General features: G+C 50.7%; 52 protein-coding genes and 2 pseudogenes (1 of these 54 running past the window's edge). 46 read left to right on the top strand and 8 right to left on the bottom strand.

Features of this window, described 5'->3' with window-relative positions:
* From IEY53_RS28660 to IEY53_RS28490, 35 genes are all read left to right on the top strand, one after another.
* Positions 1-385, top strand: the final stretch of a protein-coding gene (locus IEY53_RS28660; protein WP_189031049.1) for a CpaE/TadZ family protein. Its footprint begins 986 nt before the window's first position; only the last 385 of its 1,371 coding nucleotides appear in the window; its start codon lies off the left edge, out of view; its stop codon occupies positions 383-385.
* Positions 386-1,270, top strand: a complete 885-nt coding sequence (locus tag IEY53_RS28655) for a flagellar biosynthesis protein FlgA (RefSeq protein WP_189031048.1) — start codon at positions 386-388, stop codon at positions 1,268-1,270.
* Entirely contained in the window at positions 1,252-2,079 is an 828-nt protein-coding gene (locus tag IEY53_RS28650; RefSeq protein ID WP_189031047.1) for a CpaE/TadZ family protein, read from the top strand. Before IEY53_RS28655 ends, IEY53_RS28650 begins: the two co-directional genes overlap by 19 nt.
* Positions 2,080-2,093: 14 nt before the next feature.
* The gene (locus IEY53_RS28645) at positions 2,094-3,560 is read left to right on the top strand and encodes an ATPase, T2SS/T4P/T4SS family (RefSeq protein ID WP_215185465.1); all 1,467 of its coding nucleotides are present in this window, start codon (positions 2,094-2,096) and stop codon (positions 3,558-3,560) included.
* Complete coding sequence (locus IEY53_RS28640) at positions 3,538-4,521, top strand: hypothetical protein (protein WP_189031046.1); 984 nt, start codon at positions 3,538-3,540, stop codon at positions 4,519-4,521. The genes IEY53_RS28645 and IEY53_RS28640 overlap by 23 nt, the downstream gene beginning before the upstream one ends.
* Complete coding sequence (locus IEY53_RS28635) at positions 4,518-5,399, top strand: hypothetical protein (protein WP_189031044.1); 882 nt, start codon at positions 4,518-4,520, stop codon at positions 5,397-5,399. Before IEY53_RS28640 ends, IEY53_RS28635 begins: the two co-directional genes overlap by 4 nt.
* Before the next feature lie 26 nt (positions 5,400-5,425).
* A complete protein-coding gene (locus IEY53_RS28630; RefSeq protein WP_189031042.1) occupies positions 5,426-5,641 on the top strand; it encodes a hypothetical protein in 216 nt (71 codons plus the stop codon).
* Positions 5,642-5,663: 22 nt separating this feature from the next.
* Positions 5,664-6,143, top strand: a complete 480-nt coding sequence (locus IEY53_RS28625) for a hypothetical protein (RefSeq protein ID WP_189031040.1) — start codon at positions 5,664-5,666, stop codon at positions 6,141-6,143.
* Positions 6,144-6,161: 18 nt separating this feature from the next.
* Complete coding sequence (locus IEY53_RS28620; RefSeq protein ID WP_189031038.1) at positions 6,162-6,650, top strand: hypothetical protein; 489 nt, start codon at positions 6,162-6,164, stop codon at positions 6,648-6,650.
* An 18-nt stretch (positions 6,651-6,668) separates the two neighbouring features.
* Positions 6,669-6,896 (top strand): EsaB/YukD family protein, encoded by a 228-nt coding sequence (locus IEY53_RS28615; RefSeq protein ID WP_189031036.1) that lies wholly within the window; start codon positions 6,669-6,671, stop codon positions 6,894-6,896.
* 13 nt (positions 6,897-6,909) lie between these two features.
* Positions 6,910-7,737, top strand: a complete 828-nt coding sequence (locus tag IEY53_RS28610; protein WP_189031034.1) for a DUF5050 domain-containing protein — start codon at positions 6,910-6,912, stop codon at positions 7,735-7,737.
* Between the two features lie 27 nt (positions 7,738-7,764).
* On the top strand, positions 7,765-11,661 hold the full coding sequence (gene essC / locus IEY53_RS28605; RefSeq protein ID WP_189031032.1) for a type VII secretion protein EssC: 3,897 nt from the start codon (positions 7,765-7,767) through the stop codon (positions 11,659-11,661).
* A 34-nt stretch (positions 11,662-11,695) separates the two neighbouring features.
* On the top strand, positions 11,696-12,019 hold the full coding sequence (locus IEY53_RS28600; RefSeq protein WP_189031030.1) for a WXG100 family type VII secretion target: 324 nt from the start codon (positions 11,696-11,698) through the stop codon (positions 12,017-12,019).
* A gap of 251 nt (positions 12,020-12,270) precedes the next feature.
* Positions 12,271-12,561 carry a WXG100 family type VII secretion target gene (locus IEY53_RS28595; RefSeq protein ID WP_189031028.1) on the top strand — a complete coding sequence of 97 codons (291 nt, stop codon included), beginning with the start codon at positions 12,271-12,273 and terminating at the stop codon, positions 12,559-12,561.
* Positions 12,562-12,709: 148 nt separating this feature from the next.
* Positions 12,710-13,531, top strand: a complete 822-nt coding sequence (locus IEY53_RS28590) for a copper amine oxidase N-terminal domain-containing protein (RefSeq protein ID WP_189031026.1) — start codon at positions 12,710-12,712, stop codon at positions 13,529-13,531.
* A 9-nt stretch (positions 13,532-13,540) separates the two neighbouring features.
* The gene (locus IEY53_RS28585) at positions 13,541-16,261 is read left to right on the top strand and encodes a hypothetical protein (protein WP_189031024.1); all 2,721 of its coding nucleotides are present in this window, start codon (positions 13,541-13,543) and stop codon (positions 16,259-16,261) included.
* Between the two features lie 47 nt (positions 16,262-16,308).
* A complete protein-coding gene (locus tag IEY53_RS35445) occupies positions 16,309-18,609 on the top strand; it encodes a hypothetical protein (protein ID WP_229696415.1) in 2,301 nt (766 codons plus the stop codon).
* 16 nt (positions 18,610-18,625) lie between these two features.
* Positions 18,626-19,600, top strand: a complete 975-nt coding sequence (locus tag IEY53_RS28575) for a hypothetical protein (RefSeq protein WP_189031023.1) — start codon at positions 18,626-18,628, stop codon at positions 19,598-19,600.
* 34 nt (positions 19,601-19,634) lie between these two features.
* Positions 19,635-20,090 carry a DUF6630 family protein gene (locus IEY53_RS28570; RefSeq protein WP_189031022.1) on the top strand — a complete coding sequence of 152 codons (456 nt, stop codon included), beginning with the start codon at positions 19,635-19,637 and terminating at the stop codon, positions 20,088-20,090.
* Positions 20,091-20,202: 112 nt separating this feature from the next.
* Positions 20,203-21,183 carry a hypothetical protein gene (locus IEY53_RS28565; protein ID WP_189031021.1) on the top strand — a complete coding sequence of 327 codons (981 nt, stop codon included), beginning with the start codon at positions 20,203-20,205 and terminating at the stop codon, positions 21,181-21,183.
* A gap of 15 nt (positions 21,184-21,198) precedes the next feature.
* Positions 21,199-21,654: a DUF6630 family protein gene (locus IEY53_RS28560; RefSeq protein ID WP_189031020.1), complete on the top strand. Its 456-nt coding sequence runs from the start codon at positions 21,199-21,201 to the stop codon at positions 21,652-21,654.
* Between the two features lie 132 nt (positions 21,655-21,786).
* Positions 21,787-22,047 (top strand): Imm32 family immunity protein, encoded by a 261-nt coding sequence (locus IEY53_RS28555; protein WP_189031019.1) that lies wholly within the window; start codon positions 21,787-21,789, stop codon positions 22,045-22,047.
* A gap of 155 nt (positions 22,048-22,202) precedes the next feature.
* Positions 22,203-23,384, top strand: a complete 1,182-nt coding sequence (locus tag IEY53_RS28550; protein ID WP_189031062.1) for a MalY/PatB family protein — start codon at positions 22,203-22,205, stop codon at positions 23,382-23,384.
* Between the two features lie 205 nt (positions 23,385-23,589).
* On the top strand, positions 23,590-25,899 hold the full coding sequence (locus tag IEY53_RS28545) for a helix-turn-helix domain-containing protein (protein WP_189031018.1): 2,310 nt from the start codon (positions 23,590-23,592) through the stop codon (positions 25,897-25,899).
* 403 nt (positions 25,900-26,302) lie between these two features.
* The gene (locus tag IEY53_RS28540; protein ID WP_229696414.1) at positions 26,303-27,220 is read left to right on the top strand and encodes an ABC transporter permease; all 918 of its coding nucleotides are present in this window, start codon (positions 26,303-26,305) and stop codon (positions 27,218-27,220) included.
* A 19-nt stretch (positions 27,221-27,239) separates the two neighbouring features.
* Entirely contained in the window at positions 27,240-28,139 is a 900-nt protein-coding gene (locus IEY53_RS28535; RefSeq protein WP_189031017.1) for a carbohydrate ABC transporter permease, read from the top strand.
* Positions 28,140-28,155: 16 nt separating this feature from the next.
* Positions 28,156-29,841, top strand: coding sequence for an ABC transporter substrate-binding protein (locus tag IEY53_RS28530; RefSeq protein WP_189031016.1), 1,686 nt, complete (start codon positions 28,156-28,158; stop codon positions 29,839-29,841).
* A 25-nt stretch (positions 29,842-29,866) separates the two neighbouring features.
* Entirely contained in the window at positions 29,867-31,234 is a 1,368-nt protein-coding gene (locus IEY53_RS28525; protein ID WP_189031014.1) for an alpha-L-fucosidase, read from the top strand.
* A 164-nt stretch (positions 31,235-31,398) separates the two neighbouring features.
* On the top strand, positions 31,399-32,640 hold the full coding sequence (locus IEY53_RS28520; RefSeq protein WP_189031012.1) for a stalk domain-containing protein: 1,242 nt from the start codon (positions 31,399-31,401) through the stop codon (positions 32,638-32,640).
* 416 nt (positions 32,641-33,056) lie between these two features.
* Positions 33,057-33,908, top strand: a complete 852-nt coding sequence (locus IEY53_RS28515; RefSeq protein ID WP_189031010.1) for an MBL fold metallo-hydrolase — start codon at positions 33,057-33,059, stop codon at positions 33,906-33,908.
* 283 nt (positions 33,909-34,191) lie between these two features.
* Complete coding sequence (locus tag IEY53_RS28510) at positions 34,192-35,139, top strand: radical SAM protein (protein ID WP_189031008.1); 948 nt, start codon at positions 34,192-34,194, stop codon at positions 35,137-35,139.
* A gap of 154 nt (positions 35,140-35,293) precedes the next feature.
* Positions 35,294-36,304, top strand: coding sequence for an L-rhamnose/proton symporter RhaT (locus IEY53_RS28505; RefSeq protein WP_189031006.1), 1,011 nt, complete (start codon positions 35,294-35,296; stop codon positions 36,302-36,304).
* 131 nt (positions 36,305-36,435) lie between these two features.
* Positions 36,436-37,473: a bile acid:sodium symporter family protein gene (locus tag IEY53_RS28500; RefSeq protein ID WP_189031004.1), complete on the top strand. Its 1,038-nt coding sequence runs from the start codon at positions 36,436-36,438 to the stop codon at positions 37,471-37,473.
* Positions 37,474-37,847: 374 nt separating this feature from the next.
* Positions 37,848-38,618 carry a glutamate racemase gene (murI, locus tag IEY53_RS28495; RefSeq protein ID WP_189031002.1) on the top strand — a complete coding sequence of 257 codons (771 nt, stop codon included), beginning with the start codon at positions 37,848-37,850 and terminating at the stop codon, positions 38,616-38,618.
* Between the two features lie 104 nt (positions 38,619-38,722).
* Positions 38,723-39,136, top strand: a complete 414-nt coding sequence (locus IEY53_RS28490) for a collagen-like protein (RefSeq protein ID WP_189031000.1) — start codon at positions 38,723-38,725, stop codon at positions 39,134-39,136.
* Between the two features lie 66 nt (positions 39,137-39,202).
* Here IEY53_RS28490 and IEY53_RS28485 read toward each other — a convergent pair whose 3' ends face one another.
* Both IEY53_RS28485 and IEY53_RS28480 read right to left on the bottom strand, forming a co-directional pair.
* Positions 39,203-39,346, bottom strand: a complete 144-nt coding sequence (locus tag IEY53_RS28485) for a hypothetical protein (RefSeq protein WP_189030998.1) — start codon at positions 39,344-39,346, stop codon at positions 39,203-39,205.
* 233 nt (positions 39,347-39,579) lie between these two features.
* Entirely contained in the window at positions 39,580-39,918 is a 339-nt protein-coding gene (locus IEY53_RS28480; RefSeq protein WP_189030997.1) for a reverse transcriptase family protein, read from the bottom strand.
* Positions 39,919-40,911: 993 nt separating this feature from the next.
* Between IEY53_RS28480 and IEY53_RS28475 the strand changes: the two genes are divergently transcribed.
* Together IEY53_RS28475 and IEY53_RS28470 are read left to right on the top strand one after the other, a co-directional pair.
* Entirely contained in the window at positions 40,912-41,058 is a 147-nt protein-coding gene (locus IEY53_RS28475) for a hypothetical protein (RefSeq protein WP_189030996.1), read from the top strand.
* A 204-nt stretch (positions 41,059-41,262) separates the two neighbouring features.
* Positions 41,263-43,263, top strand: coding sequence for a serine hydrolase domain-containing protein (locus IEY53_RS28470; RefSeq protein WP_189030995.1), 2,001 nt, complete (start codon positions 41,263-41,265; stop codon positions 43,261-43,263).
* A gap of 721 nt (positions 43,264-43,984) precedes the next feature.
* Here IEY53_RS28470 and IEY53_RS28465 read toward each other — a convergent pair.
* The 4 genes and pseudogenes from IEY53_RS28465 to IEY53_RS28450 form a co-directional block, all read right to left on the bottom strand.
* Positions 43,985-45,658 carry a hypothetical protein gene (locus IEY53_RS28465; RefSeq protein ID WP_189030994.1) on the bottom strand — a complete coding sequence of 558 codons (1,674 nt, stop codon included), beginning with the start codon at positions 45,656-45,658 and terminating at the stop codon, positions 43,985-43,987.
* Positions 45,659-45,786: 128 nt separating this feature from the next.
* Positions 45,787-45,987: a hypothetical protein gene (locus IEY53_RS28460; RefSeq protein WP_189031068.1), complete on the bottom strand. Its 201-nt coding sequence runs from the start codon at positions 45,985-45,987 to the stop codon at positions 45,787-45,789.
* A pseudogene (locus tag IEY53_RS36200) lies at positions 45,909-47,053 on the bottom strand (IS4 family transposase); the annotation flags it as partial. The pseudogene IEY53_RS36200 and the gene IEY53_RS28460, both read right to left, overlap by 79 nt.
* Before the next feature lie 29 nt (positions 47,054-47,082).
* Complete coding sequence (locus tag IEY53_RS28450) at positions 47,083-48,381, bottom strand: histidine--tRNA ligase (protein ID WP_229696410.1); 1,299 nt, start codon at positions 48,379-48,381, stop codon at positions 47,083-47,085.
* A gap of 46 nt (positions 48,382-48,427) precedes the next feature.
* Between IEY53_RS28450 and IEY53_RS28445 the strand changes: the two genes are divergently transcribed.
* The 8 genes from IEY53_RS28445 to IEY53_RS28410 all read left to right on the top strand — a co-directional run bounded on the left by IEY53_RS28445 (position 48,428) and on the right by IEY53_RS28410 (position 55,177).
* Positions 48,428-48,688, top strand: a complete 261-nt coding sequence (locus IEY53_RS28445; protein WP_189030993.1) for a hypothetical protein — start codon at positions 48,428-48,430, stop codon at positions 48,686-48,688.
* Between the two features lie 31 nt (positions 48,689-48,719).
* Positions 48,720-49,070 (top strand): Asp23/Gls24 family envelope stress response protein, encoded by a 351-nt coding sequence (locus tag IEY53_RS28440; RefSeq protein ID WP_189030992.1) that lies wholly within the window; start codon positions 48,720-48,722, stop codon positions 49,068-49,070.
* Positions 49,071-49,099: 29 nt separating this feature from the next.
* Positions 49,100-49,708, top strand: coding sequence for a GNAT family N-acetyltransferase (locus IEY53_RS28435; RefSeq protein WP_189030991.1), 609 nt, complete (start codon positions 49,100-49,102; stop codon positions 49,706-49,708).
* 136 nt (positions 49,709-49,844) lie between these two features.
* Positions 49,845-51,002, top strand: a complete 1,158-nt coding sequence (locus IEY53_RS28430) for a type III polyketide synthase (RefSeq protein ID WP_189030990.1) — start codon at positions 49,845-49,847, stop codon at positions 51,000-51,002.
* Positions 50,989-51,720, top strand: a complete 732-nt coding sequence (locus IEY53_RS28425; protein ID WP_189030988.1) for a methyltransferase domain-containing protein — start codon at positions 50,989-50,991, stop codon at positions 51,718-51,720. Before IEY53_RS28430 ends, IEY53_RS28425 begins: the two co-directional genes overlap by 14 nt.
* A 19-nt stretch (positions 51,721-51,739) precedes the next feature.
* The gene (locus tag IEY53_RS28420) at positions 51,740-52,888 is read left to right on the top strand and encodes an NAD(P)/FAD-dependent oxidoreductase (RefSeq protein WP_189030986.1); all 1,149 of its coding nucleotides are present in this window, start codon (positions 51,740-51,742) and stop codon (positions 52,886-52,888) included.
* A gap of 105 nt (positions 52,889-52,993) precedes the next feature.
* Positions 52,994-53,647 (top strand): HD domain-containing protein, encoded by a 654-nt coding sequence (locus IEY53_RS28415; protein ID WP_189030984.1) that lies wholly within the window; start codon positions 52,994-52,996, stop codon positions 53,645-53,647.
* Between the two features lie 84 nt (positions 53,648-53,731).
* Positions 53,732-55,177 carry a DEAD/DEAH box helicase gene (locus tag IEY53_RS28410; protein WP_189030982.1) on the top strand — a complete coding sequence of 482 codons (1,446 nt, stop codon included), beginning with the start codon at positions 53,732-53,734 and terminating at the stop codon, positions 55,175-55,177.
* Positions 55,178-55,504: 327 nt separating this feature from the next.
* On the opposite strand, the gene IEY53_RS28405 is transcribed toward IEY53_RS28410, so the two are convergent.
* Positions 55,505-56,242 (bottom strand): RCC1 domain-containing protein, encoded by a 738-nt coding sequence (locus IEY53_RS28405; RefSeq protein ID WP_189031056.1) that lies wholly within the window; start codon positions 56,240-56,242, stop codon positions 55,505-55,507.
* Positions 56,243-56,444: 202 nt separating this feature from the next.
* Between IEY53_RS28405 and IEY53_RS28400 the strand changes: the two are divergent.
* Positions 56,445-56,828 (top strand): annotated as a pseudogene (locus IEY53_RS28400) (RNA-guided endonuclease TnpB family protein); the annotation flags it as partial.
* 254 nt (positions 56,829-57,082) lie between these two features.
* Here IEY53_RS28400 and IEY53_RS28395 read toward each other — a convergent pair.
* Complete coding sequence (locus tag IEY53_RS28395) at positions 57,083-57,229, bottom strand: hypothetical protein (protein ID WP_189030980.1); 147 nt, start codon at positions 57,227-57,229, stop codon at positions 57,083-57,085.
* Positions 57,230-57,671: the final 442 nt, after the last annotated feature.

The following is a 57,671-nucleotide window of genomic DNA, read 5'->3' as shown; positions in this document are numbered from 1 at the left end:
AAGTTCATTGATACATATGGATACCTTTGGATTATGTGTGCCGAACAATCTGTACTCCGTGCTCAGCACACTGCGCAATATCGAGCTGGTTCTGGAGCGTGATTCGGCTTCCTATTTGAATGCCAAGACTAAAGTAATTGTTACCCGCTATAATCACAGCTTGCGTTTTCGGAGTGATCTGTTCGCGCCGGAGAAGGTCAGTGAACTGCTTGGCTCCGGCCTGAGTGACAGCTTCCGCTTTGAGCCGCCGCTCGCCGGTTACGTGCCGTACCATCAGGATTTCGACCTGCAGATCGAAAGCGATATTCCGCTGGTGAACAGCGGGGCGGAGTTCGAGAGCGCTTTTGGCAAGATACTTCTCAGATTGATGGAGGGTTCGGGGTAAATGGATATCAGAAGTGTAAAGAATGTGGCTCCGAACCGGAACCTGTTCAAAAAAATCGCGGCGGTGTTGTTCAGCCTTACCGTCATTGTTATTTCTTACATCATCATTTCCAATGCAAGCAAAGATGCCCGTGATACTGTGGAGGTGCTCCGGCTTACGGAAAAAGGTGGGTTGCCTGCTTTTACAGTGCTGACGGAGAGTCAGGTGGAGACCTATAAAATTATCCGGCAAGAGTATTCGGAGGATATGGTGCTGGCGGAGAAGCTGCCTGATGTACTGGGCAAGTTCACCAAATATTACATCCGCGACCAAAGTGTGCTCTACCAGGATCAGCTGCTGGATGAGAAACCGCTGAAGAATGAATGGCTCTACAAGCTGGATGAGAAGCAGGAAGTGGTTACGCTGCCCTATAATTTCCTGGAGGCCGGAGGCGATATTCTGATGCCGGGCGACCGTGTGCGGATCCGCGTATCCTACGAGACGGAAGAAACACCTCCCCAGGGAGCAGGCGCCAATCCGAATGCTGTATTCGCTCAGTCGCAGTCCAAGACGATGAAGACGGAAATTTTGTTCGACAGCATCGTCGTCAAAGATATGCTTAACGCCAACAGCCACTCCATCTACGAAGTATATAAAGAAGTCTTGAAGCTGAGTGAGGACAAACGCCAGGAAGTCATGAAAAGCGACGATTTCCTGAAGAGCATCCAGCCTAAAGCGCTGCTGCTGGAAGGCTCGGGGGAGCAAGTCAGCAACTATGCTAAATTTAAAAGTCTGGAAAGCAAAAGCTTCCTGATTACGATGCTCAGCAGAAGCGGCAGCACAGTGATTATGGATCAGCTGCCAACCCTGCAAAATGAGGTGGAGTCATGGATCGAAAAGAAATAAAAAAATTAGAAAACATCTTCCGCAAAATCTCCTCCAAAGAGCTGGTTGGTGCGGAGATTCAGGATAGTCCGCTGATCTACAGTATCATCGGTTTTCTCCCGGCCTGCGACGGGACGGACAACGCGCTGTTAATCAGCAATCTGGGGGTTATGCTGGCCCAAAAGGGTTTTAATACCTGCATGGTGGATTTCAAGATTTTTAATCCGAACCTGCATCATCATTTCGGCATGGACCCGCCCAAGAAAGGCCAAGGCCTCTTGCGGGTGCTGAAAAGCGACAAGGCTGATATGCGGGATGACATCGCGGCTACGGAAGAAGAACAGCTGTATCTGCTCTCGCCCAGCCCGCAGGATCTAATGGAAGAATACTTCGAGTTCGATTTCACGCATATTGAACATGTACTATCCACACTAAAGGGGATGTTCGATATTGTTCTGGTCGATATTCCCTACAATCCGCCGCTTGAATTCTGCACCGGAGCGATGAAACACTGTCATATCGGATTTTTCACCGCCACCGAACGGATTGAGGCTTCCGGCAATATGACCAGGCTGCTCGATTTTGCCGCTTCCATTGGCATCAGCACCGCCAAGTTCACCAGTGTCATTATGATGAATCTGCACGAGATCGGAATGGATTACAAGGTTTTCAAGCAGATGGGCTTTCAGATCGCCGCAGCCCTGCCTTTTGTCAAAGCTGCCACGGCTTATGCCCAGGATGGCAAGCTGTATGTCAAGGATCATCCGCTGCAGAATAAGACTTTTATGAAGGAAATCACCAGGCTGAGGGATTTGATCATTAACCAGTAAAGGAGGGCTATGCCTTGCTAACCCGGGCCAAAGTAAGCGAATTGCAGCAGAAGTTCTCGCACCACAGCGAGCAGCAGGAAGATATGGAAGTGCTCAAGAACAAATACACGACGATCAGCTTCGACGAAGCACTCGAGCTGTGTCAGAAATACATTAGCAAGGCGGCAACGAATGCCTTCCGGCGGGAGAGTGATCCGGTACGCAAACGGGAAATGACCCAGGGCTATATCATGGAATTCGTGGATTCCCAGAAACCGAGTGTGGAAGGTTACCCCGGTCTGCAGTCCCTCAAGAATGCGCTTGTTAATGAGATCACGCATTATGGCCCTATCACGGAGGCTATGGAGGACCCGCTAATTGATGAGATCCGTGCCAATGGGCCGGAGCAGATCTTCGTGGAGACCGGCGGCAAAACCGTGCGCTGGGAACAGCATTTCAGTGACCGCGAGCATATGGAGCGCATCATTTCCAAGCTGATTGGAGTCTCCAAAATGCGCCTAACACCGAAGGTACCTATGGTTAACGCCCGGACGGTAGAGGGTTACCGGGTAAATGCGACCCATGCGGAAATTTCGCCTTATGAACTGCCGGCGTTCGTAATCCGCAAATTCAGCAAAAAAAGTCTTACGCCGGAGATGATGATCCGGGAGCAAAGCTTCTCGGTCAAAATGTTCCGGCTGCTGTCCCTGATCCCGAAGGCGGATCTGTCATGGATTACGGTGGGGCCTACCGGCAGCGGCAAGACCACCCTGAACGAGGTGCTCGTAAAGGAGATCCATCCGCTGTCCCGTATTATCACGATTGAGAATCCTTCCGAAATGCGGCTTCATCGGCGGGAGGGCAGCGAATTCGGTCCGGTCATCAATGATGTGCTGCAGTATGAGTCGGTGCCGGAAGAAGACGATTCCAGCCCGGCGACCATGGAGAATCTGCTCATTAATGCAATGCGGCAGTCTCCGCACTGGATCGGCCCCGGCGAGCTGCGTACGCCCGGTGAGTTCGCCACGGCGCTGCGGGCCGCGCAGACCGGGCACTTCTTCTTTACCACCCTGCATGCCGAAGGGGATGAAGAAGCGATATACCGCTTCCTTACAGCGTACCTGATGGTCTCGAATGAACCGGCGGAGCTGGCCTTGCGCAATATATGCAGCGCCGTCAAGTTCGTCATCTATCAGGAGAAGCTGGCGGATGGTACCCGGAAGGTGACTTCGATTTCGGAGATTCTGGGGTCCGAAGGGCTAAAGCCGCTGATTAACCCGATCTACAAATTTATCTTTGATGATGTGGTGGAGGAAGAAGGCGGCAAACGGGTTGTGAGAATTGTAGGCAGGCATAAGCGGGTAGGCAAGCTCTCGGAACGGATGCAGGAGTCGATGATTAAAGCAGGCATCAAGCGGAGCCGGTTTGACTTTCTGACGAAGGACCCGGAGGAGCAGGAAACGGAGGACTATGTATTCGATGAATATGACTTTGGTCGTTAGTCTGCTGCTGGGCGGGGCGGCGTTCGCACTGTTCAACGCCATCTTCCAGGTCCGCTTCTTTGAAGGGACCGTGCGCGGTTTCCTGGATCTGCTGGATACGGTGGCCGATCATCTCGGCAAATACAACACCAAACGTTACATCGCCCGGATCAAACGGGAACGCATTGTCAAACGCAAGGAGAATCCGGTGATGAAATACAACCGGCTGGTTGAAGGGCTGATCCTCGATTTCAATATGCCCGTCACCCTGGAGAGCTTCACATCACTGCTGTGCATTTCATTTGCGATTGTTGCTCTGGTGATCGTTTTCCTGATGAAAAGCGTGACCTTGTCGGTGGTAGTGACGATCTCTATCTTCATCGGCATTCTGACCTGGTTCGTGATGCAGTCCAAGGCGATCCGTGCCCAGGACATTGAGAATATTATGGATGCCGAAGATCTGATCTGTCCACTCGCCCGGGACGGTGTGCTGGTAGCGATCAAAAAGGTGATGGAAAGCGATGAGTACATCAGCCCCAATATCCGTGTCTATTTCCGCCAGTTCATCGACAACTGCGAGAATAACGGCTACAGCTTCCGGCAGGCCATTACCCTGCTGAACCGCCAGCTCGGCCCGAAATTCGATGATTTCACCAAAAAGGCCATTGTGTTTGAGTATAACGAACGCAAGGGCATGGCCGATATTTTCCTGGATATTGTCGATGAGAATGCAGTGCTGCGGGAGATCAACGCCCGCAAGGAGAATATTTTCCGCAAGATGAACCGTGATTTTCTGATCAAAACAGTAATAGTTCTGTTGTTCTTCATTTACGCGTTGTCTGTAGATGATTTCCGCCAGTACATGCTGAATACGCAGCCCGGCAAACTGATCAATACGCTGATGATCTGTGTAATTTGCCTGAGCTTCGCGCGTTGTCAGGCCCTTCAGGGCAACCTTGGCATGGGAAGTGACCGCAAATGATCCTTATTGCCAAGCTGTGTGCGCTCAGTTCTATTCTATATCTCATCAAACTGTTTCTGTTCCCGCTTCTGAAGCCCGTCAGCGGCCGCAAGAAGAAACGGGCCCGCCGGTTTATGAATGAACGCAAAAATGCGGAGCTGCGCCAGAAGCTGCTGGTCTATAAGAGGAACATCGCACAGAATTATATCCGCGGGCTGCTGGGGACCGCCGAACGCTTGAGGTTCCGCAAGATTATTGACCGGCTGGAGCTGGGCGTGTTGCCGGAAGAAATCCGCCTGAACCAGCTGCTGTATTCCTCTGGAGGAGCGGCTCTTACCCTGGTGCTGGGCAGTGCCAACCGGTTGCTGGGCTGTGTGACGGCGTTATTCATCTTGCTTGGCTGGATCTATCCGGTTAAAAGTCTGGAGGAGCGGATCGAGAAGAAAAACCGCAATATCGCGCTTGATTTTCCGGCTTTTTACAGCATGGTCTATTATCAATATTCCAAATCGATCAATATTTATCTGGCTGATGTCGTCCGTGACTATCTGCCCCATGCAGGCGGAGACATGGCTGAAGAGCTTGGGGTCATGCTGGACAATATTGAATACGGCGAGGAATTTGCACTGAAGCAGTTCAAGAAGCGGGTGCCGCTGCGCTACATCATCAAATTCTGCGACATTATGGAGACGAGGCTCAGGGGATATGACAACGTGTCCCAGATGGTATATCTCAAAAATGAGGTGGACCATTTCCGGGTGGAAGCGCTGGAGAAGGAGCTGATACGGCGGGAGCGCAGCAACTCGCGAATCCAGTGGGTACTGATTATCGTGCTGTTTGTATACATCGTTATCTATTATCTGTTCCTGGTGATGGATTCGCTGGAGATGTTTCAATAGATTTCAATTTAATGGAGGGAAACAATATGAAGAAGCAAATGAAGAAGGCAGCTAAGAACAGCGGGGAAATGTCATTTTGGAAGGAAGAGCGCGGAGATATCGGGGTGAAGCAGATTGCGGGTACGGTTGCGGTTATTGTGATCATCGGTCTTGTAATTACGGCTGTACAAGGCAATCTTTCAGAGTGGATCGATCAAATATGGACTTTGTTTATTGAGCAAATCGAGAAGTTCACCAAATAGCCACTAAGGAGGTGCACCAGCCATGCGGGGAATCGCCAAATCCTTTCTGGTGGCAATTCTGGTAGCGGCCAGCATCATGGTATTCACCAATCTGGTGTTTTTCTTCCCGTGGTACATGACGCTGGTCATCGAGACCTTCAATTTGTCCCAGGTCGCTGCCGGTGACAATTATATCAAGCAGTCCTATTATGATGATGCGCTGGAGCGGTTGAAGGACCGTCCGATCTACCGTGACAACAAGGATCAGATCGACATCGAGGTCTTGAATGAGGATGATAAAAGTGCACGTGGTGTTGATGATGAAACCACCTATGCCAATGCAGCGGAGAACGAGAAACCTTACCGCCAGCGGGGAGAGCCGGTAAAGGTGACGATCCGCGCCGTTTATCCCTTAAGCGTCCGCTTGTGGGGCCAGGAGATCCGGAAGGAGATTCCGGTATCCTTCTCGCTGACCTCGGCAGGGCTGAAGCATTATAAGGATCTGGAATACTATTTTGATTAAAAGCGGGGAATGGTCGCCATGAGAACGCTCGCGATATCCGTCCTGATCGCCGTGCTGCTGTCCATCCTGATCGCTCCGCTGATGGAAATATTCAATCTCTCCCGTGAGCAGATTGTCCTGGGTACGTCGCTTAACAACGCGCTGCGTTCTGCCAAAGACCGGAGCCTCAGCTATGAGAAGCTGCGCGGACTGGACGCGGAAGTGGACGAGGAGCGGTTTGCCGAATACTTCGCCGAAGCGTTCGCCAGTGCGATGGAGGCGCAGCTTGAGGAGAATGAGGGCGGCCGCTTGGTTTTTGAAGGGCAGGAGAGTACCCTTGCCGTTACCCTTGACTTCACGCATGAAGTAGATCCCCAGACAGAGCGGGAGACGACTGAAGTCCATGTGAAGGCGGAAGTGCCCTATACTTTCAAGACCCGGTATTTGCGGCTGGCCCGGGAAGCGGGCGAAGATGTGGATTATGTGATGAAAGGTGAACGGATGACCGTATTGTCCGTCAAGAACTGAACAAGAGGATGATGTTGTGTGAACTATGTGATGGTAACCCTGCTTGCTTCCGGACAGGAAGTGGATCTCAAGCTGCCGAGCCTCGTTCCGGTCAGTGAGCTGCTGGAGATGCTGAAAGACACCCTGGAGCTTCCGGGGCAGCGGGAGCAGCGGCTGCAGGCCGAGCCGCTGGGCCGGATACTCGATAATGCCCGCTCGCTTGAAGAAGAAGGGGTCAGTCACGGTGCGCTGCTGACGCTGATATGAAAGGGATGGAACCATGAGCGACAATATTGCGGGCGGCGGGCTGCTGCTGCAGACACTGGGGGCCTTCTATTTAACGGACCTGTCCGGCAATATGATGGCAACGCCCGGTACATACATGCTGAACCCGGACGATGGCAGCGTTACACAGCTGCCCGGCATGCTCTGGTTCATGAATGAAGCAGGCGGATTATTGTTCGCCAGCGATCAGAGCCGCAGCAACGCTTTATGCCGGGTAGACACCGGCTCGTTGGAGCTGAAGGTGCTGCTGGATGAGCCCTGCCGTGAAGTACGGCTCTCCGGCGGCCGTCTCTATTACATTCATGAACGGGACGGCAAGCTGTACCGCTGCCTGCCGGACGGGCGCAAGCCGGAGCGGCTGACCGACCATCCGGTACTGTGCTATACGCAGCTCGGCGAGACCCTCTATTATGCTACGGCTCAGGGGATCTACAGCTGCCCGCCGGATGGAGACCGGGAGCGGCTGCTGGCCGAGGGAGAGGCAGCGTATTTGCAGTCCTACGGACAACGTCTGCTCTATGCGGATAAAGCGGCCGGTTATGCGCTGACCCTGCTGCACCCGGAGACGGGGCACAAGGAAGTGTATGAAGAGCTGATACCGCTTAGCATGAACAGCGACGGTCCATATGTATACTGCTGTAATGCCCGAAATGAAGGCTCCATCTACAGGCTGGACCTGCAATATGGCGGAAGCCTCCGGATCTATGGAGAACGGGCAGACCGTCTGCAGATAGGGGACGGTGAACTGTTCTTTACCCATCATGGCGAATGGTACACCATGCCGCTATCCGGGGGACAGGCTGTCCGCGTGAATTTCGGGTGATGCAAGGATAGAGTGAGGGAGATGGCTATGGCCAAAGTATATGAATTCAGCCGCCAGCCGCGCTTTTTGCCGGATATGCCTGGCGGCGAACTGGAAATTCCCAATCCTCCGCAGGCCTACGCCAAGCCGGAGATTGCCTGGATGGCGCTGTTGGTGCCGCCCGCAGTCATGCTGATCATCACCGTGCTGCTTGCGATGACAGCACAATCTATGTACATGATGCTTTCCATTGCAATGACGGTGACGACGCTGCTGTTCTCATTCACGGGAGCGGCAACACAGATCCGGAAATACAACCGCCAGAAAAAAGAGCGGGAGCAAAAATATCTCCAGTACATCGCCGACGTGCGGGCCGAGCTGGCGATTGCCAGGGAGCAACAGAGCAAAGCGCTGCATGAAATGAACCCGGAGCCGGAGGATTGTCTGCTCCGGCTGCAGCAGAATGACAGCAAGCTCTGGGAAAGAACACCTGTCCATCTGGATTTTCTTTCACTCCGCCTGGGGGTCGGCAGTGTCCCGTCCGCCTTGCGTATCGTATACAGCAAGCAAGCGGTGGTGCTGGAGAATGATCCGCTGCTGATGGAGCCGCACCGTCTGGCGCTTGAATTCGCCACGGTGCCGGAAGCTCCGCTCGCTGTCAATCTGCTGGAGGCAGAGATCTGCGGGTTGGCCGGGGAAGCCGAGCGGACCCGGCAGCTGCTGCAGCAAATGGTGCTTCAGCTTGTAACCCATCACGGTTACGATGATGTGCGGCTTGTGCTGCTGCTGCCGGAGGAATGTGTAGCGGATTGGAGCTGGCTCCGCCATCTGCCGCATTTGTGGAATGATGACTTCACCAGCCGTTACCTGCTCTGCGGCAAACCGATGGCCCACCCGATTCTGGGCGAGCTGTACGAAGTGCTGAAGGAGCGGGAACTCCGGACTGTTGCCGGAACGATGCTTCCCCATTATGTCTTTATTATTGAGGATCCGGCGCTGCTGGATAATGAACCGATCTACAACTATCTGTACAATGGCAGCTCCCGGCTGGGCGTGTCCTCCCTGTTTCTGGCCAGCAACAAGGCCTATCTTCCGATGAACAGCCGGGTAGTCATTCACATGAATAACAAAAGCGCCGAGCTTGCCGACAAAATATCGGGCGATAAGCTGACCTTTATTCCGGACAACGTCAAGACAGGTCCGCTGGAGCAGGCCGCACGCAAGCTGGCTCCGGTCCGGCTGCGGTCCACAGGGGCAGGCTTCGCCCTCCCGGCGTCGGTTACGCTGCTGGAGACGCTGGGTGTACGTACCACGACAGAGCTTGACTTTCCGGCAATCTGGAACAAGAACAAGACCTTTAAGGGCATGAGTGTGCCCATCGGTGTACGGGCGGGCGGCACTCCATTCCGGCTGGACCTGCATGAGACAGGGTATGGTCCGCACGGACTGGTAGCCGGAACGACGGGCTCCGGTAAAAGTGAGCTGCTGCAGAGCATGATTGTGTCGCTGGCGATTCATTACCATCCGCATGATCTGGTCTTCGTGCTGATCGACTACAAGGGCGGAGGCATGGCCGACGTATTCAAAGGGATGCCGCATCTCGTTGGCACCATTACGAATCTGGGCGGCAATGAGACGAACCGGGCCCTGCTCTCGATCAAAAGTGAGCTGCTTCGCCGCCAGCGGTTGTTCTCCGAGCAAGGCGTCAATAATATCGACCGCTACCAGAAGCTGTATCACAGCGGCGGAAAAGAACGCGGCATGGCACCGATTCCCCATCTGATCATGATTGCCGATGAATTTGCGGAGCTGAAGCAGGATCAGCCGGATTTCATGAAGGAGCTGGTCAGTGCCGCGCGCGTGGGCCGCAGTCTTGGAGTTCATCTGATTCTGGCTACACAGAAGCCGGCCGGGATTGTGGATGACCAAATCTGGAGTAACGCCAAATTCAAAATCTGTCTCAAGGTCCAGGACGCCGCCGACAGCAAGGATGTCATCAAACGGCCGGATGCGGCCATGATCAAGGAACCGGGGCGGGCCTATATCCAGGTGGGCAACGACGAGATTTTTGAAATGTTCCAATCGGCCTATTCCGGGGCGGATTATGATCCCGGCAATGAACGGAAGCTAACCAGCAGCCGTACCAGACGGATCTACCGGATGCAGCTGAACGGCAAGTCCGAGCAGATCTACCCGCTGGATGAAGAAAAAATGCCTGAGCTGGAGGTTCCAAGCCAGCTGCAGAGCATTGTGGAACAATTGGCCGCCTGCGCAGAACGCGCCGGCATCGAGCCGCTTGCCGGACCGTGGCATCCGCCCCTGCCCGAGACCGTTACCTTTGAGGATCTGTACAGCGGCCTAGGCGGCTGGAGTGAGCAAACAGGCTGGCCTGCGGTACCGGAAGTGCTCTCGGTTCCGGTAGGCATTGCCGATGATCCGCGGGGGCAGCGGCAGGAAGCGCTGCAGTTTGATTTTGCCGAATCCGGAAATCTGTTCGTCTACGGAGCACCGGGCACCGGTAAAACCGTCCTGCTGCGTACCTTGTGCCTGTCGGCGGCCTACCGGTATTCTCCCGAAGATGTTCATCTCTACGTAATGGATTGTGGCGGTTCGTCGTTCAAGCTACTTGAGCCGCTGCCGCATTGCGGCGGTGTCATGACACTGGAGCAGGAGAAGCAGATTCTCCAATTCACCCAGTTTCTGTTCCGGACAATGGGGGAGCGCAAGCGGATCTTTGAAGAGGCGGGAGCTGACGGTTTTGTAGACTACCGAAAGCGATTCGGGAAGCTGGCCTCGATTGTGCTGGTGATCGATAACTATTTTGCCTTATCCGAAACCTATGAGGAACTGGATGAACAGATGATAGTGCTCGCACGGGAAGGCACCAAATACGGCATCTATCTGGTCGTAAGCGCGACGAATGCCTCTCTGGTCCGGTATAAATTCGCCGTCAACTTCAAGAATGCGGTCAGCTTGCAAATGACGGAGAAAAGTGAATATGAGATGATCGTCGGCCGCACAGAAGGTTTGGAGCCGTCCCGGGCCGGAGGCCGGGGACTCGTGCGGGGCAAACCTCCGCTTGAATTTCAGACGGCATTGCCTTCCTTCCCGCACTGGGAGCATGGGGGCCTGGAAAGCTGGATTGAACAGCTGCGCGAGCTTGCCACAGCAGGGAAACTGCCGGAGGCATCTCGTATTCCTGTAATGCCGGCGAAGATCGACCTTGCAGAGCTGAATGCCAGATGCACTCTGCCGGAAGGACGGCTGGCCATCGGACTCACAGATGGTGATCTCCAGCCGGTTGGCCTCGATCTGGACACAACGCCGATAGTTATGGTGGCGGGGGATGCCATGTCCGGTAAAAGCACGATTCTTACCTCATGGATGGTGCAGCTTGGACAACAGGCCGTGAAGCCGGTGATTTATGCGCTGGACTCCGCCGGTATGGGGATCTATCGTGCACTGGATCTTCCTTATGTGACCGATCTTGCCGCTGTGGAGGATATGTACGCCCTGATCGATGAGATCAAGGAAGAGCTGGACCGGCGCAGACGGGCCATGCTTGAAGCCAGAACGGCCGGCCGCGATCTGGGCAGCCTGCTCGCTTCCTGGCCACGCCTCCTGTTCGTCATTGACCGGCTCAGTGAATTTACCGGTGGTGAACAATATTCGCTGAAGGAACTGCTGGAACGGGTAGTCAAGCAGGACCGGGCACTGAAAGTCGCTGTAATTGCTGCCGATAACACGGCCGAGCTGGCCGGGAATTGGGACGGTCTTGGCAAAGCCATCCGTGAAGAGCAATGTGGACTTCTGCTGGGCAGCCTGAAAGAGCAGAACCTGTACAATGTCCGTGTGCCTTACGGAGAAAAAGAGAAGGAACTGGAGCCGGGTGACGGCTATCTGATCCTGAAGAACAAATATTCGGGCCTTCGCGCCGCCACGTAAGTCCGCGAGGCGCTCTCATAAAGGAGGTGTCCATATGCCGACACCGCAAGAGATCCGCCGCCAGGCGGCAAATGTAAACAGCGCGGCGGAGGATGTCCGCCGGGAGCAGAGCAAAAATGACAGCAGCGCCGGCCAAAGCAGCACCTGGTGGAAAGGCGAAGCCGGAGATACGTACCGCAAGGAGTACGCCGAGATCAGCCAGGAAATCACCAAGCTGCTTAACCGTCTGCGTGATCTGCAGAGCCAGCTGTCCAGGCTGGCAGCAGGCGTTCAGCGGGCGGATGAAGAACGTGCCAGGGCCAGGGCAGCTGAGGAAGCCGCGCAGCGGGCCCTTGCGGCTGCTGCCAAGAAGAAATAAGACTGACCGGATAGATAAGATGACCAAAAGAAAATAACAAAAGGTGAGAAGGAGGGAAGGGGAAGTTTGGAACTGTAGGAGCGGTAGCGACCGCCTTTGTTTTCGGATTTCAACTACAGGTAGTGGTTAAATTGAAGAAATCTGAAAACAACAGCGGCCGGAAGTCCAAACATTCACCGTAGGGACGAGTGAAGCTTATGTTAGCATCTTGAGTCCGTCTTATATAGATTCCATGAAGGGAGGTGAACTAAATGGTAAATCAGGTATTCAGCCCCGAGCAGGCGAGAAGTGTGGCCAGTTCCATCAAGGGTAAAGGCCAAAGCGCCAAGGATATCATCAATCAGCTTGACCGTGAGATCAAAGCCGCTGAAGCTTGGTGGCAAGGTGAATCTTCCAAGGCCTTCATTGAAGAATTTAACCAATTGAAGCCATCGCTGGACAAGCTGGTGGAGTGTGTTAACGGCATCAGCGTGCAATTGAACAAAGTAGCCGAAATCAAGGAGCAAAGCGATCGCGATATTGCCAGCCAGCTTCGCAGATAGAAGATGGCGGAATACAGTATGGACGGCAGCCGGAAGCCCCCTCTTCCGGCGCGGCCATGCTTGTTATACATAACCTCAGAAAATGAAACTTTCATCTATCAGATGATGGTTTGAATATAACCGGAATTCAATACCAAGGAGGATTACTATGAAAAAATTGCTCGCTTTATTCACAGCATTATTGCTATTTGTTACTCTGGTGCCTGATCAGTCGTTTGCGGCGTCAAGTCTCCGGGTGGTGGTGGATGGGAACAAGATCAACTTTCCGGATGCGCTGCCGTTTCTGGATGCAAAGAACCGGGTGCAGGTGCCTGTCCGTTTCGTGAGCGAGGCTTTGGGTGCGAAGGTAGGCTGGGTTCCTGCCAGTAAGACGGTTACCGTAGAACTGAATGGCAAAAAGCTGGCGCTGGTGATTGGCAAAAAGCAATACACCGTGGACAATGCCAACAAAACAATGGACACCGCAGCGCTGATGAAAAATGAGAGAACCTTTGTACCCTTGCGTTTTGTCAGTGAAGGATTGGGTGTGGGTGTGAAATGGGATCAGGCGGTGAGTACAGCTTATATTACCACAGGTAATGACGGCAGCAATAGTAAGCCGGTGGCTAGCCCGGCGCCGTCCGCAGGTACTAAGCATACCGCTAATGGTTTTACCTATTATGAGAATACAGGTTCTATGTTAAGGGTAGATCCTACTCAGGAGAATCCGCCAAAAGAGAATGCGGTTCTAATTATTATGGTGGATGTGATGAGGAAAAGTGCGAATTATGAAAAGCAGATGCAGGAGACAGAAGCTATTCTCAGACAGCAGATTGAACCCAAAACGGTAGATGAAATTCTGGCGTATACAGCACCTAAGAAGACGAGGGAATATGATTTGCCTATGAAATTTTTTACGGATTCCAAATATGAAGTCATTGTCTCAGGCAAGGCATATAATCAACTGGTTTTTACTATTTTCAGAAGATAGGTGCAGTCAATGAAGAAAACGATAATCGTCGCTATAGGTGCGTTTATGATTTGGGCCGTATTTGCCAACATAGACATCTATTCAGCGGCGCGTAAACTGCCGACTACCCCTGCTGAGGTGCTTAAGTATGCGAATGAAGACGTCCACAAGCTTTACGGAATAGAAAAATATTTCCCGGAGAATAGCAAGATGGGCCCGTACCGTAAAGATCTTTTGACGAAAAGAATTGCTAAAAACGATACAAGATATTATGAGATTGTTTATGGAAAAAGCCATGGGACTGCACTGGACGGGGGCATGTTGGAGTATGCCGGGTATACCGTCAATGGCGAGCATGTTCCGACTGAGAATGTGCCTTGGTTCGCCGGCTGGAGCGGCACGCAAATTCAAAATTTTAAACTGTATCCTAAGCCATGGGATAACGGATTTATAATTAAAAAATATGGGATATCTAAAAACGATTTTAACCAGATGAAAATCACAAACAACACTAATTTCACCAAGTACCTGCCGGACGGGACATTTGAGCAGTTGATCATCAAAGGCATGAACATAAAGTACGGCGGCGAGCATACCTACAAGGAGTTTATGTATCGCAACCAGAATGCGACCTTGGCGGGCGAAAAGGTCTACGCTAATGGTACCACCCCCAAACAAGGCGGGAGATGGATAGATTATGTCCATGTGCTCCAGCCGCCGACCTATTTCTCATGGGGATATGGAACAGTCTATATTAATCATAATGACAGCAGTAATATTACCTATTTGGATATTCCGATCGCCCCTATGGTCTTGCTGGAACAGGATTACGATTTGCAGGCAGCTTTTGATACCTTGCCGCTGCAGGCTCAAGCGGGCGAGAAGGTCGAGGTGAAGATCAGGGTCCACTCCACGTTTCCCGAGCAGACCCAAGCTCATTATAAATGGGATATTATTCAAGCCTCCACGGACGAAGCCATTCCTGCCGCCGGGTCCAAGCTGAAATTCACTGGACATGCTGTGAAAGCTGAAGGGGAACTGGTGATCCCGAAGAACGGAGAACAGCTGCTGGTAGCGAGTTTCATTATGCCGGACAGTGAAGTACGTGTGAAATTCAACGTGAATTCAGAGGGCAAAACACCGAAAGAAAAAGTGATTACAAATAATGTCCTGGATTCCAGCCCGATTGCAGTCAAGCTGCTGAAGCCGCAGCCCCTGACCTATAATGTGCTGACCCGGCAGGTGAAGTTCCCGATCTACGGCGGTGCCGAACTAGTCGCCCAGCTGACCAAACCCCGGGGGACCTGGGTAGGCAACGCCACCGGTGAACTGAATGTACTGAACGGGACGATGGATCTGTTCCGCGACTATAAGGTCCTTAATAATAAAGCAGTTAATGAACCGGGAACCCGTATTTCCCGCCAGCCTATCGTGAGCGCAACCATTGACCGCAAGGATTTTGGCGATGACCCCCAGAATGGCAAATGGTTGAATGTAGAGAACCCATATACTCCCAAGGTGCGGGAAGGCAGTGTGGATTTCAGGGGTGCTGTGCAAAGAACATACGAATATGAGCTGAAAAACTGCAATAAAGACAAATGTACCACACGTACGGTAACCGAGACGGCCCATGCTGATTTTCCGCAGGGAACCGACAGGAAATTATACGAAATGTATTTCTATCATGGGCGCGAAAATGTGCCCGATCCTGTAGTCGAGAAGAAGATCGAGAAGAACAACAATACTTCATTAGCCAAAAAGCTGCTCTGGAGAACAGAACCCTATCCGTTTGATGTCATCCGCTGGATGTACCATATGGATGTGAATAATAAAGCCTACCAAGCCGTGGCGGTGGATGGGCAATATGAGCGGTCTTTTACCCAGCAGGGTGCCGGAGAAGTAACTTGGAGTACCGAAAGCTCGCAGGCCAAGGAGTATCAAGTCGCGCGTACGGCGGCCAAAGAAGGCCAAGCCAGCAAAACGTTCTATGACAAGGCGGTATTTGCCACTGACCGAGAACTGCAGCAATTCAATTACCCGGTGAAATCGGGCTACTATTTTAATCCGGCGGGTTCTTATTCTTTTAATGTAAAGACAGTAGTTTATAAGCCGGTCAAAGACGATACGGAGGACCATAAGGAACTGGTGCAGAAGGTAATCGATTCCTTCCGTTATGAAAGTGATCTTATCTATATCAATAACAAAAAGATCGCGGTGAATCTTAGCAACGAAGAGCTCAGCAAGCAGGGTGGCGGATTTGCCCGCAAGCGTGGTGTACTGACAGCCGAGAAACCTAAGGGAGTAAACGGTGAAGTGCTGCTGGCCGTGCTGGACCGGAGTGTTGACAGCAGCCGATACAGCAAACAGGTTGTGGAATTGAAACACTCGCAGAATACAGGCGGTGAAACGCACGACCATTGGAAAAAAGTTATGGAAGGGTACAGCCAGTCCTCAACGGCAGGAAGCAACAGTTCGTTTGAATACAAAGAATTCGTCAAAGACGGGCAACCCATGTATGAGATTACGGAGCAGACTAAAGTTACCATCGTCATCAATCCCAAGAATAGCTACCTCTATACGCATGCGAACATGGGGGATGGAGAGTACCTTATCCGGGTGTCCATCGGGGACGTAGACCTGAGTAAAAGCAAGCTTGCGTATAATGTACTGCAACCACTGAGAGGGATTACGGCACTGGATGGAATGAAGGTAACGGTCAAGGGTTCAATGTATGATGATTTGTTCAATTAACAGATGCTCAGGGAAAGGGATGAAGGGTCAAAAACCGGAGGTGAACCATGCAGCAAAAAGTGGAACTTGACCGCTTGCTTACGCTGGAACAGGGATTGAAGCGCCTGAACCGTACGCTGGAGGAGCAGGTTACCGGGATGTACAAGGCCGTATCGGGACAGGTCCGTTCTGCCCAATCGGCGTATCCCGAATCTTGCGTCCGCTCTCCGGCTCAGGAGGTAGAGCGCCTGCTTCGGGAGACGAAGGAGCTTGCAGCTTCGATCAGCAGCCGGCTGGACAAGAAAGAAGCGGCGCTGCGCTGGGCCGCAGGGCAATACCGGTCCACGGAGCAGAAGGCCCGGTCTCTGATGAAGGTTTCATCAAGCTTTACCTGGAAACAGGCGGGCACCCTGTTCAGCAGGTGGTTGCAGACGGCCAGAGACCAGGCGGCGGGCGGGCTGCAGGATCTTTTGCGGAATACGCCTACATTGATTGAGATGATCAAGGATCTGCTGCTGAACGTCAGGGATGCTTCGCTGGACAAACGGCTGCAGCCGTTTATGGAGGATAAGGTGATAACGTCCCTTCTGCAGCAGAGAGATCACGGGAGTCCCGAAGAGCAGCAACTTGCGCGGGAGCAGCTGGCGAGAATCGCCGAAGCTTTGGATGAAATCGGACGGAGCCAGATGGCTTATGGAGTTTATGAGAAATATGGTAATCTAGAGTATATGAAGTCGGCGAACTTGCATGCCGAAGAGCAGCGGAAGCTGCTTCAGGAGCTGGGGGTGGACCCCGGTCTCTATACGAATGTGGATTTGCGGAGCCAGTACAGGGGCTCACCGCTCTCGGCATGCACGTACAATCCGCTGCAAAATGACGGCTCTGCCGTCCCCTCAAGTGATGAGCTGCGGTTCGCAATTGCGCTGGGACTGGTAAATGACAAGTACCGGGAATGGGCAACAGCTAATTACAAGGATATCGAGAAAGCGGTAAAACAGGCAGAGCTTCAGCGGGAACTGGAAAGGCAGCTGGCGGAGTACAAGCGGCTGAATGACCCGCCGACAACCTTGCCGGATGGCACGCCGATTACGGCGAAGAACAAAGAAAATGAGACCACTCTGGCCTATTTCCTGGATAAGGTGTATGACCCAAACGATCAGACTAAGGTGATGTATACCGCATATTATGTCTGGCTGGAAGAGACTTACGGGATGACCGAGTGGCGTAAAAAAGTAGTCCAGGCGGACAGGGTTACCACCGCTTTTGTAGGCGGACTGATCGAATCCACAGTTATGGGCGTAGTGGACACCGTCCAGTTCACCTTCAATTTCGTGATCGACCCGGAGAAAACGAGCCAGGAAGTGATCGACAAGGCGGCTTATATCATCGACAACCCGGATGTGCTGGTCCAGGCTGCGAAGAAGATGTACAAGAACTTCGACGAAGGCACGCCGGAGGAAAAAGCAAAAATGCTGGGCTCCGTAGCTTCACTGCTTGTGCCAGGTGTCTCGATCACGAAAAGCGGGGTCGTCGGCAAAGTGGCGGACAAAGTGATGGACCCGCTCACGGATGCGATGAAGAAGGTCCCGGATGCACTGAAGAATTCCAACGTTTCAGGGTTCCCGAACTGGAATCCCCTTCAGAATCAGCTGATCCCGGACACCGCTGGAGTCCCCGGCCCTTTTAAACCACCGGGTCAGGTGTGGAGGTTTGAGGGGAATGGGAATGGTCATAATCTTGATACCAAGGTTAACGAGATTACAAAAGAAATTAAAAAGTTAGATGAACAAATAGCTAAATTGAAAAAAGAAGGAAATGAAGATGAGCTTAAGAGATTAGAACGTGAAAAAAGCAAATTGGCTAATAAACTAGATACTCCTGATGATATAAGTGAGAAATTTGATTTAATAGATGCAGAAGCCCGTGAAAGAAAAATCGATAATTCTAAATATTTTGAACATGATAAAGGTGATTTTGGAGAAGAAGTAGCGAAAAATGTAGCAGAATCCAATAACTTAGGTGAGGACATTTCAGAAATGTTCCAAGTAGGGAGAAACGGCATAGATGCTACATATTTATCGAAGGGTCCGCCGCCAAAGTTAACTATGATTGAATCAAAAGCGTCACAATGGGGAAGGTTCTCTTATTCCGATGCACAGAAATCGGGAGGGAAAGCATATTTTGAAGATATGCTAAACAGTGATGACCCAAGGTATGCGGATTTTGGGCGGAAATTTGATAAATTAGAAAAGGAGTATCCTGGACTGGAATTTAATTATATTAGGGTGGAAACAGATATAAAGATAACCGAGATTGGCTTTGGAGTAGATGAATTAAAAATAAAGGACTGGAACAAAGAAATAGATTGACCTAGAGGAGGATCTGATGTTAAATATCAAAAAATTAGAATTAGCTTACAAAAGGTATAGTGAAAACTTCGTGGATGGAATTAAATTTGAAGATGTCAGGGAGTATTATGAAACAAACAAACAAGAAATTATTGAAATTGTCGAGTTGAATGACAAAGAAAAGGATCATATCTTATTAATAAATCTAGGATCAATTTTCTCTTACTACCTGTCAACATGGAAAAATGATGTATTGATTAATGGAGGAAATAAAGCAGACGGATTAAAACAGATGCAGATGGTCGTATTCTATCAGTGTATGATTCAGGACCTATATAAAGTCCGTTATCCTAATATGAGAGTAAGATACACGTTTAGGGAGGTCATTGCAGCCTTAATTCATTTCACGATGTATGGATGGGAGAAAGAAGAAAATTTGTTGTTCGATTTTATGGTTGACCATCTTGGCGGGAATATCATGGAAGCCAATGATCGGAACAAACACACATGGTTTCTACTAGAGTTATACTTGAAGTATAGAAATAAAACGATTGTGGGAACCAATCAAAACGTGCATATCGCAGTGAAACGAAAACTAGAGGAGGCTGGACTTCGAAGCGGCTCAATACCACTAGACCTAGAGATCTATCACGACGTGTTGGAACGTTGGTCTACGCCTAGTATCGAAGAGATCGAACAATTGATTGTCAACATGACAATGTTTCATTCCACTTTAGCTTCGGAACTGGGTAGTTTAAATGAATTTGGCGATTATAGATACGGCTTCTATCCCTATGAAATCTTATTTTTAATTCATATAAGGAATAAGCTGGAATTGCCAGTTCCAAAACATTATGACGATTTATTGATGAGTACGTCAGAAGCGAAAATGCAGATTGAAGATCTTGAACCTTTTCCCGAGTGGGATCCTTTGCTACGTCTCATCGATAACTTCTATCGCAAAAACTATCCCGAGTATATCCCTAACCAGCATGGGGAGTTGTTCCAATAAGTGTATTCCATATTCATTCATGGAGGACATAAACATGTTAGACAAAGATATCGTACCCCTCATTTTCCAAGATAACCTGGATGTAGAATTCATTTTAAATCATCCAGAGGCACCGAGCGTATACTCAAGCGTATTAAAATATGGGTTATCTACAAAAAAGTTTCTTTATCTTGATTACAAAGGTGAGCATGATTATGAGATTGTGAATTACATGTTGGATTATGAATTCGCTCATAACATTACATTAGGTTCCCAGAAGGAACTTGAGGCTCTGGGAAAGTTTGAATATAAATATTTACCTGAAAAGATAAAAGAAGTCAACAATCTCATTTCCCAAAAGGGGTATGGATTATTTGCGTATCCAACCGGTGGCGATTTTTATGCCTTGTTCATTACCAAGTTGAAAAACAAATCCAAATTGCTTCAGATCGAGTTGCTTGAAGACAAATGGACTCCTGCAAAAGAAAGATATATACAGTATTATGGCTAAGATGCGGAAGGTAATTTATGGGCAGGTCGATTGTGGTTAGATATAACCATGATTGCCCTGTTTTTTGTTACCTTCTTCAAGCCGAAATTTAATAAACCTAAAGGAGGGTATAATGGCCAACTCCAAAAAATTAGAAATGGCTTATAAAAGATACAGCAAGAACTTTGTTGAGGGAATCAAATTTGAAGATATCCTAGAAGAATATCAAGAGAACCAAAATGAAATTATGAATATCGTCGAGTTGAATGCTGTAGAGAAGGATCATATTCTATTAATAGATTTAGATTCTATTTCCTCATATTACTTATCCCAATGGAAAAGTGATGTGTTGATTCATGGCGGGAATAAGGCAGAAGCATTAAAAAGTATGCAAATGATTGTATTTTACCAGTGTATGGCTCAGGATCTTTATAAAATCCGTTACCCTGAGATGATGGCCGAATACACCTTTAGCGAAGTCATCATAGCCTTAATTCATTTCACGATGTTTGGGTGGGAGAAAGAAGAAAATATTTTATTTGACTTTATTGTTGATCGTCTAGGTGGGAAGGTATTAAGCGCCAACGATTGGAACAGGCATACCTGGTTTTTACTGGAGTTATACTTGCAATACAGAAATAAATCCATAATGGAAACCAAACAAAACTTGCATAAAGTTGTGAAAGAAAGATTCAAGGAATCTGGGGTGCGATGTGATTTAATCCCAGAAGAACTGGATGTTTATAATAAAGTATTGGAACGATGGTCAACTCCTGATCTGGAGGAAATTGAGACTTTGATTGGTGAGATGTCAGTGTTCCATTCTTCATTAGCTTCTGAATTAGGTCAGTCAATAGAATTTGGTGACTTTGTATACGCATTCTATCCCTATGAAATTTTGTTCCTGATCCATGTAAGGAATAAGCTGGGCTTGCCGGTACCCGAAGCATTTAACGATCTATTAATGAATACGCCGGAAGCAAAAATGGACATCAGAGATCCAGAACCTTATCCGGAGTGGGACCCTATGCTGCGTCTGATCGATAACTTCTACCGCAAGAAATATCCCGACTATATTCCCAACCAACATGGGGAATTGTTTCAATCCCAATAAACGGAGGAAACCCGCATGCCTGCTGCAGATATCGTGGAGCTCATATTTGAAGACCAGAAAGATGTAGAAGCCATTTTAGGTGATCCGGAGGCGTTCGATATACACGAATACATCTTGAAATATGGGCTCTCTACAAAAAAGATTTTGTATGTTGATTACAAAGGTGAGCAGTATCGGGAGATCACCAACTATATCATGGACTATGAGTTCGCTCATAACATTGAGTTAGCTTCAAAAGATCAACTGGAGGAATTAGAAGGTTTTGACTATGAGTTTTTACCTGAAAAGATAAAGGAAACCAACAGAATCCTGTCACAAAAGGGCTATGGACTATTTTCATATCCTAACTCGGGTGATTTTTACGCACTGTTCATTGCAAAATTAGAGCATAAAACAAGATTGCTGGAAGTGGATTTACTGCTGGATGATAGAATCCCTTCAAAAGAAGGATATATACAGTATTATGACTAAGATGAGGTAGGCTGTTAGGTCGATTATGGTTAGATATCACCCTGATTGGCCTTTTTTATTATCTTTCCTGGACGGAATCGGACAAGGAGTACCAATGAAATAGCTGATTATCATTTTTTTGGAGGAGCAAAAGTGGAGATTAAAATTAATGTACCTGCATATTCATCTGAAAATGGAGTTGAATTGGATTGGGAAGAAAACTTTAGTATATCCTGTTCTGTAGATCAAGAAACTATAAAAATTAGCGCTAATCAACAAGGTCTTATTTCATTAGCAAAACATCTGTTGAATATTGCCCAGTGCGAGGTGCCTATACATACACATTTGCATTTTGATGATTATAATTCTCTTCAAGATGGATCATGCGATTTAATAATTGAAAAAGTTAAATGAATTGAACGGGTTAAGCGGAGACTGTCCCATATTCAGATCGTGGTGGTTACGGGGAATAAACAGCATGCGCTCTGGGCTGATGCTAAAAGGATGCGTCAAAGGGGCACCTCATGATACAATAATCGGACAAGCTGACAAGAATGAGGTGACTGTTGTTGAAGTATGATTTCGACCGTGTAATTGACCGCCGCAATACCCGTTCCTACAAATGGGACCAGTCCGAGAAGCTGTTCGGTGACAAGGATATTATGCCCCTGTGGGTGGCGGATATGGACTTTGAAAGCCCGCCTGCAGTAAAAGAAGCTCTGAAACGCCGCTTGGAGCAAGGTATATACGGGTACAGCGTGCCCAGCGAGGGATACACCCAAGCAATCACCGGCTGGTTCCGCAGAAGACACGGCTGGGATATCGCACCCGAGTGGATCAGTGATTCCCCGGGGATTGTAACCTCGCTCAGCCTGTCTGTAGAGCTGTTCAGCGAACCGGGGGAGGCTGTAATTCTGCAGTCGCCGGTATATTACCCTTTTTATGATGTCATCCAATTGAATGGACGCAAGGTGGCAAAAAATCCGCTGATTCTCCGGAACGGACGTTATGAGATGGATTATGCCCAACTGGAGGAGCTGATGCAGGCGGGGGCCAAGCTGCTGCTGCTCTGCAGTCCGCATAATCCCGGCGGCAGAGTCTGGTTGCGGGAGGAGCTGCTGCAGCTCGGTGAACTTTGCCTGCGTTATGGTGTAACGGTGATTTCGGACGAAATTCACTGTGATCTCGCCCTGCCGGGCCACAGGCATATCCCTTTTGCTTCGTTGTCGGAAGAGATCGCAGACATTACGCTGACCACACTGGCTTCGACCAAAACCTTTAATCTGCCGGGGCTGCAAACCTCATTTATTGTAGCGTCCAACCCGGACTTGAAGCGTAAATTTGATGCCAGAGTCAAAGCGCTCAGCCTGCATATGGCCGGGTTCCTTGCCCCCGAGGCGGTAGAAGCTGCCTATAATGAAGGGGAAGAGTGGCTCGATGAGCTGCTGACTTATGTAGCTGCCAACGCGGACTATGCTGCCGATTATCTGAGCCGCAACTTACCGGAAGTAAAGATTATGCGGCCTGAGGCCACGTACCTGCTCTGGATCGATTGCCGCGGGTTGAAGCTGGATGTGGCGGGTCTGAAGAGACTGATGCATCAGGAAGCCAAAGTCGCATTTAATGAAGGTTCGGTGTTTGGCTCGGAAGGGGAAGGTTATCTGCGGATCAATCTGGCCTGCCCGAGATCTATCCTGGCCGAGGCGCTGGAGCGCTTTTGCCGGGCAGCTGCTGCCTATACCTCAAAATAAACATCAGGGTGACAGCCCGGTGGCTCCTTTATGGAAGCTGCCGGGCTTTTTTTTGCTGCAATCTCAATAGGGAATACCTAAAATTTTAACATGATGCTATACTTAGTTACATCGACGATGGATGTAAGCGCTTTGAAAAATATGTAAATGAGTTTAAGTGTAAGGATTTATAACACGTATCCCGAATGTGGAAGGGGGCCCGCACATGCGTTTTGTGAAGTGGCTGGGACAACAGCACTTGTTCGTACGCCTGATGATTCCTTATTTCTTCTTTATGCTGTTTGCTTTGTGCCTTGGGGGGCTTTTTTACAAACTGACCTACGATGTGGTTAAAGCTGAAGTTACCAAAAACAATATGCAGCTGCTGGAGCAGGTTAAAGAAACGATGGATATCCGTCTGTCCGAAATTAATACCATCGCCCTGCAGCTTTTGAGCGATCCCATGGTACAGAGTTTTCAGCGTGTGACTAATCCGTTCAGCAGCACAACTACCTACAAGGTACTAGAGACGCAAAAAAATCTATACAGCTATAACACCTCCAATAACTTTGTGCTGGATTATTATCTGCTGTTCAAAAACAGCAATTTGGCCTTATCCTCCAAGTCCACCTATGAGCTGCCTTCCTTCTACCGTCATGTGCTGTCCAATCCGGGCACAGATTATGAAACCTGGCGCAGCGACCTGTTCAGCAATTACCGCAACCGGGAAGTGATGGCTTCGGGACTGACGGAATATCAAAGCAAGCCGTATGAAATGCTCACTTACGTGCAATCGCTGGGTTATCCTAACTACATTCAAGGTGCGCTTGTTCTTCTGGTTGATAACCGCAAGCTGAAGTCGCTTTTGGCAGGTCTGGACATATCCGACGGGGGCTGGGTATCGATTATTGATCACGAGGGACGTATTGTCAGCACATTGTCCGGCGGCGGAACGGCACCTGCCGCTGCGGATCTTTCGCTGTATCCGTCATCTTCGGGCATTATCGAAGCTTCGGCCAAGACGGATCAAATGATGGTTACCTATACGAAATCCTCCTATAATAACTGGTCCTACGTTGTAGCACAGCCGCCCCATGTGGTGCTAGGAAAGGTCATTTCTATCAAAAAAATTACCTTTGCGGTTGTACTCGTTTTTCTTCTGAGTGGTGTGCTGCTGGCTTATTTGTTCGCTGCCCGGAGCGGCAAACCGCTTGTCAGAATTCTCTCCACGCTGGCGGAGGGAGCGGGCAGCAACGGGCCGCGCCGCCGGCCCAAAGATATGTACGGGTTCATCCAGAACTCGCTGTCCACGCTCATTGACAGTAATGTTGCCTTGCAGAGCGAAATTGACCGCCAGGCGCCGCTGCTGTGGGAGACCTTTTATGAACGGCTGCTCAAGGGGGAATTCCTTCATCTAAATGAAATTAACACGCTGCTTGAGCATCAGCATATTGAAATTAAAGGCCAGGGATATGCCATCGGAATTCTCCATTTCCGCAGCGGGGTCTCAGGGGTTAGCGCCGATGCCTTGCGCAAACTGGATATTGAGCGGGTGCTGGCCAAGGAAGCGCTGCGGCTTACTCTGGGCGACAGCCGGTATGCGCATGATATCGCCGAGGATAAAATCGCGCTGCTGTTCGTAGGCGGCAGCGCAGACCGCACTGCCCTGCGCAGGCAGATCGAACAGAACATCGCCGAGATGGCTGCTGAGATTAGAGGGAAGCTGCCGCTGGGGCTTTTTTTCGCTATCGGGGGCTTCCGCACATCGCTGCTTGATGTGTCCGGCTCCTACGAAGAGGCCCGCCAATCGCTGTCCTCAATTGCTTACGAAGGCATGGTCGAAACTGCCTGGTTCGATGATCTGCCCAGCGTGAACGGATTGTTCCATTTCCCGGCCGAAGTGGAGAATCGCCTGAGCAACTATACCAAGGCAGGGGAGACGGAAGAGACGGGGAAGTTGCTGGAATCGTTGTACCGGGAGAACTTTCAGGAGCGGCATCTGTCGCTCTCGATGCAGCAGCTGTTCGTCAGCGAGGTGACAAGCTGTCTCGTCAAGCTGCAGGAGCAGCTGCTTCTGCAGGATCCCGGCGATGTGCATGGGCTGTTGCAGCAGCTGAATGCGATGGAGAATCCGCGCCAGGCTTACCGGAGTGTAACGGAAGTATTCAGGAGCATCAGCATAGAGATCGACCAGCGCAAGAAGAGCCGCAACGTCAAACTGCTCGATTCCATTCTGGCCTGCATACAGGAACAGTTTGGCGAAGCCAATCTCAGCCTGGACGCGCTTGCGGACCAGATGAATATCTCCAAGGGCTATATGTCGCAGTTCTTCAAGGAGCAGACGGGTGTGAACTTCTCAGAGTATCTGGAGAATCTGCGCATGAATGAGGCCAGGAAGCTGCTGGCCCAGACCGGGCTGCCGATCCGCGATATCGCCGAGCAGGTCGGTTATCATTCCACCAACACCTTCTGCCGGGCTTTTAAGCGGGGCAACGGTCTAAGTGCTACAGCTTTCCGAGATTCGGCGGCGGGGTAACGCCCGCTGGAAGGGGCTATATACTCCCGAATTAACGGCTGAAACCCTTTCAGCCACGTCTTCACAAAGGGCGGCCCGCCAGCCAGTTATGGCTGATGGGCCGTCTTTTTTATAAATAGAACAACCTTCCAATGTAATATAAATTAACACAAACTAAAATGTATGATATCGCTTACAAACCTAATGAATGTAAATAAAACGCTTCATTCTGCTTATTTGCACATGGTAAAGGCAAATGCAAAGATAGATTTCTTAACAAATGACGATGAAAAGGGCGATTTACAATTTACGATTTGGCCTTCCCGGGCCTATGCTGAGCTCACAAAGAGAACAGACAGACCAGCGTGAAAATACGACGGTCCGGCCGTTCCTTTAAGTGAACCCGGGGAGGTGAGAATAAACATTGAGTGAGAATCCTTTCGTCAAAAGGCTGATCAAAAGCTGGCAATTGTACGCTTTAATGTCTCTTCCGTTCCTTTATTTAATGATCTTCAAATACGTGCCGATGTACGGCGCACAGATTGCCTTCAAGGATTTCTCAGTCGTCAAGGGGATTTGGGGCAGCGAGTGGGTGGGGATGAAGCATTTCAGCAGATTCGTCAATTCTTATGATTTCTGGCGCATTCTTAAGAATACGCTGATCCTCAGCTTTTACAATCTGGCTGCCGGATTCCCGCTGCCGATCATGCTGGCACTGGGACTGAACTATCTGCGCAGCAGCAGGTTCCGCAAAGCTGTACAGATGGTCACCTACGCACCGCATTTCATTTCTATTGTAGTTGTGGTCGGAATTGTAAAAGAACTGCTCGACCCGCGTATCGGCATTATCAACAAGATTATCGGCTTTTTTGGTATCGGTCCGATTAACTTCATGGGCGAAATATCCTTGTTCTCATCCATCTATGTCTGGTCCGATGTCTGGCAGCATGTGGGTTTCAACTGCATTATCTTTATCGCGGCGCTGGCCAGCATCGACCCTTCGCTGCATGAGGCGGCGGTGATGGACGGAGCGAGCAAGTTCCGGCGCATGTGGCATATCGATCTGCCTGGCATTATGCCGATGGCGATAATCGTGCTGATTCTGAACACTGGACATATTCTCGATGTTGGATTTGAGAAGGTGCTGCTGCTCCAGAATCCGATCAACCTGAAGGCGTCGGAAATCATTGACACGTACGTGTACAAGGTTGGATTGACCTCGCAGGTTGCCAACTATTCATATTCGACAGCCATTGGGTTGTTCAAATCCGTGATTAACCTGATCCTGCTGCTTACCGTAAACAAAATCGCGCAAAAAACCAAACAAGGCAGCTTATGGTAAAGGAGGGGACATCAGCATCATGAACACGAAACTAAGCAAGGAGTCATTTTCGGACAAGCTGTTCACCATCCTGAACACCGTTTTTATGAGCGCTCTGTTTTTGGTTGTGCTGTACCCGATTGTCTATATCATCAGCGCCTCGTTCAGTGATTCGCAAGCGGTAGTATCCGGGGAAGTCTGGCTCTGGCCGGTTCGTCCAAGTCTGGAAGGATATAAAGCGGTGTTTGAATATGGGCAGGTATGGGTTGGTTTCCGGAATTCGATTCTTTATACGGTCACCGGCACATTGATCAATATTATAATGACCGTGCTGGCGGCCTATCCGCTTTCGCGGAAGGATTTTTACGGCAAAAATATATTTATGCTTCTATTTATGTTTACCACCATGTTTACGGGCGGACTGATTCCTGCTTACCTGCTGGTCAGGGATTTGGGCATGCTGGACACCATTTGGTCGATTATTGTTCCCGGGGCACTAAGCGTGTGGAACGTGATTATCGCCCGAACTTATTTTCAAATGTCGATTCCCCATGAGCTGCTGGAAGCGGCCCAGCTGGACGGCTGCAACGATTTCCAGTTCGTGTGGAAGGTGGTGATCCGGCTGTCTGGACCCATACTCGCGGTTATTACACTTTATTATGCGGCGGCGAACTGGAATCAATATTTTAACGCCATGCTGTACCTGAAGACTCAGGATCATTATCCGCTCCAGCTGGTTCTCAAGGATATTCTGGTCAAAAACGATGTTGATGTAGGCATGTTGTCCGGCGATCCGCAGGATGCAGCCAAACGCGAGGCCATGAAAACGCTGCTGAAATACTCGCTGATTGTGATTTCTTCCGCTCCGCTGCTTGTGTTCTACCCGTTTGTACAGAGGTACCTCGTTAAAGGCGTTATGGTGGGATCACTCAAGGGATAAATAAGGGGGACTTAATATGAAATTCAAGGCGGTCACAACATTGCTGGTCGGTATAAGTCTGCTGGGAAGTATTCTGAGCGCCTGCAGCGGGGGCGGGAAAGCCGGCAACAACGCGGATTCGCAGAACGCTAATTCCGGAGCTGCCGTTACAGAGGCGGGTCAGTTCCCGATTGTGGATGAGAAAATCACCTTGCGTGTGATGACAGGGGCCAATCCGGCTGTTGAAAACTTCGATACGAACGAATTCACCAAATATTTTGAAGAATTGACGAATATTCATGTGGAATGGGAGATTGTACCGACCAGCACGGTTTCGGAAAAGCTGAATCTGGCGCTGGCCAGCGGTGACCTGCCGGATGTCATCATGACCATGAACGTGACCCCTGAACAGCAGGCGCTTTACGGACAACAGGGTGTGCTTTTGCCGCTGAATGATTACATTGAAAAATACGGGGTGAATACGAAGAAAATGTTCGCGGAAAGCCCCCTTGTCAAACCGACCATTACCTCGGCGGACGGCAATATTTATGCGCTCCCCGCACCGAATGAATGCTATCACTGCTCCATGCGCCAGAAGCTGTGGATTTATGAGCCCTGGCTGGAAAAGCTCAATCTGAAGATGCCGGCCACCACCGGGGAATTCTATGAAGTGCTTAAGGCCTTCAAGACACAGGACCCTAATGGCAATGGCATCGCCGATGAGATTCCATTCTCCGGCGCCCCGCAAACGGGTCAGACGTCTACGCTGACCACCGGGGTCGAGAACTTCCTGATGAACTCTTTTACTTACGCTCCTTATACCCGTCTGTATGTAAATGAGGAAGGAAAAGTGGATGTTCCCTTTAACAAAGAGGGCTGGAAAGCAGGACTGGCTTACCTCAACCGTCTGTACAAAGAGGGACTGATGGACCCGCAGGCGCTGACACGTGATGCCGCTCAGCTTGTGCAGCTCGGCGAGAACCCGGATGTGCCAATTCTCGGCGCGGCTTCCGGTCCGAATCAAAGTGCGCTGACCCAGCTTAACGGCTCAAGCGGCAGATGGCTGGAATATGTGGCTGTAGCACCGCTGAAAGGACCAGACGGCTTGCAGGTTACCCAATATGATCCTTACCAGGTCGCACCGGGCCAATTCGTCATCACGAACAAAGCTGCGAATCCCGAGGCCGCTTTCCGGTTCGCCGATGCCCTGTATGACCGGGAAATCACCCTTCGTTCGACCATTGGCGAACCTGATACAGAATGGAGATGGGCGAAGGATGGCGAGATTGGACTGAACGGAGAAGCGGCTGTCTATATGGATATGTCAAAGTTCGGGGTCACCCAGAACAAACATTGGTCGCAGACCGGCATTGCTTACCGTCCGAATTCCCTCCGCCTTGGCCTGGTAGCCAATCCGGACAACCCGCTGGACTCCATTCTTTATAATGAGACAAAGGAGAAATATGAGCCTTACCGTGTAGAAGTGGAAACGGTTTTGCCGCCGCTCAATTTCACGGTTGACCAGTCGTCGGAGATTGCCGACCTCTCCAAAACACTGTATGACTATACCAATGAAATGATGGCCCGCTTTATTATCGGTGATGCCAGCCTGGATGCGGAATGGGAGTCCTATCTTGATACACTTGAGAGCATGAACCTGTCCCGTTACCTGGAAATCTATCAGGAAGCCTATGAAGCTTATTCATCCACAAATGACAAATAAAATCTAAAGCGGAAGGACAAGGGCGATGATCTCACAACAATTCACAGTTCCGGAGCACTGGAAATGGTTCACTGAAGCCCGCTACGGGATGTTCATTCATTGGGGGCCTTATGCGCAGTATGGCCGGGGCGAGCAGGTTCTGTTTCGGGAACACCTGGATCAGGAGGAATATGCCGCACAGGCCAGTGCCTGGAACCCTGAGCATTTTGATCCGGAGCTGTGGGCGGCAACCGCTGTAAAAGCCGGGTTCAAATATGCCTGCTTTACGACAAGACATCATGACGGCTATTGCATGTGGGACAGTGCCTATACCGATTATTCCAGTGCGCGCCAGGCACCGAAGCGGGATTTTGTCCGTGAATACGTGGATGCTTTCCGCAAGGCCGGGCTGCGCATAGGTTTGTATTATTCCTGGATTGACTGGCGGCTGCCAGCTTATTTTGAAGGGCCGGAGAAAGATCCGGAAGGCTGGGAGAAGGTCCGTTCCTATCTTCATAATCAGGTAAAGGAGCTGCTGACCCGCTATGGCCGGATTGATCATTTCTTCTTCGACGGCGTATGGCCCAGAAATGCCGACGACTTGCAAAGTGTGGAACTGCTTGCGGAAATGCGCAGACTGCAGCCGGGAATCCTCATCAATAACCGGCTGGGTTATTCTGCGGAGCATGACGGCTACCGGGCCGACGGCGGTGTGGGGGCCGGCGATTCCGACACCTTGGGCGACTTCGGGACTCCGGAGCATCTGATCACAGTCGATCAGAGGCGGCTCTGGGAGTCCTGCCAGGTGACGACCTGGCGGCTATGGAGCCACGTGTTCGGAGAAAGATGGCGCCCGGCGGATTATTTGCTGGATATGTTGTGCGAATGTGCCGAGAAGGGCGGTGCGCATGGCGGAAATCTGCTGCTGAATGTCGGGCCGACAGCCGACGGCCAGCTGCCTCCCGAGTTCGTGCAGCGGGCGCTTGCGATCGGCAAATGGCTGGAGGTGCACGGCGAAGCCATATACGGCTCGGATGGCGGTTTCCTGACCGAATTCATTACCAGAGGGAGGCAGACGACAAAAAACAACTGCCTATACCTTATCATTCGCTTCTGGGACGGCCGTCCGGAGATGAGGGTGGCCGACCTGGCCAGCAAGGTGAAAGCTGTGACGCTGCTGACAACTGGCCAGGCACTGCCGTTCGAGCAGCGCGGAGACGACTTGTGGATCAAGGGGCTTCCGGCGGAGGCGCCCACGCATTTATTCCCGGTGATCCGGGTCGAATGCGAAGGCAGGCCGGCAACGAATCAATGGGGCCGCGAGCGTTTGTGGGAAGGCGACCCGGCCCGTGTGGCCGAATGGGCGCGCAGCCAGCGCGGCACTTCCGTATACCGGGATGGCCGGGAGCGGTGATCTGCCAATCCCTGCTGTTATCCCGGAATGTGGAATATTTATGTAGGGCCAGAAAAATGACAATCTATTCATTTGCTATATTAATCCAGTTTGATAGAATGATAGGGATGAGCAGTTCTAGCTCCTTACTCTAAAATGATATCTTCATAGATTGGAGAACAGCGATGAAAAGATTCGGCAAACTATTATTATGTTTAGCCCTTTCCATAGGAGGGGTGGCGGCAGCAGGTACGCCCAGCACCCAGGCGGCAGGCGGTGTGAAGATTATGCTGGACGGCTATCCGCTGCCTTTTCCGGTGGAGCCGGCAGTGATGAAGGGCACGACCATGGTCCCGTTCCGGGCCATCTCGGAAGCGCTCGGCATCCAGATTGAATGGAACCAGGCGGCGCAGCAAATTAAAGCAACCCGAAAAGACGCTTCAGGGACCAAGGTGGTCACACTTACTCTGGGGAATTCCAAGGCTGTAGTTAACGGTACGGCGGTGAATCTGGCAGTCGCTCCGCAAAGTATCCGCGGCACGACGATGATTCCGCTCAGCTTTTTCAGCGGCCAGTTCGGTGCGGCGGTCTCCTGGAATCAGGCCAGCAAGACCGTCTCTATCACTTCGCCCAAAGAGGATCTGTACACCTTGGGCTTCTACGCCCAAGGCGCCTATGGTGAAGTGTCCCTGATCCCCAGCTTTAATGCTATTGCGTTTGGCTGGAGCCAGATTGACCGCAACGGCCGGTTTACGACTTCCGGCGAGGAATTCAGATGGCCGCAGCCTGCGGGAGAGGTTACCCCCGAATCGATCGTCCAGAATGCAGCGGGAGGAGGAACTACACCTTATCTGATGGTGTATTCCGTAGACGGCAAGCTGGAACTGACCAAGAATCTGGAAGACAAGCAGCTGCAGGAAGAGACGATCACCAGTATTATTGACACCGCTACGCAGAAAGGCTTTAAAGGGATTGCGCTGGATCTGGAGGGACTTGGCCTTAGCGGGGACAAGGCTAAGGTTCAGGCGGATTATAATGCTTTTATCCGCAACCTCTCGGGGAAAGCCAAGGCACTTGGTCTTAAGCTGACGGTTATCCTCCATCCTCTCAACAGCTCGTATAAAGGCTATGATTACAAAACTCTGGCCAGCCTGGCCGATGATCTGGTCATTATGGCTTATGCATATGAGGATGAATCCGGTCCCGAGCCCATTGATAAGGTGGATGAGGGCATTCGCCTGGCCCTGAAGCAAGTCAGCCGGGACAAGCTGATTCTGGGGATTTCCGTGTACAGTGAGAATGAAGCGTCCGTGAACAGCAAGATTGGGCTAGCCAAACGCTACGGCCTCAAAGGCATTGCCATCTGGCGGCTGGGTCTGATCGGAACTCCCGCCTGGAACGAGATGGGCAAGTCGGTCGAGCTCTAAAGGTTAGGATTTATGTTGAAGCAGGTTGCCGGGTGCGGCAGCCTGTTTTTTATTGGGAAATTATACACTCGGACCCCAGAGCCCTTAGTTTCTCCATAGGGGGATTTTAACCGGGCTTACGGACCTTGGCGCTCTTATTCCCTCTGCACCTGGCAGATATGGAGTGGATTTACGTAAATAAGCGCAACGGAGTCCGTAAGCATAGGGAAATCGTGTTTTCTTTGAAAATAAGCGCACCCCGGTCCGTTACCGCCACTTGGACTGTCTGCTGTCCCTAATGGGATCGACGGTTTTGTGTACTTCCGTTCCTGAATGGAAATTTGAAGTTCCACGGTGGATTCCTCTATACTGGAAATATCTGATTGAACCTATCGGCATTCATCCATCATCATTCAACAAGAGAGGCAGGAGATCTTATGGACAAACAGAACATACGAACCGGACAAGCGCTGATTCAGGAGGTAAAAGATACCGAGGTCCCTTACGGCTGCCTGGCCGTGTGGTTTCTCGGGCAGGAGAGCGTAATTATTAAAGGGGATGGAGTGACACTTTACATTGATCCTTATGTCTCGGAGAACCCTGACCGATCGTTTCCGCCGCCGATTGGGCCCGGGGATATTACAGGCGCCGATGTGTGCCTGATTACCCATGACCATTCGGATCATTTGGATAGAGGTTCGATCCCTTCCATTGCAGCGAACAATCCAACATTGACCTTTATGGCCCCGGCAGTCTGTGAGCCTCAGCTGCGGGAACTCGGAGCCGCCGCCGGGCAGATCCTGATTGCGGAGCCCGGGAACTGGACCACGCCCAGCGGCAACCTGCGGGTGCTGCCCGTTTCCGCTGCACATGAGCAGAAGGATACGGACGAACAGGGGCGCCCGCTTTACGTAGGCTATATTATTCAGTTAAACGGAGTAACGCTTTATCACGCTGGAGATACCGTGTTATTCCCGGAACTGATCGAGGCGGTCAGCGCTCAGGATGTTGATCTCGCCCTGCTGCCGATTAACGGCCGTGACTACTTTCGGAATGAACGGAATATCGTGGGCAATATGAGCTACCGGGAAGCCGCAGAATTTGCGGCCGTGGCCGGATTTGAGACAGTTATTCCGCTGCATTATGATTTGTTTGCCGGGAATGCGGAGAATCCCGGGTATTTTGTGGATTATCTGTACCGGCATTTCCCGGAACAGAAATTTCATGTGATGGCGCGTGCGGAAAGATTCGTGTACGCATCGGCTAGAGCTTTTCGCAAAATTGAATAGAAGCCTTCCCCAAAAGCGAAAGCTTCAAAAGGCAGCTCCCGTCAGGTCCACGTGACGGGGGCTTTTTTTAAAATATAAGGATTTATATGTGCTACACCATAAATCAGTCTTCTATTTCTACGAGAAACGGATGCCCTCCTCTTCCAGAGGACGGCGAAGCCGTTTCTTCTTGATAGAATAAATATCACATATTCCTGGCGCATTAACCTTTATAATCACTAAGGTTGAGCACCCAAAGCGCCCAGCTTATTATTCTTATCATTGTCAGGAGGCTGTTTTGAACATGAGATACAAATCACTGGAACTGGATCGGCCGCTTACCTATGAGCTGGAAGGACTCGAGATCGGGGTAACTTCCAATTGCAATTTTCGCTGCGACTACTGCTGCGCCTATAACCGAAATGATGGACAAAGCATCAAAGCCAAGGAAGTGATCCGCATTCTGGAGGAGCTGCCCGGGCTGAAGAGGGTGCGGCTGTCCGGCGGAGAAGTGACTCTGAAATTCCAGGACTGCGTAGAGATCGTTAGCTATTGTGCATCCAGAGGCATTCAGACCCAACTGAACTCCAACGGCAGTCTGCTGAATGCGGAGCGGATCGGCGAGCTGGCGGAAGCGGGGCTGACCACCATTCATATTTCCTTTAATTTTACCAATGCGGAGGCCTTCTCCCGTTACTACAATATCCATACAAGCATCTATGACAAAATCAGAGAGAACATCACCCTGTTCACAAAGACCGGCGTGGATACCGTGCTGGAGACCCTGCTGTTCAGCGAGACGCAGGACAACATGCAGGAAATCAGCGATCATGTCTACGCGATGGGCGTAAGAACGCATGAAATTCAGAACAGTATCATCATGGGACATACCGGCTGGAAAGCGATAGCGGCCAGAGAGAAGCTGAAGAATGCCGTCAATGAGCTGATTGCCCGGAAAAAAGAGGACACGGTGCTCTATTTCACTTGTATGGACCGTTTCATGGAAGAGATGGGGTTTGCGGAGACGCCCGGGGTTTATTTCCCGCACTGCATTGAAGGCAAAAAACAACTGCATCTGCACGGCAACGGTGATATCCTGATTTCCGAGCTGTGTCATCCTGTGATTATCGGCAATGTTTATAAGGGCACCTCACTGGCAGAGCTCTACAGCAATATGCCAACGCCACTGGCTGATTTCCTGGAGAAGTTGCCTTGTCCGGCAAGGGAAGCTTTGTTTCCGTCAGGCGTATAATCCGCCTGGTATCGAACGCTTGTCATTAAAGGAAGGCCACGGGAAAACCGTGGTCTATTTTTGTGAAATTTTCACCTTGAAATGAAACTTTTCATGTATAATCATCCACATGTGCAGAAAATACAATGCAGACCTGTTTGGGAGGAGAAACAACATGATTTACGGGTTTTTGATACTGCTGCTCGCCTGCTGCTTCCAGGGCAGCTTCGGACTGGGCATGAAGAAATATCAGCCGTTCTCCTGGGAGGCGTTCTGGGCTGTTTTTTCAGTAGTTGGCATCTTGATTATTCCGGTGGCCTGGACATGGATTGAAGTGCCCGGCTTTATGGGTTACATCAGACAGACACCTGCCGATGTTCTGGGCATTGCCGCCTTTTGCGGATTCCTCTGGGGGATCAGCTCCATCCTGTTCGGCAAAGCGATTGACTCCATTGGCGTTTCTCTTACATACGGGGTGAACATGGGGATATCAGCTTCCCTGGGCTCCCTGATTCCTTTGTTTATCTTCGGCAACCTCCCGGCTGCGGGGCCGTTCACCGTTCTTTTGGCCGGTACGGCGATTATGCTGGCCGGGGTTGCGGTGATTACGAAAGCGGGACTGGTCAAAGAACAGATACTGGCAGCGTCGGGCACCGGGACAAGCCATGGCGGCAAGCTGTCTACAGGCCTCATTATCGCTTCGGTGGCCGGACTCGGCTCTGCGGCGATGAATATCGGCTTTTCTTATGCCAACCAGACGGTGGACCTTGCGGTAGCTGATGGTACAGCCAAGATCAGCGCCAGCCTGATCGGCTGGGTGATCACTTTATCGGGTGGTTTTATCGCCAATTTTGCTTATGCAGTCTGGCTGCTGGTCAAGAATGGCACGTACCGGGATTATGTGGCGAAGGGTGCCGTCAAAGCTTATCTCAAAGCCCTGCTGACAGCAGCGGTCTGGTTCCTGGCCCTTGGTTTTTATGCCAAAGCCACAGCCTTGCTGGGACCCCTGGGTTCCGTAGTCGGCTGGCTTGCTTTTAATGGACTGTCCTTGATCATCAGCAATGCCTGGGGACTGAAAGACGGGGAGTGGAGAGGTTTCGCTCTGCCCAAAAAACTGCTGCTCTGGGGGAATGTGATCCTGATCCTCTCCTGGGTTGTGGTGGGGGTTGCGAACAGTCTGGCCTAGATTTTTCTGGAGATTGCCATGAATCCTGCACTGCTGAACACTTAAATCTGTTATGATTTCAGGTGAGGCAACACTACAGGAATCTATGAATAAGGAATGTATGGAGTTTCATACAAAGGTGCAGGAATCAGATGATATCTAACCTACGGAACGGGCTGGTCCGTTCAAATCAGATTTTGGAAAAAATCATGCCGCTGCTCACGCCCCTGGCGATTCTGGTTGGGGTGCTAAATGAGAGCAGGCTGCTGCCGCTATCGTGGCTTGTGCCCTGGATTTTTGCGGTCATGACACTGATCGGCAGCCTGAAGTCGAATCTCGGCGATCTGCTGAATGTGCTGCTGAAGCCGCAGAAGCTGATTGTTCTGATGGTAATCCTCCATATCGTAATGCCTTTGGTCGGCTGGCTGGCCGCATTGCTGATTTTTCCGGATGATCCTTATACGGTGACCGGCTATGTCCTGCTTTTCGCCATCCCTACCGGGGTGGTCAGTGTGGTCTGGGTGTCCATTTACAGCGGCAATATCGCGCTGACGCTGGCGCTTATTCTGGTGGATACCCTGCTGTCTCCACTGATCGTGCCGGGTACGCTGTATATTCTGATGGGGAGCAGTGTGGAGATTCAGATGGGCGAGATGATGAAGGGTCTGCTCTGGATGGTGGTGCTGCCCTCCCTGGCCGGGATGCTGCTCAACCAATGGACCAAAGGCAAGGTCAATACCGTTTACGGACCGCCCCTCGCTCCTTTTGTGAAAGTGGGATTGTTTATGGTGGTGGCCATTAATGGCGCGAGCATCGCACGTTACCTGAAACATCCTGACGGCAAGCTGCTCGTCATTATTGCGGTAACCTTCGTTACGGTTGTACTGGGTTATGTCATCGGCTCACTGGTTTCCCGCCGCTTGCGCTGGAACTATGAGGACTCCGTAGCCGTGCAGTTTAATTCGGGGATGCGGAATCTGAGCGCGGGTGCGGTACTGGCGGTCAAATATTTCCCCCCGGCCGTAGCGCTTCCGGTCATCTCGGGCATGCTGTTCCAGCAGATTCTGGCAGCATTATCCGGGTTCGTTATCGGGCGGCGGTCCAAACGGCTGCTTGTCCTCAGTGAGGCTGAGCGGAAGAGGCCAGCTGCTCCGGCGAAAGACGCCGATGTTTTCGCGAAGCTAAGATGAATGAAGAGTTGTCCAAGATGCCTTATGGTGGCTGGCTGGGGCGACTCTTTTTTGGTTAGAGGCATACACAGACTAACCGGTCGCCATGTGCTATAGGGAATTACACCCGCTAAATCCGCAGAATAGCCTGTATCTGTCACATTAGAGGGAATTACACCCGCTAATATCGTCAAAAACACCGGAATCGAGCGTTTCTAGAAAATTAGCGGGTGGTTTTCCCTATACCTGCCCGGCCGCAGCCTATATTCTCCGCTTAGCGGGTGGTTTTCCCTCTCGCGGTCGGGCCCTTTTTATTTTGACACCCTACTTAGGATGATTTATGATAATTGCACTTTAGGAAGAAGCGAAGAAATTAACGAAAAGAGTGAACTTACGTGAAAATAGGATTTTTTGACTCGGGGATCGGTGGACTGACGGTCCTTCGCCAAGCTATGAAGATCATGCCTGATGAAGACTACCTGTTTTATGCGGACGACCTGCATTTGCCTTACGGGGAGAAATCGAAAGAAGAGGTACGGCAGTATATTTTTGAAGCGGCCCGGTTTATCGCGAGCCAGGGGGTGGAAGCAATCGTTGTGGCCTGCAATACCGCTACCAGCGTAGCCGTGGCAGACCTTCGGCGCAGATATGATTTCCCCATCCTGGGGATTGAACCGGCGGTGAAATCAGCGGTGCAGCAAAACACGGGCGAGCGGAAAAAAGTGCTGGTCCTTGCAACGGCTTTGACCCTGAAGGAGGAGAAGTTCCAGAATCTTGTGAAAAGGGTGGACCCTGAGCAAGTGGTGGACAGTCTTCCGCTTCCGGGACTGGTTCATTATGCCGAGCAGCTGGAGTTCCGTGAAGCGGTGGTTGAGCCTTATCTGCGGGAGCAGTTCTCGTCACTGGATATGCAGCAGTATGGAACCATTGTTCTGGGCTGTACTCATTTTCCTTATTTCAAAAGCATTGTGGCAAGGCTTGCGGCATCCGATGCCGATATTATCGATGGCAGTTTGGGAACGGCCCGACATCTCAAGCGGCTGCTGGAAGCCAGAGGACCCCTGGGTAAGGGCTCCGGCAGGATTACCTTTTACAGATCCGGTCAACAAGTGGAAGATGTTGCGACCTTGTCGAGCTATAACAAATTGCTGGAGCTTGCAGATTAAATTTCATACCCGGGATTTCAGCACGCAAGTAGGCATTCGCCCACGCCCATTCCTTCCTTCAGGCATACCTTATGTTAGCCTATCTTGAAGAAGGAGTGAATGTAATGACATTTCAACCAGCACCGCTCGGCCCCTTTAATCCAATCGGGCCTTCCCCGGGTTTTCCGGGTGGACCCGGGTTTCCGGGAGGGCCGGGAGAACCGGCTTTTCCCGACTTTCCGGGGGGCTCTTTCGGCCCCGTGGGTCCGGTAGGGCCTGGCCCTGGGGGCCCCTTCTCTCCGCCAACGCTACCCCCTCCAGGTTACACTCCGCAGCTGACGGCTTATGCCGTCGATCCGGGAGCCATTAGCGGTTGTTTGTTCCGTAATACTTACATTTGGCTGAGAAACGGGGACAGCTTCTGGTTTTTCCCCATTTTTGTCGGACGCAGATCGGTAGCCGGGTTCCGCTTCTTCGGCGGAAGCTGGAGATACTATGGGGTGGATTTGAGAAGAATTACATCTTTTACCTGCTTCTAAGCCAATCTGAAGTGGACACAGACCTCGCCCTAACAACGAGGCTCTGTGTCCACGATCAGGCAACAACTAAAGCAAGCTCTTAATCAACTCTATGTTGGCATAGGAGTCTTCCGCAATCGTTTTGTCCCCATATATTCCGCTGATGCCGTTGAAGCCGGATTGGGTCCAGAATCTGACCGCCGGCCAGTTTTTGATGGCGATATGATTCATATATTCGCTTCCTGCGTAGAGCCTCAGAACCTGTGGGATCTCGTTGTCCTGCAGAAGCTGAAATTCAAGCCGGGATGAGTCTCAGCGGGCGGGCAGGCTGTTGTTCTTTATGACTCAACTTTCGGTGCGACCAAGCCTAGGTTGTAAAATTTAGCAGGTGGAAATCCTGCTTGGAAAGGCTAAAGCCAAGCCACCAATAGCGAGTCTTGGACGGCTGAGAGTAATCTCAGGCGTTAAGCGTAGACAGCCAGATCGTAGGCCTGAAAGTGATCATAGGATGGAATTCTTAATGGCCGTTTGCTGTTGGCGTCTTTGGGGATATAGACGCGACGGACCGACTGCGGATGATATTGCTTCTTTTTCAGTCGTTCTACCAAGTTCCGAGTGTTGTCCTGGGCATTCTGGTCGTATTCCACCCGCGTCACTTCATTCACTCCCGTTGCCTTTGAGCCATCCAATTCATGATGACATTGCAGCAGCAGTTCTTCATTCAGCAGATGATACAGGGATGTGAAGGACCCTTTTGGTTTTGCTCTTGCCAATTCTGCTATTCTTGCCAGTTTTGTTTGCATCTTTTTGCCTACCCCTGTGTGTAGAAAATGTGTCCGTGTCAAGAGTGAAAATAGGTCACGGCCTTCCCTCCGCCGACATTACACCGGCTTCGTCGGTACTATACCGTGATCCGACTCCCGGTTTGTCTTCTGGTCTTTTCCTTGTGATCGGTTGTTGGACCATACTTCCTTGCTTCGGAAGAACAAGCCGGGTCTCCCAAGTTGCTATGAAATCATTGTATAACATGCCTGGCTCTTCGACCCCGGGGAAGCCCGGTCTCTCTTGCCTATAACGTCTTTCCAAGCAGGATTTCACCTGCTAAATTTCATAACCTATGCTTGGTCGCACCGAAAGTTGAGTTATAAAAATGAACTTCAAATTATTGTTAGTGAAATAGAGTCTAAAAAACTGAACAACTTGACATTAAAAACAAACTTGTATTGATTCAACGAATGGAGGAGAAAATAAACAATTTTAAACTGCAGTACTCTATGTTCTTGAGTAATTGTTCGGATGAAATTAGTAAGCTAGATTTAGACATTGGTAAAATTGTAACTTTCACTGTGGATGTTTCTTCTTTGAAAAGTATGCAGACTGAACTTCTTGTCAAGGATGAATCACTTTCACATGAATTGAGTGAAACTGACAGGGGAGTTTACTCAAGAAAAAAGAAACTTTAGAGTCGATAATAAAGGTGAATCAAGGTAAGATAGACGAACCAAATCAACGTTACCACTTATATAAAAAACATTAGGGGAATGGGAGCTTAAACAAGTAGAAGTAAAGGGTGAAATCGAAAAATTAAATCAATATGTTAAATTTATATTTCCGCTTTTCTTTAAATTGTAGCCCTGCCTATTTTTATTATATTCCACCGTGTGCTGCACCCCGCCCTTTACTGTAAGCAGATTGTCAAATTCACCATCTTGGCGGAGACACGGACATCCAATCGTCACCGAGGAAGGGAACGGTTATCACGATCAGTCTGCCGCTCGGCAAATAGGCGCATACCCATGTTTGAGAAAATTAAATCGTGCTGCCCGGCGATCCTTGGGAGCTACGGTGACGCTTTTGGTCGCCATTTCCAGGGGAGGAGCAAAGCGATGAACGAACAAGCAGCGGCAATCAAAGTAATTCTGCTGGTGATCATCCGCTCGTAATGTAAGGTAAAGGGATTCGAGCTGGGGCTGCTCGGTTCGCTGCGTGAAGCCTCTTCTCCCCGACTAAAGTCGAGTTATTTGTATGAAAAAAACTATGTTCAGGTCGGGTTTCTTACGGTCAGGCTTTCAGTATAATGAACTTGACTTAATATTTCGTTATGCCAAGGAGGATGAAAAAGCTTGAAAGCTATTCGCTTAAACGTAATGTGTAAACTAGCACTGACTGCGGTAATCCTGTTTGTCTTCACCATGGGGGGAACCGCCTTTGCGCAAACTCCGTCTTCCCCGGCACAGCTTCCCGGACCTGCGGACCCCAAAGAAGTGGAATCATTCCTCGATCAATTTTTCGCCCGGGAGGACATCATGAAGAAAGCCGGCGCTGTATCCGTTGCTGTCGTGAAGGAAGGTCAGGTTCTTGCCAACAAAGGATACGGAATAGCGAATAAAAGCTCCGGCCTGCCGGTCGATCCGGATCAAACCGTTTTCCGAATCGCTTCCGTTTCCAAAGTGTTTACTGCCGTCGCTGCAATGCAGTTGGTCGATCAAGGCAAAATTTCATTGAAAGACAATATCGAGAAGTATTTGGACGGTTATAAAGTGCGCAATCCTTTCGGCACCCCGGTCACCGTTTCGGATCTGCTCGCCCATGCCTCCGGCTTTGAAGTGCGGGACCCTGACAGCGACAGCATCGTGTTCGATCCTTCGGTCCAGCCTCCATCGCTGGAAAAGGAGATTTTCAAAAACTTCCCTCCGGTGCTCCGCAAGCCTGGCGAGTCTTACATGTACGACAATTTTGCTTACTCACTGCTGGCCTACATTGTTCAAAAGGTTAGCGGAGAGGAGTTCACGCAGTATACGGAAAAACATATCTTCGAACCGCTCGGCATGACTTCAACCAGCTTCGCGCTGTCTGACAAGCTAAAGAGCAGACTGGCCTCCACCTACGATTCGTCAGGAAATGAGCTGCCCGTATATCGCTTGTCTTCCAAAGAGGCGCCTGCCGGAAGCATGATTGCCACCACTGGAGACATGGCCCGCTTCATGAGCGCTTTCCTGACCGGAGCTCCGGCCAAGGATGGCAAGCCCCTGCTGTCACCAGCTTCAATCACCGCCATGTCCAGCTACCAGTTGGCGATTCAGGAACAGGTACCGGATACTACCTATGGCTTCGAAGCGGGAGCATATTTGTCTGAGAAGACGAACGGGCAATTTGTCATTGCCAAAGGCGGCGACATTCTCGGATTCAGTTCTCTCCTTTGGCTGCTTCCTCAGCAAAAAGTCGGCGTCTTCATCACTTATAACACCAGCGCCAATATTCGCGATGACTTGTTTTCGGCTTTCATGGATCATTACTATCCGGGTAAAACCTCCTTTGGCCCTTCGGCGTTTTCCCCTCAGCCGACAGCGAAATTGGAGCAATTGGGCGGTATTTACTCCGACTTGAGATCGAGTTCTTTGCTTATGAAAATCAAGGCAACCGGGAACGGCACCCTGGAGGGAAGTGGAAGCTTCGGCCATCATCAGTTCAAGCAGGTGGATCAATATGTGTTTGTTGATGAAGCCGGCAAACCGTTGGCTTTCAAAACGGATGCCCAAGGCAAAGTGACATACCTCAAATATGTGAACGTCAGCTATTCGGCCAAGTTGCCCGCTGCCGCAGGTTTCCCGGATATCCCGGCTAATCATCCGTATGCCGGTTACATTTATCCTCTGCAAACGATAAAGCTTCTGACGGAAGATGCATCCAAACCGTTTCAGCCGCTATCAACGGTTAGCCGGGGGCAATTTCTGCATGATATCCTTCAGCAGTTCAACGTTCCGGCTTCTGCTCAGCCTGCACCCTTTAAAGATATCCTTTCATCTCCCTACAAAACGGACATCCAGACAGCGGTGGCGCTTGGTCTCGCAGCGGGAGCGGGCAAAGACCGGTTTGAACCGGAACGCGCTATTTTGCGGCAAGAGGCTGCGGTGATAATCACCCGGTTATTAAAGGCGTCCAATGTTCCAGTTCCTCCGGGAAAAAATAATTTGGCGCCGGGTACGGACGCATGGGCTGTGTCTGCCGTACAAAACGTTCTTAACATGAAGCTGTACGGGCCCGAGGTGTTAGTGGAAAACGGCCAAATCGACTACGGCTCTACACGCCCGTTGAACAAACAAGAGTTTGCCGCCATCCGGCTGCTGCTTGTTGCTCCTATCGAGTGATCTCCTTATAGTCTTGCTATACACAAACGCTACTGACGCGCTGTTGTCAGTAGCGTTTTAACATTTTTTTAGCTTAGCACGTCGTCGAGACGAGCTTCCGGTCATGAATGCTGCTTCGCTATCCGAATCGTGCTATGGATAGGAGCGAGAGATTAATGGTCTGTATCATAGACCGAAAAGGAGAGGATCAGGAAAAAGAGAATAGGAATTGCCCTGTTAGCGCTCATTGTTCTGGGGATTGCGGCCGTGTACATCGGAAGGCTACGACTATATTATCGAAACGGATCGAGAGCATGTCATTCTTTACAATTATACGAAGGATAGCCTGCTTCCCTTCGCCTATGGTCATATGGATGAAAGGTGCTCTTTACATCGAAAAAATTCCCCGACACTTCAGCAGCGCCGGCTTCCCGCGCGCTCTCTGCGGCCCTTTTGCGCCAGCTGATAGTTGGTTCCTGTAGCACTGTAGTAGATGACGGCCTGATAAAAATGTTAATCTGTTAGCTACTATTCATAGTTTCGATGATTTTATAAATAGATTAATCGCCTTCTGGGAGTGAATTTCCAAATATCGAAAAATGCTGCGGCGATGGCTTGGCATTGAGATTCGGTTTTTCAGTAATTCGCCTGTTTCGTTACCGTCTTGCGTACGCGAGGCCTCGGCTCCTTCCTATGAGTGAAATGACCATTTTCGTGGCGCACGAAAATGGTCATCTGGATGTTATCTCCCCGCTTGATGCGCTCCGATATCCGGGGCTGTCCCGGTCGGGAGCGGGTTGTTATAGAAATCCCTGACGTTGTTCCACGCATCCGGAATGATGATTCCCTTGCCGATGGCCGGCGATTTCGGGCGCAGCTTGTAGCCGTCTACCGTATCCAGGCCTTCTCCGCCCGAACCGGCAGCGACAAGCGCAGGATCGGCCTGGATGGCGTGTGCGTCTGCGGCAGAAGGAGCGTGGGAATAAAGGTTGTTGTCATAAACAGCACCGACGTTTACCGGATAGGAGCCGGCCGGAGCCTGAAAAATATTGTTGTAGAAGGCCAATCCGGCAACATCGCCTTTTAACTGCAAGGCCATCGTCCCTTTATTGTAGTAGAAGATGTTGTTGTATACTTTCACCGGGAAGGTGATGCCGCCAAACGGATGAACCTCAAACAGACGGTCGCCTACTAGGGTGGATTGCCCGCTGTTGCCGTCATTCTGGCTGATATTGTAACGGATAATCGCCTCTTTGAAATCTCCCACCTCCTCCCCCATTACGATGCTGCCCATAAAGAGGACAAAGCCGCCTTCATTGTCATGAGTATAGTTGTACTGGAAAATATGCGTACCACCGTTGGTATGGTCGATATCGAAGGCCTGGGAATCCATATCTCTACCCTCGCCGGGATTTGTGCCCTTCGTATAAGCTATCTCGTTAAACTGCCAAACGGTATCGATACTTTGCTGGGGAAAAGCAGCCGCTATGAAGGATGCTTCATAATTGCGAGTGTTATGGCCTACATAGTAGATGTTATTGTATTCGATCAGCGCTTTGTTCCACCCCACAACCCGGATGGCGTCACAGCCAGTGTTCTGGATAAGGTTGCGGCTCACCTTCAGATCGTAATTAATATTTTCCGGATGATTCAAGTTTTTGGCTGTCTGGCTCCCCGTAATGCCCCGCACCGTTATATCCTTGATCCGGTTCCTGGTGATCTCCATTTGCTCAAAGCGGGCCTGTGAGTCAGTAGAGTCGGTGAAGATTGCCGCGCTTTTATGCCGCTCATTTTGGGTCACATAACCTTCAATCTTGTAAAGCTTATTGTTCCGAATAGTGATTCCCCGGTAGACGCCGGGCTTGTCGGCCACAATATAGATACCTCTCGCCCACCTCTCCAGATTGCTGGACGGGTTCGTAATCGCCAGGCCTTCCACCGTAACGTAGGACATGTTTTGCAGAACTACCGCATCGATCTCTCCTTTCGCATCAATCAGGGGCAGCGCGTCTCCCGGACCGTAGTTGCCGACAATGATGCGGTTGCTTTCGGTCCCCGAGCCTTTCAGTTTCAACGTGCCTTGCCATGTGCCGCCTTTTTTGAGGCGCATCTGATCTCCCGGTTTCAGAGTCAGTTTATTCACGTTCACCAGCGTCTTCCAGGCAGTACCCTCGCTTTTGCCATTATTGGTGTCCTTGCCTTCGGCTGAATCCACATAATAAGTAACCGGTGCCGCCGACACCTCGCTCGCCGCCGCATCTTCCCCGGTCACAACTTGCTCTGGGGCAGCTTGCTCCGCTGCAACTTGCTCCGATACAGCTTCAGCAGATGTCCCGGACAACGGAGCAAACAAGGTCAAGATCATAAGCCCTGCCGCCAAAAGCAACGAATGTACTGCGCGTGTACCTGTCCTCATACCAAAATCCCCCTTTCAAGATAAATTGGCTTTTCTAGTAGATATATAAGAGCCTCGTTAAGGAGTCCCTTTATTCTCTTATATCCCAAAAAAAGCAACTATTTTCTTTATATCGGAAAATTGGCTGTTTATTTTAATTTGAGATGTTGCGCTTCGAGTTTCATGCGAATATGCCTTACCTGAAAAAATAGCGCCGCCTTACCCGCGCCACTGCTTTTTAACTTCTTCAAATCACGAAATTTTTTGGTCCTCAACTTTCGCAGCATGAAATCGGCAAACAAGCCTTGATGTAACTGGGCAGAGCAGCGATCCAAAGCTGGAGATGACATTGAATGAGAGCGGACAGCCTTTTGCCCGCCTTCGTCGCGATTTGGTTCGCCAGGTCGAGCAACTGTTGCTAAGCAAGGGTCCAGTCCAACGTTCCGACTTCATCGCACAGTTCATAAAACAAGCCGCCCAGCAAGCGAACATCGGTGCTTTGACGATGCTGCCAGGCCAGCACGATGTAACGTGAAAACACAATGGTTGTGTGACTAATGAGCAGGTCGTAGGACCGACCTTGAAATTCTTTTTGCAGACGCAGCAACGACTTGGTGCACTTGAAAAAGACCTCAATGTCACAGCGGATCGCGTAAATGCGGATAATGTCTTCCACAGAAAGCGTAAGATCTGTGGTCAGGATGGCCAGCCATTCTTTTTTCTTCGTACGATGACGGACGAATACCACTTGAACCGGGATTCCGCAAGCCAGCTCAGTTCGAATCAACCTCAAGATGCCTCGCTGCTTGCCAACCTTCGGTCTAAGCAGGTACTTCCCCTGCCAATTCAGATACAGAATTCGACTGTCAAAGACTGTCGTTTGCTTTTTATTGAGCATTTCTGCTCAGGTTGTAGCAAGAACAACGCGCGCGAACCAGCTATCCATGAGTACGTAAGCCGCAGAAACCCCGGAAGCGATGGCCCGATCCAGCAGTTCGGAAACCAGATGTGGGGCAGAATGAAAAGCTTCCTTCCGGCGTTTGTAACCGCAGGAGCGCTTGTCGATTCCTGGATTCATGCCGGTGAGTCCGGCCTTCACGGAACTTAGTAAGGTGAAGTCCAGGGGAAGAAACGTATGACCGTCAGACCAGCCCAAGGTCAGCATGCGAAACCATTTATAGTAAGCACCCGTCGCATGATCCTTGAAGCGGGCTAACCATTCCACGGCCTAAGCGAAGACAAGAAGCGCCTCCAGGCGAATCCGCTATGATTGAGAAACCGGTAGACGGCGTCTTTGCCGGGAAAGGCTTCACCTTTGGCGCTTTCGAGCAGGCGAAACCAATTCTTCTGGTGAAAGAGCAGAACAAAAACGAGCATGAACAGGTGGGAGCAAGTATAGCCGAACTTTTTTTTGAAGTCTGATTTCCTTCTTTATTCTAAATAAATCACTGGATCAGCTCCAGAGCTTCCTCCAGGGTAACCAGCTTGGCGTCTCCCGTCCGCATATCCTTTAACTGCAGCTTGTCCTGGCTGACTTCATGGTCCCCGATCAGGATGACATAGGGAATGCCTTTCGAAGAAGCGGCAGCGAGCATCTTTTTGAGCTTGCGCCTGCTGGTGTCCAAAGAGGTCTGGATGTTGCCCGAACGCAGCTTCGCTGCTGTCAGCAAAGCTTGCGGGAGTGTTGCGCCAAGCGGAATAATCATCACGGAGGCGGCAGCAGGCTCCAGAGTACGCTGACCGAGCAGCGCCATCAGCGACTCCATTCCAAAAGACAACCCGACCGCACTATAGGCGATATCCGCCCGCCCGACCAATTGCCCGATAATAGCGTCATAACGCCCTCCACCGCCCAGGCTCGAAGTATACGAGCCGGAAGCGTCAAAGATTTCGTAGACTGTGCCTGTATAGAAGGAAAGTCCACGGGAGAGGAAGGGGTCAAACCTGCAGATGCCTTCAAGCCCGATATCCCGAAGCAGCTGCTGCAAGGCCAGAACTTCAAGTGCCCCCGGCTGCTGTGCCAGGTTAAATTTCCCGCAAAGCTGCTCGAAGGACGGATTCTCCATTTCGATCCATTCCATCATCGAGCCGATGACAGCTGCCGGGAGTCCTTTATCGGCCAGTTCGCGGCTAACCCCGGCGCTGCCGATCTTGGCGAGCTTATCCAGGGTGAGCATCACCGACAGCTGTTCTTCCGGCGGCACTCCGGCCGCCCCAAGCAGTTCGCCCAGGAAACGCCGGTTGTTCCATTTGACAACCACCGGCAGCCCCAGCCTTCCGAAGACCTCGGCGGCCAGCTGCATCAGCTCCGCTTCGGCCTCCGGCCCGGCGATGCCGACCACATCGGCGTCGCATTGCAGGAATTCACGCAGCCGTCCCCGCTTCACCGGACCGTCGCGGAACACTTTTCCCATCTCATAACGTTTGTACGGGAATTCTATTCCCGGATTCAGGGCAATGACCTTGGCAAAAGGGATGGTCAGATCATAACGCAGTCCGAGGCTGCGGCCGCCCTGATCGGTTAACTGGTACATCTCCTTGAGAATTTCATCGCCGCCCGCATATTTGGAGGCCAGCAGCTCCTGTTCATTCAACAGGGTCGTGTCCATCGACTCAAAATCATAAAGCTTGAACAGCTCCTGCAGTGTAGCCTGAATGTGCTGGCGGACCGCCTGCTCTTTACCGAAATAATCATAGGTTCCTTTTACGTTCTGCATCTGCGGCAGCTCCTTTGTATTTGGCATAGGGACAATAAAAAACGCGCCGGACCTCTTGGTCCTGCGCGTTCGTATGCCGCAGGGAGGCAAAGCGCGTGAAGCGCCAGCCCGCCCTGATGTACAATCAGGAGTGCTGACGCTTTTGGTGATGATGAAGCTGATTCTGCAGGTTATTCGAAATATTCATTTAGAATCAACTCCCTTTTTTCAAGTTAAAGCCGATTATAGCGGATCAGAGAGCAGGGTGCAAGCGGGAATTTACAGAAGCCTCCAGCTGAAGGTTGCAAATATTGATTTATCACCTAATCAAATGATAGAATTAACTATCAAATAATCATTGCGAGTATCGTTGAGGAGGGAAGGACATGTTGATTCGGAGTGTGTTGGGGAATATTACTTTTTCCAAAGCAGTTGTTTCCAAAATCATCAGCAAAACGGTTATTGCAACCGCTGGAGTTGCAGCAATGTCAACCGGGCTTATCAAAGGATTGGCCCAAAAGGTGACCGGTAATAGTCTTATGAGCGGGATCGAACTGACAACGGATGATACAGGGCTGAACATCAGCTTAAGCATCACGGTTCATTACGGTGTCAGAATGCAGGAAGTATGCAAGGAATTGCAGCAGAACATAAGAGCTTCCCTGGAGAAATTCACAGGACTTCCGATTGACGTTATTCATGTCAAAGTTGAAGGGATCGCATTGTCAGGCAACTGATCTATAAACAAAAGGAGTGTCCAACTATCATGAAGGAAATCTCTATTGTAAAAGCTGATCCCCATTCTTTGGTTGGGTCCAGGCTGAATCAAATGGCACTGGAATATATGGCCTATACTCTTGCCGGATCGGAAAAGAAAAACATTGTATCAAGCACATTCCGCAAGCTTTGGAAGTGGGACGGCAACCGGTTCAGCCACCAGTATGCCTTTGAAGCGAGAAAGGGAGAGCAGACACTCGGAATGATCACCTGCTACCCGGTTCCTGTGTTAAACCGTCTCGCCTGGCCTACCTTCAAGCAATTGCTCTCCTATCGGAAGCTGGCCCTTATCGGGTACAATCTGTCCAATCTTAAATCGCTTTATTCCATGATTACTATGAAAGAGGGACATGAGGACGAATTTCATATCGGAACGATAGCCGCCTTGCCTGCAAGCAGAGGACTTGGTGTAGGTTCCGAGCTGCTCAAATTTGCCGAAAAGCAAGCTGTCCAGCACGGCTTCAGCAAGTGTTCCCTGACGGTAAAAAAAGAAAATCTGCTTGCGCGCAAGCTGTATGAACGGATTGGCTATCAGATTACAGGCGAGATCAACAAACCTGCGTTCTCCATGTACAGAATGGCCAAAACTGTGGAATAACAGAACTGGCTGAAACTTATTCATGAAGAAAGGTAATGCTGAATTGGAAACTCTGTTCCGTGGAAGATTATAAAAGATCTGATCAGGGTAACAAAGGTTATTCCAATACTATAAACCCATTACCGGAGGTTTGAGCATGACACTAACGACCAGCTCCCCCGAGGCAGCGATTCTGGGGATTGGAACGGCACTGCCCGTCCATTCCATTTCACAGCAGGACGTCGCGGATTTGATTGCTTCGTCACTCACAGACAGCCCAGATCTGGCCCGTTTTGCAAGGAGGATCTTCAAATCCTGTGGCGTGGAGACACGTTTCACCTGTGATTCCAGCTTCTTGGGTCCTCCGGAAGAATGCCGTTATTTGCCTTCCGGGGATCCATCGAACGTCCCGACAACCAGGGAACGCATGAATAAATATCAGCAAGAAGCGCTCCCGCTCGGAGCCATCGCTGCCGGTAAAGCCTTGAAGGATGCTGGTATTTCTCCTGACCGCATTACACATCTTATTACCGTGAGCTGCACAGGTCAATACTTGCCGGGACTGGATGTCATGCTGATCCGGCAATTGGGACTGCCGCCGCGTGTCAATCGGCTGCCGCTTATTTTTCAGGGCTGTGCTGCCGGTCTTAAGGCGATCCAGATGGCACGTGATGTCGTGAAGGGAGCTCCGGGTGCCTGGGTGCTGGTGGTTTGCGTTGAGCTTTGCACGCTTCATTTTCAACCCGTGAAGGAAAGAGAAACGCTATTTGCTGCATCGTTCTTCGGCGATGGGGCATCTGCCTGTATCATCGGAAGTCCGGAAGCCCGTCATAACCCCTATCTGCGTTTGGGTTCGGGTTATTCTGTGTTGCTCCCGGATTCAGTGGAGGATATGACCTGGGAGGTGGGAGATACAGGGTATGACCTGTTTTTATCCCCCAGCATTCCGAAGCTGCTAGCCACTCATCTGCAGGAAGAGCTTGATATTTTGCTTGAGAGGGGCCAGCTTCCTGAACTTTGGGCGATACATCCAGGCGGGCGGGGTATTGTCGATTCCGTGCAGAACGTATTGAATCTGAGTGATGAACAGACCAGATACAGCAGAGAGATCTTAAGAGATGCCGGCAATCTGTCCTCCGTCACGATTATGTTTGTGCTGAATGCGATGCGTTTGGACATGATCACCCGGGAGCAAGCTTTAACCGAAGGGGTTGCCATGGCGTTTGGACCGGGTCTGACCGCAGAGCTGATGCGATTTACTTATGTTCCGGCGAACTCCCCGCCTTTCAAGGAGCAGGATCATGCCCTTTTTTAGGAAGCTGTCGGTCCGGGCGCAGGAAGAGGAGCTCATGGACGACTTTTCGATGGGGGGAGAAGAATTGAGTGAAGCGCTGCAACACTTGAGACGCCTGAACCAAATTTTCGCTGCGCCGGGTCCAACCAAAGCAGGTGTTGAAAAGCTATGGAAAGTGGCGGGTTGTCCCCGGACGCTTAGCATTCTGGATGTTGGAGCAGGTTCGGGTGACGTTAACCACAAGCTTCTGCAGTGGGCGGATCAAAAAGGCATTCGTTTGAAAGTTACACTTGTTGATCTGACGGAAGAGGCCTGTAAAGAGGCGCGGTTCCTATTCCGGAATGAACCCAGGGTTCAGGTCCGGCAGGCGGATGTCAAGGAATTGGCTGATGCCTCCGCTGATATCGTTACCGGTTCTCAGTTCGTCCATCATTTTGATGGGGACCATCTGGTGGATATTGTCTCCCATATGCGGAGAGCTTCGAAATACGGCGTGGTCATTAACGATATTCATCGGCATCCGGTATCTTATACAGCGGTATGGATTGTGACCCGATTGATTTCGCGCAACCGTTATATCCGGCATGATGGACCGCTGTCTGTCGCAAAAGGGTTTAAGAGCAGGGACTGGCAGGAATTACAGCACAGGCTTCAAGCTGAAGCGATGACTTACGCATGGAAACCATTATTCCGATATTCCGTCGTAATTCCTCACCCTAACCTTGAAAGTAAACTTTAGAAAAGGCAGGAGATCCCATATGATAAGGCAAGTGGATGCCATTGTTATAGGAGCGGGAATTGCCGGCAGCAGCAGTGCCCTTCAGCTTGCCCAAAAAGGCCACCGGACCCTTCTGCTCGACCGGCAGGCTTTCCCCCGCCACAAGACCTGCGGTGAGTTTATGTCTCCGGAGACGAGAGAAATGCTGGAGTACCTGGGCGTGAACCCCTTGGGCCTGGATGTAACACCCGGCATGATGGACAAAGCCTGTATTATTATGCCGCACGGCGGGGTGATTGAAGCTGCTTTGCCTGGGGTGGCTTTTGGCATCAGCCGTTATGAGCTGGACCGTATCCTGCATCAGAAAGCATCCGCAGCGGGAGCGGAAATTGTTACGAAAACGACGGTTACGGACATTCAGAAGCTGGACAACGATGGATATGAGGTGGAAACGCGCCAAGGAAACGGACGGATTCGGTATCGGGCCAAAGCTGTCGTTGGCGCCTATGGAGTCAAGAAGCCCCGTGGCATGGCCTTGGCGGATCACCCTCCCGATGAAACCGTATACGTTGGCGTAAAATCTCATTTCAGCGGCATTGCGGTCCCGTCACAGGTCGAGCTGTATTTTTGTGAGGGGGGTTATGTCGGATTTTCCCCGATTGAACATGGACTCGCAAATGTTGCTGCGCTATTGACCTTGGACACCGTGCAGAGCAGCGGGAAGTCTGTGCCGGACATTCTGAAGGCAGCTTCCCGCACGAACGTAAGACTGGCCCAAAGGCTGAGCGAGGGAATGCCTGTCCCCGGAACCCAGGTCTCGGTTGCCCCGGTCCGCTTGTCGGAAGTGCCCGAACCGTGGTCTGAGTTTCCGCATGTGGGTGATGCGATGCTCGTGATTCCGCCGCTCTGCGGGGACGGCATGTCCATAGCCCTGCGCTCTGCGCTGCTTCTCACCGGTTGGACCGATAAGTATTTAAAGGGAGAAATAAGCTATGCCGAATGGCAAAGCGGATACACGAACGAAGCTAACCGCGAATTTACACAGCTGCTCCGAAGAGCGAGAAGAATCCAGAAGCTGGCTTTTGCCAAAACGAACCGCCTGTATCCGGTCCTGGCCCGCATGTTTCCGGGTTTGGCTCCCTATCTGGTAAAAGCCACACGTTTATCAGAGACCGGCATGATTCGTTAATCAAAAGTACATCCCTCCCGGAACTATACCCATACGGAACCCCTTCCGTTATACTGTATAGATGTGGGATTTAACATATAATTGCCTATTTCAAAGGAGTGCGAGATGAATCATACCTTGCTGATTGAACAGACGGAAGCTTTTGTACGAGAACAACTGGGCCAGGATACCACGGGCCACGATTGGTGGCATTCGGACCGGGTCCGCAACACGGCGGCAGTGATTGCCGGGATCGAGAAGGCGGATGTGCTGATCTGCACCCTGGCGGCCTTGCTGCATGACGTTGCCGATGAGAAGCTGAACCCGTCCAAGGAAGAGGGGCTGCTCAAGGTGCGCACCTGGCTTGACTCACACCTGGACAATTCCGGACAGATTGACCATATTATGCTGATTATTGATACGATGTCCTTCAGCGGCGGCAGCGGTGCGCCCATGGCTACCCTTGAGGGACAAGTGGTGCAGGACGCCGACCGACTGGATGCGCTTGGGGCTATCGGCATTGCCCGGACGTTTGTTTTCTCAGGGGCAAAGGGCCGCCCCATGCATGACCCGGACATCGCGCCGCGCGGGGAATCCCTGCAGAAGGAATACCGCGATTACAGCAAGGGAACGGCGGTCAACCATTTTTATGAGAAGCTGCTGAAGCTTAAGGACCTGATGAATACCTCTTACGGGCGCAAGCTGGCGGAGGAGCGGCATCAGTTCATGCTTGGATTTCTGGACCAATTCTATAAGGAATGGAATGCGGATGGCGAATAACTGTTATACTTATACCATGCACAAGATGAAGGAACGCGGAGATTCCGCCAGAACCGGAACAATCAGCATAGAAGAGGTTGAATGATGAGTGAAGTGACATTTAGAGAATATGAGTTGAACGAAGAGATTATCAGAGCGCTGGATGCGCTGAAGTATGAGGTGCCGACCGAGGTGCAGCGCAAGGTGATCCCTGTAGCCCTGCGCCGGCAGGATCTGATTGTGAAGTCGCAGACCGGCAGCGGAAAGACGGCGTCATTCGGCATTCCGGTCTGCGAGCTGGTGGATTGGGCGGAGAACAAGCCGCAGGCGCTGATCCTGACCCCGACCCGGGAGCTGGCCGCGCAGGTCAAGGAAGATATCACCAACATCGGCCGCTTCAAGCGGATCAAGGCCGTAGCCCTGGTCGGCAAGTCGCCTTTTGCCCCGCAGAAGATTGAGCTTACCCAAAAAACACATGTTGTCGTAGGTACGCCTGGGCGTGTGTTTGACCATATTGAGCGGGGTTCACTGCCGCTGAACCGCCTGCAATATCTCGTGATTGACGAGGCCGATGAAATGCTGAGCATGGGCTTTATCGAACAGATCGAGAAGATTATCAAGAGGCTGCCCAAAGAGCGGGTGACGATGCTCTTCTCGGCGACACTGCCGGAAGCGGTGAAGAACCTGTGCCGCAAATACATGAACGCACCCGAAGATATCGAAATTCAGGCGAGCGGGATTACTACGGCTACCATTGAGCATGCGCTGATTGAAGTGAGACAAGCTGCCAAGTTCTCGCTGTTAAGCGACATCCTTACGGTGGAGAACCCGGACAGCTGCATAATCTTCTGCCGGACCCAGGAGCAGGTGAATGATTTGTTCCGCGGTCTGGCCGATCTGGACTATCCCTGCGACAAGATCCACGGCGGGATGGAACAGGATGAGCGGTTTGAGGTTATGAATGCTTTCAAAAGAGGCCAGTTCCGCTATCTGATCGCCACCGACGTAGCCGCGCGCGGGATTGATATCGAGAATATTACCCATGTCATCAACTACGATATTCCGCTGGAAAAAGAAAGCTACGTGCACCGCACGGGCCGTACCGCACGCGCAGGCAAAACGGGCAAGGCGATTACGTTCGTGACTCCGAACGAGCATAAATGGGTTGCGGACATCGAGGACTATATCGGCTTCAGCATTCCGGTGATGAAGGAGCCTTCGGAGGATGCGGTCGCTTTTGCCAAGGGCGCTTTTGAACAGAAGATCAACAAGCAGCCTGTCCGCAAGAAGGACAAAAGCGAAAGTCTGAGCCAGGATATTATGAAGCTATACTTCAACGGAGGCAAGAAAAAGAAGCTCCGAGCCGTCGATTTCGTCGGCACCCTGGCCAAACTTCCCGGCATCACGGCAGAGGATATCGGGATCATCACGATCCAGGACAACGTCTCCTACGTGGATATTCTGAACGGCAAAGGTCCGCAGGTGCTGCAAGCAATGAAGGACACAACCGTGAAGGGCAAGCTGCTGAAAGTGCATATCGCGAAAAAGTAAAGGAACTTAAGGGTTGAAGACATCCGGGATATCATGCAGGGTTTCGGACACGGAGAATCCTGCTGCAGGCGCCTCATGACAATAATGGACAACCATCCTAAGCCCCGGACTCCTATGGAGACCGGGGCTTATGGGTTATGGGGCTGCTTCCTTTGATCCCGTTAATTGGAATTTCTCCATCTACATTTGAGATCCGCTCTGGCTTTGACCCTTTCACGGGAATGTTCGACGAGGTAAACACCAAAGGCGGGGAAATTGCTGGGCAAGTCTGCCAGACACAGCGGGTGGACCGCCGGTATTATTATATGTATTTATTAATATTGAAAACTAATTGCCGGGTAGTTGGATGCCGCGCCAGCCGCTTACATTGCATTGGCCTTCATTATTTCGCCCCACAGCAATCACAGTGCCGTCCGATTTAAGGCCGATGGTATGATGACTACCCGCCGCTATCGCCACAATACCACGCCAGCCACTTACATTGCATTGGCCATCATTATTTCGACCCACAGCAACCACCGTGCCGTCCGATTTAAGACCGGCGGTATGGAGGTAACCCGCCGCTGCCGCCACTATGTCGTGCCAGCCGCTTACATTGGATTGGCCATACCGATTATTACCCACAATCGTCACTGTGCCGTCCGATTTAAGCAGGGCGGTATGCCAGTCACCCGCCGCAACCGCCACCATACCACGCCAGCCGCTTACATTGCATTGGCCTTCATTATTCCGGCCCACTGCAACCACCGTGCCATCCGATTTAAGCCCGACGGTACGACGCCAACCCGCCGCAACCGCCACCATATCACGCCAGCCGCTTACATCGCATTGGTCATACTTATTCCAACCCACAGCTACCACTGTGCCGTCCGATTTAAGCCCGACTGTATGAGCATTACCCGTATGTGCATTACCCGCCGCAACCGCCACCATATCGCACCAGCTGCTTACATCACATTGGCCATATTTATTATCACCCACAGCTGTCACCGTGCCGTCCGAATTAAGCAGGGCGGTATGACGATAACCCGCCGCTATGGTATCTTTGGGCCACCGTTTCACCATTAACTCCGGAATGATTTGCACATGGTCTCCCCCTTTTAAAAAACTACATCAATTCAATAAACGGACCTTCATTAACTCACCAGGATAACCCATTAACTCCTTCGCATGTTCAGACCCAGTAAGGGAAGACAAAGGCGTTCTTAAGGCCATTCTTACCAGCTTCATCTGTTCCAGATGGGTATCGGTATAGACCCTGTAGCCATTTCTCGTAGAGCATAACCGTGACTACTTGCAAAAGAAATCAACGCAACTTGTCAAAAACCACGACATCATTGCGATTGAGGATTTACAGGTAGCCAATATGGTCAAGAATCCTAAGTTAGCCAAGGTAATTAGTGAGGATTCCTGGTCGATGTTTCGCTCCATGCTAGAGTACAAAGCGAAGTGGTATGGTCGCATAGTTGTGGCTGTGGGTAAAACATTCGCATCTTCACAGCTATGCTCCTGCTGTGGCTACAAGCACAAAGAGGTAAAAGACTTAAAGTTGCGTGAATGGGACTGCCCGGAATGTGGAGCACACCATGACCGAGACTTTAACGCAAGCCTGAACATTCTTGCCGAAGGCAAAAGACTTCTTGGGGTGTAATCCTTACACGAACTGTCGGAACGACAGGGTTAGCTTGGTACATTTCTCTTCGTTAGAAGGGACTACCCAAGAATCTCGTGACTTTAGTCATGAGAGGTTCAAAACCCATTATAACATGCGGGAAAAACCTTGGTGCAACAGTGGAGGTTTGGCTATAGGTTAGGGGCGTATGGGTACATGCCGTCAAGTCCAACTAAGCACTTTTCGATAAATAAGAATGAATACTTTCTCGCTAAAAATGGTTTGCTTGTGCTTCAATCGGTAGTTGTCGACGACTGGCGATAGAGCTTGTTGATGAACTGGAAGAACAGGTTGGCCTCGTACCGATCCATGGCATGGACATAAGGCCGTCCAGAATCATAAGCTGCGGCCGGTAAAGTAAGCGTCAAATAGCCACACAAAAAAATCCTCCCCACGATATTCTGAGGAAGATTATTTCATGACTGGTTTGGGATGTCTGAAGGCTGTTTGATATGGATTAGCGTTCGTCACCAGCCTTCGATCTGTTCTAATGTATTTAGTACCTCAGAATGGTTAAAACAAGGCTCAAACATCCATCATGATGTATTTTGTACATCCAAAGGATAGAGATAAGGCGCTTTTCGGCTAATGCTGCGGTTCCTGCTGCACTAAATACACTGAAATCCTAAAACAAGCCTACTTTTTCCCATCCTGATGTATGAAGTGCACTCTAGCGATCTCCACCCTAGGCTTACAGCGTGCTTCCCGGGAGGTAGCTTTCGAATGCGCCCTCTATTCCCGCTTTTTAAAGGCTGAGGCTGGACTAGTACCTTGACTGCATCAAATTTCAGGGTACAAATGTTTCAATTTGCCTCTGGCCTG

It is taken from the genome of Paenibacillus albidus (assembly GCF_014644435.1).
GTDB lineage: Bacteria > Bacillota > Bacilli > Paenibacillales > Paenibacillaceae > Paenibacillus_AQ > Paenibacillus_AQ albidus.
Note: the sequence above shows the minus strand (reverse complement) of the source record. Positions and strands in the feature narration are given on the sequence as shown.

What these genes read in the sequence shown, in the direction of transcription:
- IEY53_RS28655 (WP_189031048.1), top strand. Translation starts at nt 386, where the DNA reads ATGGATATCAGAAGTGTAAAGAATGTGGCTCCGAACCGGAACCTGTTC.
- IEY53_RS28650 (WP_189031047.1), top strand. Translation starts at nt 1,252, where the DNA reads ATGGATCGAAAAGAAATAAAAAAATTAGAAAACATCTTCCGCAAAATC.
- IEY53_RS28640 (WP_189031046.1), top strand. Translation starts at nt 3,538, where the DNA reads ATGAATATGACTTTGGTCGTTAGTCTGCTGCTGGGCGGGGCGGCGTTC.
- IEY53_RS28635 (WP_189031044.1), top strand. Translation starts at nt 4,518, where the DNA reads ATGATCCTTATTGCCAAGCTGTGTGCGCTCAGTTCTATTCTATATCTC.
- IEY53_RS28630 (WP_189031042.1), top strand. Translation starts at nt 5,426, where the DNA reads ATGAAGAAGCAAATGAAGAAGGCAGCTAAGAACAGCGGGGAAATGTCA.
- IEY53_RS28625 (WP_189031040.1), top strand. Translation starts at nt 5,664, where the DNA reads ATGCGGGGAATCGCCAAATCCTTTCTGGTGGCAATTCTGGTAGCGGCC.
- IEY53_RS28620 (WP_189031038.1), top strand. Translation starts at nt 6,162, where the DNA reads ATGAGAACGCTCGCGATATCCGTCCTGATCGCCGTGCTGCTGTCCATC.
- IEY53_RS28610 (WP_189031034.1), top strand. Translation starts at nt 6,910, where the DNA reads ATGAGCGACAATATTGCGGGCGGCGGGCTGCTGCTGCAGACACTGGGG.
- essC (WP_189031032.1), top strand. Translation starts at nt 7,765, where the DNA reads ATGGCCAAAGTATATGAATTCAGCCGCCAGCCGCGCTTTTTGCCGGAT.
- IEY53_RS28600 (WP_189031030.1), top strand. Translation starts at nt 11,696, where the DNA reads ATGCCGACACCGCAAGAGATCCGCCGCCAGGCGGCAAATGTAAACAGC.
- IEY53_RS28595 (WP_189031028.1), top strand. Translation starts at nt 12,271, where the DNA reads ATGGTAAATCAGGTATTCAGCCCCGAGCAGGCGAGAAGTGTGGCCAGT.
- IEY53_RS28590 (WP_189031026.1), top strand. Translation starts at nt 12,710, where the DNA reads ATGAAAAAATTGCTCGCTTTATTCACAGCATTATTGCTATTTGTTACT.
- IEY53_RS28585 (WP_189031024.1), top strand. Translation starts at nt 13,541, where the DNA reads ATGAAGAAAACGATAATCGTCGCTATAGGTGCGTTTATGATTTGGGCC.
- IEY53_RS35445 (WP_229696415.1), top strand. Translation starts at nt 16,309, where the DNA reads ATGCAGCAAAAAGTGGAACTTGACCGCTTGCTTACGCTGGAACAGGGA.
- IEY53_RS28575 (WP_189031023.1), top strand. Translation starts at nt 18,626, where the DNA reads ATGTTAAATATCAAAAAATTAGAATTAGCTTACAAAAGGTATAGTGAA.
- IEY53_RS28570 (WP_189031022.1), top strand. Translation starts at nt 19,635, where the DNA reads ATGTTAGACAAAGATATCGTACCCCTCATTTTCCAAGATAACCTGGAT.
- IEY53_RS28565 (WP_189031021.1), top strand. Translation starts at nt 20,203, where the DNA reads ATGGCCAACTCCAAAAAATTAGAAATGGCTTATAAAAGATACAGCAAG.
- IEY53_RS28560 (WP_189031020.1), top strand. Translation starts at nt 21,199, where the DNA reads ATGCCTGCTGCAGATATCGTGGAGCTCATATTTGAAGACCAGAAAGAT.
- IEY53_RS28545 (WP_189031018.1), top strand. Translation starts at nt 23,590, where the DNA reads ATGCGTTTTGTGAAGTGGCTGGGACAACAGCACTTGTTCGTACGCCTG.
- IEY53_RS28535 (WP_189031017.1), top strand. Translation starts at nt 27,240, where the DNA reads ATGAACACGAAACTAAGCAAGGAGTCATTTTCGGACAAGCTGTTCACC.
- IEY53_RS28530 (WP_189031016.1), top strand. Translation starts at nt 28,156, where the DNA reads ATGAAATTCAAGGCGGTCACAACATTGCTGGTCGGTATAAGTCTGCTG.
- IEY53_RS28525 (WP_189031014.1), top strand. Translation starts at nt 29,867, where the DNA reads ATGATCTCACAACAATTCACAGTTCCGGAGCACTGGAAATGGTTCACT.
- IEY53_RS28520 (WP_189031012.1), top strand. Translation starts at nt 31,399, where the DNA reads ATGAAAAGATTCGGCAAACTATTATTATGTTTAGCCCTTTCCATAGGA.
- IEY53_RS28515 (WP_189031010.1), top strand. Translation starts at nt 33,057, where the DNA reads ATGGACAAACAGAACATACGAACCGGACAAGCGCTGATTCAGGAGGTA.
- IEY53_RS28510 (WP_189031008.1), top strand. Translation starts at nt 34,192, where the DNA reads ATGAGATACAAATCACTGGAACTGGATCGGCCGCTTACCTATGAGCTG.
- IEY53_RS28505 (WP_189031006.1), top strand. Translation starts at nt 35,294, where the DNA reads ATGATTTACGGGTTTTTGATACTGCTGCTCGCCTGCTGCTTCCAGGGC.
- IEY53_RS28500 (WP_189031004.1), top strand. Translation starts at nt 36,436, where the DNA reads ATGATATCTAACCTACGGAACGGGCTGGTCCGTTCAAATCAGATTTTG.
- IEY53_RS28490 (WP_189031000.1), top strand. Translation starts at nt 38,723, where the DNA reads ATGACATTTCAACCAGCACCGCTCGGCCCCTTTAATCCAATCGGGCCT.
- IEY53_RS28485 (WP_189030998.1), bottom strand. Translation starts at nt 39,346, where the DNA reads ATGAATCATATCGCCATCAAAAACTGGCCGGCGGTCAGATTCTGGACC.
- IEY53_RS28480 (WP_189030997.1), bottom strand. Translation starts at nt 39,918, where the DNA reads ATGCAAACAAAACTGGCAAGAATAGCAGAATTGGCAAGAGCAAAACCA.
- IEY53_RS28475 (WP_189030996.1), top strand. Translation starts at nt 40,912, where the DNA reads ATGTTTGAGAAAATTAAATCGTGCTGCCCGGCGATCCTTGGGAGCTAC.
- IEY53_RS28470 (WP_189030995.1), top strand. Translation starts at nt 41,263, where the DNA reads ATGTGTAAACTAGCACTGACTGCGGTAATCCTGTTTGTCTTCACCATG.
- IEY53_RS28465 (WP_189030994.1), bottom strand. Translation starts at nt 45,658, where the DNA reads ATGAGGACAGGTACACGCGCAGTACATTCGTTGCTTTTGGCGGCAGGG.
- IEY53_RS28460 (WP_189031068.1), bottom strand. Translation starts at nt 45,987, where the DNA reads ATGTCATCTCCAGCTTTGGATCGCTGCTCTGCCCAGTTACATCAAGGC.
- IEY53_RS28450 (WP_229696410.1), bottom strand. Translation starts at nt 48,381, where the DNA reads ATGCCAAATACAAAGGAGCTGCCGCAGATGCAGAACGTAAAAGGAACC.
- IEY53_RS28445 (WP_189030993.1), top strand. Translation starts at nt 48,428, where the DNA reads ATGCCGCAGGGAGGCAAAGCGCGTGAAGCGCCAGCCCGCCCTGATGTA.
- IEY53_RS28440 (WP_189030992.1), top strand. Translation starts at nt 48,720, where the DNA reads ATGTTGATTCGGAGTGTGTTGGGGAATATTACTTTTTCCAAAGCAGTT.
- IEY53_RS28435 (WP_189030991.1), top strand. Translation starts at nt 49,100, where the DNA reads ATGAAGGAAATCTCTATTGTAAAAGCTGATCCCCATTCTTTGGTTGGG.
- IEY53_RS28430 (WP_189030990.1), top strand. Translation starts at nt 49,845, where the DNA reads ATGACACTAACGACCAGCTCCCCCGAGGCAGCGATTCTGGGGATTGGA.
- IEY53_RS28425 (WP_189030988.1), top strand. Translation starts at nt 50,989, where the DNA reads ATGCCCTTTTTTAGGAAGCTGTCGGTCCGGGCGCAGGAAGAGGAGCTC.
- IEY53_RS28420 (WP_189030986.1), top strand. Translation starts at nt 51,740, where the DNA reads ATGATAAGGCAAGTGGATGCCATTGTTATAGGAGCGGGAATTGCCGGC.
- IEY53_RS28415 (WP_189030984.1), top strand. Translation starts at nt 52,994, where the DNA reads ATGAATCATACCTTGCTGATTGAACAGACGGAAGCTTTTGTACGAGAA.
- IEY53_RS28410 (WP_189030982.1), top strand. Translation starts at nt 53,732, where the DNA reads ATGAGTGAAGTGACATTTAGAGAATATGAGTTGAACGAAGAGATTATC.
- IEY53_RS28405 (WP_189031056.1), bottom strand. Translation starts at nt 56,242, where the DNA reads ATGGTGAAACGGTGGCCCAAAGATACCATAGCGGCGGGTTATCGTCAT.